The organism is Corynebacterium sp. HMSC071F07, assembly GCF_001810285.1.
Lineage (GTDB): Bacteria > Actinomycetota > Actinomycetes > Mycobacteriales > Mycobacteriaceae > Corynebacterium > Corynebacterium simulans.
On record NZ_KV800715.1, the window covers coordinates 143,711 to 192,052 of the forward strand.

The following is a 48,342-nucleotide window of genomic DNA, read 5'->3' on the forward strand; positions in this document are numbered from 1 at the left end:
CACGGGCCTTGAGCTCACGGTCGAGCTGGTTTAGCGCTTCTTCGCCACGCTGTTTGTTGTTGGGCATTTAATGGTCCTTTGGCGATGGATTTCGAGTTAAACGCTAGCTTCTAAGCCAGTGGGCTCGAGCTATACCTGACAGAGTCTAGCCCGTCTGGTCCAACGGATCGTATTTGCCCGTCGTGGCACGACGGGAGATCCTTCAGTAGGGTGGGGCGCCATGGCTCACGTTAAATTCAATGGAAACGAAACCGAAATCGCCGGAAACCTACCTGAGGTAGGGCAGAAGCTGCCAGAGTTCACGCTCGTCGGCACCGATCTTTCCGAGGTAACCAACCAGGACTTCGAGGGCAAGCGCCTGGTTATCTCCTTGTTCCCTTCCGTAGACACCGGCGTGTGTGCAGCGCAGCTGCGTTCCTTCAACGAGAAGGCTGCCGGCCTAGACAACACCGTCGTGTTGTCCGTGTCCCGTGACCTGCCATTCGCGCAGGAGCGCTTCTGTGCAGCAGAGGGCATCGAGAACGTCGTTAGCGCTTCCGATTTCCGCTCTGACTTCGGCGAGAAGCTGGGCATTACCCTGCAGGGCTCCCCACTGAAGGGCCTGCTGGCTCGCTCCGTTGTTGTCACCGATGAAGAGCACAAGGTCATCTACACCGAGCTCGTTGATGAAGTCACCACCGAGCCGAACTACGACGCCGCGATCGAGGCATTGGGCAAGTAATTCGGCGAGTAAAAGCTCACTAAATCTCATCTAGCGCCTGGCCCCACTGCATTGGGGCGGGCGCTAGACTGCGTTTTATGACTTTGAGCGTTTTAGGTTTCGCAGCTGGGCCCTACAAGACCAATACCTATGTGGTGGCCAATGGCTCCCGTGCTTTCGTGGTTGACCCAGGCATGCACGCGATGCAACGTGTTCTCGACTTGGGTAAAGAGCATGGCCTTAACTTCGAAGATATCGTCTTGACCCATGGCCACCTCGACCACACCCGCGAGGCAGGTGACCTTGCCAAGCAGCTCAACCTTCCGGTGTACATCCACCCCAAGGACGCGTTCATGCTTGTTGACGGTTCCGGGGTCTCACCGGAATCGCAGCTGCTTTTCGACGCCGCGAATATGCTCGCCATCGACGATCTTCGCGAGCTCCACGGCGGCAAGCCCTTGGAACTCATCGGCTATGAGTTCCGGATCGAGCATGCCCCGGGGCATTCGCCGGGCTCCGTCCTTATTATTGCCGAGGAATTCGTGCTTTCCGGCGACGTCCTCTTTAAAGGCTCCATCGGGCGCACCGACTTGGAGCACTCTGACCCAAGCGCGATGCAGCTCTCGCTTGCCGGGCCTGTCTGGAGGCTTGATGACAAGCTCGCTGTCCTGCCCGGACACGGCGCAACCACCACGATGGGCGCCGAAAGGGCAACTAATCCATTCTTGGCCACGCTACGGGATGTACTCTGATACGCGTGAGTGATAAGAAGCAGTTTAAGGCCCTGTCCGCTCCCAAGGGAGTCCCGGACTACATTCCGCCGCAATCGGCGACCTTCTACAAGGTGCGTGAGAACCTGGTCCATCAGGCTCATCTCTCCGGCTTCCAGCACATCGAGCTTCCGATCTTCGAAGACACCACGCTTTTCGCGCGTGGTGTTGGTGAATCCACCGATGTGGTCTCCAAGGAGATGTACACCTTCGCAGACCGCGGCGACCGCTCGGTAACCCTGCGCCCAGAAGGTACCGCAGGCGTTATGCGTTCTGTCATCGAGCACAACCTTGACCGCGGCCAACTGCCGGTCAAGCTCAACTACTTCGGACCTTTCTTCCGCTACGAGCGCCCGCAGGCTGGCCGCTACCGCCAGCTTCAGCAGGTCGGCGTCGAGGCCATCGGCGTTGACGATCCCGCGCTCGACGCCGAGGTCATCGCCCTGGCAGATCGCTCCTTCCGTTCCCTCGGGTTGAGCCAATTCCGTCTCGAGCTGACCAGCTTGGGTGACCAGAACTGCCGCCCGGCTTACCGCGAGAAGCTGCAGGAGTTCCTGTTCAAGCTCGACTTGGATGAGGAAACCCGCAAGCGTGCGGAGATCAACCCGCTGCGTGTCCTCGATGACAAGCGTCCTGAGGTCCAGGAGCAGCTTTCCGACGCCCCGCTGATGCTCGATCACCTAAACGACGAGTGCCGTGAGCACTTCGAGACGGTCACCGGCCTCCTCGATGACATGGGCATCGAGTACACCATCAATCCGCGCATGGTTCGTGGCTTGGATTACTACACCAAAACCTGTTTCGAGTTCGTGCACCCGCTGCTTGGCGCGCAGTCCGGCATCGGTGGCGGCGGTCGCTACGACGGCCTGATGTCTCAGCTGGGAGGCCAGGAGCTTTCCGGCATCGGCTACGGCCTCGGCGTCGACCGCACCGTCTTGGCTCTGGAGGCTGAGGGCATCCAGCTCGACGGCGTCGACCAGCGCGTTGAGGTCTTCGGCGTGGCACTGGGCGCCGATGCTAAGCGCCGCATGGCAGGCATTGTCAACGACCTGCGCAACGCCGGCATCTCCGCTGACATGTCCTTCGGAGACCGCGGTCTTAAGGGCGCTATGAAGGGCGCGGATCGTGCCGGCGCTCGTTTCGCGCTTGTTCTGGGCGAGCAGGAGCTTGAAAACGGCGTCGTGGCGGTCAAGGACCTTGCCGCGCATGAGCAAAGCGACGTCGCCATTGACGCGCTCGTTGAGCACCTGCGCGGCCAGCTGAATTAAGCCAACGACGTCAAAGGGCATCTCGCTGAGATGCCAAAGGCGCTTTCCTTCCCACATATCGGTTGGGGAGTGAAGGCGCCTTTTGTTTTGCTACTATGCGTTCGCCATGCCGCTTTTGATGCCTGCCAAGTAGATGCGCAGCATACGTTTTTGGATATCGGGCACGTAGTTCTCCACGTGCACCTTCCTGGGGCGCACCAGCGTTAAGATTCCCACCACGAAGTCGAGGTGCCCCACGCCGGGGCCAATTACTCCGTGCTGCTTTCCGAGCTCGATGAATCTTTCGCCGTTTTCCTGCAACGCGTCGCGCTTCAACTTCAAATCTTCCGGCAGGGTATCTAAGTCCTCCGGCACGAAGGAGGGGATGAGGCTGGTCAAACCCATGTCCGTGAGCTCGAGAGCATAGTCCAGGACGAAGTTTTCCGCGTCCGAAGGATCGGATTCGAAGCCTTTAATCAAGCGACTTTGGAAGACCAGAAAATCATCGCTCATGTGTTCCGCGCACGCGTGAATCAACCCTTCACGGTCCGGGAAGTTGCGGTAGAGCGTGGCGACGCCCACGCCTGCTTCCTGGGCAATCTTTTCAAGGGAGACCGAGTTGCCATGGCGTTTAAACATGGCGCATGCCGCCTCGATGATGGCTATTCGGCGGCGTAACGCATCGGCTCGCATGGAGGTAGATATCGCTTTCTAGGTTAGAGTCTGTGTGTTAGCGATAAGACTACCTTTTGCCACGCAAGCCTTTTTGCACTAGCACTCCACCTGCGTGACGGCGAAGCCCAGGGTCTTTGCGAGTCCACCAATGGAGGTCTCCTTGTACTTCGCCAGCATGTCGCGGCCGGTATCGGCCATCGTCTGCACGGCGGCGTCGAGAGAAACGTGGTGCGTGCCTTGGCCCATGCGCGCCAGGCGCGCGGCGTTGATGGACTTGACCGCGCCGATGGCGTTGCGCTCGATGCACGGAATCTGCACGAGGCCGCCGACTGGGTCGCAGGTAAGGCCGAGGTTGTGCTCCAGCGCAATCTCGGCGGCATTTTCGATCTGCGCCGGCGTTGCGCCTAGCAGTTCAGCCATGCCGGCCGCCGCCATTGACGACGCCGAGCCTACCTCGCCTTGACAGCCCACCTCGGCGCCCGAAATCGAGGCGTTGTGCTTGATGATCATGCCGATGGCACCCGCGGTAAGCAAGTAGCGGCGGGCGGAATCGCGGGTGAAGTTCGGCTTGAAGTCGCGGGCATAGTGCAACACCGCTGGGATGATGCCGCAGGCGCCGTTCGTTGGGGCCGTGATGACGCGGCCACCGGCGGCATTTTGCTCGTGAACGGCGAGCGCAAACAGGTTGACCCACTCCATAGCAGAAAAACCGCAGGTCTTATCGTCGTGGCCTTCCATCAGCTGCTTGTACATGCCCGGCGCGCGGCGTGGGACCTGCAGGCCGCCCGGCAAGATGCCGGAGGTAGAGATGCCGTCGGTGACGCACTCGCGCATGATGTCCCACACCAAATCCAGGTGCGCGTAGACGTATTCGAGGCCGCCGTCTTCTTTATGGAGCGCTTCCTGGTTGGCGGCGACAATCTCCCAGATCTTCAAATCGTGCTTTTCGCACAGCGCCAGCAATTGCTCGCCCGTGGTGAATGGGTAAGGAACATCGTCGGTGGATTCGGCCGCTGCCATGCCGGCAGGTACCTCGGCGGAGGCTGCGACCTCGGCGTCGAGTTCCGCGCGGGAGAGAATGAATCCGCCGCCGACGGAGAAGTACTCGGCGTGCTCGGCCAGTAGGTTGCCCTCTGCATCCCAGGCATCGAAGATGAGGCAATTCGGGTGCTCGGGGACCGGCTCGTTGTTGAACTCGATGGAATATTCCATCGCGCCCAGCGGGCCGTCGGTCATGCCTTTGCTCGGAATGGGCTGATCGGAACGCGGTTCAGCGTCAACCGGGACGGTCAGCGGATCCCAGCCGGCCAAGCCCAGAATCACCGCGCGGTCGGTGCCGTGGCCGCGGCCAGTCAGCGAAAGCGAGCCCCGCAGCTCGGTGTGCACCTTGGCTGGATGCTCCGGCAGCGTTTTCAGGAACGCAAGGGCCGCGCGCATTGGGCCGACGGTGTGCGAGGAAGATGGGCCAATGCCGATGGAGAAAATGTCGGTGACGCTGATTGCCATGCTGGGCGGTGCCTCCTTTGTGAGTTTGCTTTGTGAGTTTGGAAATTAAATTGGGGGTAGGTGGGGGGAGTATTTCTAGGGGGCAGGCTGTGGCTAAACCCGTGTTAATTGCGATCTTGCTGCGGCCGAAATTCTCTGTGACGAGGACTTTTTCCGGAAGGCCGCGCATACAGTTTCTCCATGTTACCGCTTTGGCAGTAGTTCACTACGTGGAGGCAGCGTTGTTAACCCCTCGGGGTGGGTGTGACCAAGGTCAAGCGATTTTTGGGGATAAGCCGATAGAAATTATTGAATTTTATTGTGTGACCTTTGCACACAATGAATACTGATTAGTATCTCGGTTCACAATAGTTAAGCAATTCAGCGTGCCTAACAACTGTGGCTGGATAAAAGTTCTTTCATCTGCTCTGTCTGATTCCTCGGGAGATTATCGTGAGTATCAAGACCGGACCCGAACCGCGGTCCGACATCGAATTTGTTGAAGTCGACGGCCAGGCACAGCCCATCGACGTAAAGCCGGAAAAGGTCATCGGCAACGTTGAGAAGATCGTCATTTTGATTGCCGCTATCGCTGCGGCTGCCGGTTGGGGAGTGCTCGCTCTCCACCGCGGTGAGACCATCAACTCCGTGTGGTTGGTCCTGGCCGCCGTTGGCTCCTACATTATCGGATATACCCTGTACGCTCGCCTTATTGAGTACAAGGTGGTAAAGCCGCGCAATAGTCGTGCGACTCCTGCCGAGTACGCCAATGACGGTAAGGACTTCCTGCCTACCGATCGCCGCGTGCTCTTTGGCCATCACTTCGCCGCTATTGCCGGCGCGGGCCCGCTGGTCGGCCCGGTCATGGCGGCGCAGATGGGCTATCTCCCGGGCACACTATGGATCGTCCTCGGCGTCGTCTTTGCGGGCGCGGTACAGGATTACCTGGTGTTGTGGGTTTCCACGCGGCGCAAGGGCCGCTCGCTGGGCCAAATGATCAACGATGAGATGGGTAAAATTGGAGGCATCGCGGGCATCATCGCCACCGTCGCCATCATGATCATCATCATCGCAGTGCTGGCGCTCATCGTGGTCAACGCTTTGGCGGATTCGCCGTGGGGCGTCTTCTCCATCACGATGACCATCCCCATCGCTTTGTTCATGGGCCTCTACCTGCGCTACATCCGCCCTGGCAAGGTCTCTGAGGTCTCCGTCATTGGCGTCATCCTGCTGCTTGCCGCCATCATCGGCGGCGGTTGGGTCTCCGATACTGAGCTCGGTGCCAGCATGTTTACCTGGTCCAAGGAGACCTTAGCCTTTGCCATCATTGGCTATGGCATCGTGGCAGCTATCCTGCCGGTCTGGCTGCTGCTTGCCCCGCGTGACTACCTGTCTACCTTCATGAAGATTGGCGTCATCGCGCTGCTTGCCATCGCCATCGTGATTGAGCGCCCGTCCGTGCACATGCCGGCAGTGACCAGCTTCGCCACGGACGGAAATGGCCCAGTCTTCTCCGGCAACCTCTTTCCGTTCCTGTTTATCACCATTGCGTGCGGCGCACTTTCTGGCTTCCACGCGCTGATCTCCTCGGGTACCACGCCAAAGCTCATTGAGAAGGAATCCCACATGCGTGCCATCGGTTACGGCGGCATGATCATGGAGTCCTTCGTCGCGGTCATGGCGCTTATCTCCGCGGTCATCATTGACCGCCACATGTACTTCGCCATGAACTCTCCAGCGCCGAAGACACAGGGCACTGCGGAAGGTGCGGCCGACTTCGTAGGCACCCTCAACCTGCCCGGCGCTGGCATCACCGCCGAGCAGCTAACCGCCGCAGCCCAGGCAGTGGGCGAGGAGTCCATCGTTTCCCGTACCGGCGGCGCGCCAACGCTGGCTTATGGCATGTCCGAAATCATGACGCAGATGCTGGGCAATCCAGCCATGCAGGCTTTCTGGTACCACTTTGCCATCATGTTCGAGGCGCTGTTTATCCTCACCACGGTGGACGCTGGCACCCGCGTGGCACGCTTTATGATGTCCGACTCCTTGGGCGGCATCCCGGGCCTGGGCAAGTTCCGCGACCAAAGCTGGAAGCTCGGCACCTACCTTTCTACTTTCATCGTCTGTGTGCTGTGGGGCGCCATCCTCATCATGGGCGTTACCGATCCGCTAGGCGGCATCAACGTGCTCTTCCCGCTCTTCGGCATCGCGAACCAGCTGTTAGCTGCGATGGCGCTCGCACTCGTCGTGGTCGTGGTGGTCAAGAAGGGTCTTTATAAGTGGGTCTGGATTCCGCTTATCCCGCTGGCCTGGGACCTCATCGTGACCATGACCGCGTCCTGGCAGAAGATCTTCAGCTCCGATCCGACCATCGGCTATTGGGCTAACCACGCGCGTTTCAAAGACGCCGCGGCTCAGGGGCTTAGCGAGTTCGGGTCTGCAAAGTCCGTCGAAGAAATTGACGCAGTGGTGCGTAATACCTTCATCCAAGGCTGTCTATCTATCCTCTTCGCCGTGCTTGTCCTAGCCGTTATTGGTGCGGCAGTGATGTCGTGTATCAAGGCGGTCAAGCAGCGCGTAGCCGGTATCGAGCCAGTGGATTCGGAGACCGAGGACATCCCGTCCACGCTGTTCCTGCCTCGTGGAATGATGCCGACCAAGCGGGAGAAGGAAGTAGCCGCGCAGTACAACATGAGCTTCGAAGAAACTGGAGGGCATTAGTGATTAGCGCGCTCAAGAAAATCACCTGGTACGTCGGCGAGCTCATGGGCGATCACGCCTACGCGAAGTACTGCGCTCACCTTAAAGCGCATCATCCCGACGCCGTGATTCCAACCGAGCGCGAATATTGGCGTGCCCGCTACGCCGAGCAGGATGCCAACCCCGGTGCGCGGTGCTGCTAGATGACGCTGTGGCTAGGCGGTGCCGTCGTGGCCTTTCAGCAGCGCGCTAAACGGCGTGAACTCTTCTTCCACGTCCAATCCGGTGGGACGTGGGGAAGGCTCTGCCACGTTCGGGGCGGCTAGTCCTGCGACGCGGTCGGTGGGAGCCACGATGAGATCGGCAAGCTCCTTGGCCGCGCGCTCGATGCGCTGGGCGTTGCGTGTACCTTCTGCGGTGCCGAAGTCTTCGGTGGCTTGGAAGACGCCGGTGGGGATCACTGTGGCATGCAGGTAGTTAAACAGCGGACGCAATGCATAGTCGAGCACCAACGCATGCCGCGAAGACCCGCCCGTGGCTGCAATTGCTGTGGGCAGGTGCTCCAAGGCGTGCGGATCGAGTGTGTCGAAGAAGAGCTTGAAAAGGCCCGAGTAGCTGCCCTGGAAAATCGGGGTCACCGCAATCAGTGCGCTCGCCGTCGATAGTGCGCGCTTTGCCTCATCTAGGCGGGGAGTGGTGGAGCCCCAGTTCGTCATGGCCTCGGCGAGCTCGGTGGCAAGCTCACGGAGTTCAATCATGGTGGTCTCCACGCCTTCGCCTCGGGCGCCGACCTGGGAGCACACGGCCTGGGAGAGGGCGTCGGCAAGCGCGCGCGTTGATGACGGCGTGGATAGCCCTGCGGTAACAACGACCAGTGAACGCATCTAGTTCTCCTCTCCGGGGTTGACCTTGAAATGGGGTGCGGCGGGGTTGGCCTTCAGACTTGCGTGGGTAGGCGGATTTGAAGGCACATGCTCCGGGCGGCGGGCCTCCATGCGGCGGCGCAGCTCCGGAACCACCTGGGTGCCTAAGATTTCAATCTGTTTCAGCACTACCTCCTGCGGCAGGCCCGCGTGATCGATGAGGAAAAGCTGGCGCTGGTAATCGCCCACCCAATCGGCAAACTGCATGGTGCGCTCGATGACCTGCTCCACCGTGCCTACAGTCAGCGGCGTCCGCGCGGTGAACTCCTCCAGGGAAGGACCGTGGCCGTACACCGGTGCGTTATCGAAGTAGGGGCGGAAGAACTTCTTCGCCTCGGCTTCGGTCTCGCCGATGAAGACCTGGCCGCCCAAGCCCACGATGGCCTGATCCGCTCGGCCGTGACCGTAGGACTCGAAGCGGCGGCGGTAAATGTCCACCATCTTCGCGGTGTGCTCCTTGTTCCAGAAGATGTTGTTGTGGAAGAAGCCATCGCCGTAGAAGGCGGCCTGCTCGGCAATCTGCACCGAGCGGATGGAGCCGTGCCAGACAAAAGGCGGTACGCCGTCAAGGGGCGCCGGGGTAGACGTATACCCCTGTAGAGGCGTGCGGTACTTGCCCGTCCAATTAACCACCGGCTCGCGCCACAGCCGGCGCAGTAAGTGATAGTTCTCCACCGCCAGTGGGATGCCTTCGCGGATATCCTTGCCAAACCACGGATAAACCGGGCCCGTGTTGCCGCGGCCCATCATGAGATCTACGCGGCCGCCGGAAAGGTGCTGCAGGAAGGCATAGTCCTCGGCGATCTTTACCGGGTCATTGGTGGTGATAAGCGTCGTGGAGGTGGATAGCTGCAGGTTCTTTGTCTGTGCGGCGATATATGCCAGGTGGGTAGTCGGTGAGGAGGGCACGAAGGGTGGGTTGTGGTGCTCGCCGGTGGCAAAGACGTCGAGGCCAACCTCCTCGGCCTTGAGCGCAATCTCGGTCATATTGCGGATGCGCTCGGCCTCGCTGGGGATGATGCCGTTGGTTGGGTCCGCGGTGACATCGCCGATGCTAAAGATTCCGAATTGCATGCTGCTCCCTTGAGTGTGGCTTAGAACTTTAGTGTATATGACATGTCAACAACAGGGGTGCGGGGGAAATTCCACGCACCCCTGTCATTTTTAAGCGGGAACTAGACTTTAGGCGCTATAAGCGTTTAGCCGTTATAAGCATTGCGCTCGAGGTAGTCGCACCGCGCCATCTCGCCTGATTGGTAGCCGGCTAAGAAGGCTTTGGAGCGCATTTCGGAAGAACCGTGTGTCCACTGATCGGGGCGGACCTGGCCGCCGGAGCGCTGCTGGATGTTGTCATCGCCAACAGCGGCAGCGGCGGTCACTGCGTTCTCGAGCTGCTGCTGCGAAATCTCTTGCAAGCCCATGTTCGTATTGTCATCGGCATAGTTTGCCCAGATGCCTGCGTAGCAGTCTGCCTGCAGCTCAATCTTGACGGCGTTGGAATCCTCGCCCGGCTGGTTGTAATTGGAAAGACCCAGCGTTCCCTCGAGGTTTTGAATGTGGTGACCAAACTCGTGGGCCACGATATACATTTGCGTCAGGGGTGCGTTCTCGGCGCCGAATTGGGTGAGTTGATCGAAAAAGGCGGTATCGAAATAGGCCGTCTGATCACTCGGGCAGTAGAACGGGCCGGTGGCGGCCGATGCTTGGCCGCAGCCGGACGTGGTGGCGCCGTGAAAGATGACCATTCCGGGTTCGGTGTATTCCAGCCCGGCCTGCTTTGGAAGTTGGTCCGCCCAAACGCGGTCGATGGACTGGGCGGCGTACATGATGCGGCAGTCGTCGTATTTGTTGCCGTCCTCAGCGGTCTGGCAGTGGGCAAGCTCTCCGGTGGGGGTGCCGTTTGCGTCTGTGCCGTTTTCTTCCTGCGCTATTTGGCCCTGGTCATTCTCGGTGCCGAAGTACTGATCAAGATCGGATGGGTTTCCGCCCATGATCAGGAACAAACCGATGAGGACGAGAGTGCCCAGGCCGCCCCCTGCCGCAATGGTGCCGCCGCGGCGCCCGCCGCCACCAGAGCGGGCGCGGGTGTTGTTGAATTCTGCATCCGAACGAAATGTCATGCCATTGATAATGCCATATGTCCAGCGCATTGTGCCGCCAGAAAATATAGATACTTTCTGTAGCTGCCTCATCGAAACGAAATACTAGGCGGGGTTGTAGACTTGGGCGCGTTCAAGTTTTGCCATTCTCCGGCGCGTGCTGTCTACGCGTGGCGGGAGAGGGTGAAAAATCGAAATAGAAGGGACTGAACACTAGTGCTGCGCACTCATTTGGCCGGCGAGCTCCGCAAGGACATCGCAGGCGAGACCGTTACTCTAACCGGTTGGGTTTCCCGCCGTCGCGACCACGGTGGAGTTATCTTCATTGACCTGCGTGACCGATCCGGCATCGCCCAGGTTGTCTTCCGCGAATCCGAAGTTGCAGAGCACGCACACGACCTGCGCTCTGAGTACTGCGTGAAGGTAACCGGCGTCGTCGAGCCGCGTCCAGAAGGCTCCGAGAACCCGAACCTGCCTTCCGGCGAGATCGAGGTCAACGTCACCGAGCTGGAGGTCCTCAACAAGTCCGCAGCACTGCCTTTCCAGATCGATGACCCATCCACCTCTGGAGAGGTCGGCGAGGAAGCGCGCCTGAAGTACCGCTACCTGGATCTGCGCCGTAAGACCCAGGGTGACGCGCTGCGTCTGCGCTCTGCGGCAAATCGTGCAGCCCGCAAGGTGCTCGACGCTCACGATTTCACCGAGATCGAGACCCCAACCCTGACCCGCTCCACCCCAGAAGGCGCCCGTGACTTCCTGGTCCCAGCACGCCTGAAGCCAGGCTCCTGGTACGCCCTGCCGCAGTCGCCGCAGCTGTTCAAGCAGCTGCTTATGGTCGCCGGTATGGAACGCTACTACCAGATCGCGCGCTGCTACCGCGACGAGGATTTCCGCGCTGACCGCCAGCCGGAGTTCACCCAGCTCGACGTCGAGATGTCCTTCGTGGACCAGGACGACGTCATCGCACTGGCCGAGGAGATCGTCTCCGAGCTGTGGAAGCTCATCGGCTACGAAATCACCACTCCGATCCCGCGTATGACCTACGCCGATGCCATGAAGTACTACGGCTCCGATAAGCCGGACCTGCGCTTTGACATCAAGATCGTCGAGTGCACCGAGTTCTTCAAGGACACCTCCTTCCGCGTATTCCAGAACGAGTACGTCGGAGCCGTCGTCATGGAAGGCGGCGCATCCCAGCCGCGCCGCCAGTTCGACGCTTGGCAGGAGTGGGCAAAGCAGCGCGGCGCTAAGGGCCTTGCCTACATCACCATTGCTGAGGACGGCACCCTGGGCGGCCCAGTGGCCAAAAACATCACCGACGCCGAGCGCGAGGGCATCGCCGCTCACGTGGGCGCAAAGCCTGGCGACGCCATCTTCTTTGCCGCAGGCGACACCAAGTCTTCCCGCGCTCTGCTCGGCGCAGCCCGTGGCGAGATCGCGCGCAAGCTCGACCTCATCAAGGAAGGCGACTGGGCCTTTACCTGGGTCGTCGACGCACCACTGTTCGAGCCAGCTGCCGACGCCACCGCATCCGGTGACGTTGCCTTGGGCCACTCCAAGTGGACGGCCGTGCACCACGCCTTTACCTCCCCGAAGCCGGAGTACCTCGACACCTTCGACCAGAACCCGGGCGAGGCAACCGCTTACGCTTATGACATCGTCTGCAACGGCAACGAGATCGGCGGCGGTTCCATCCGTATCCACCAGCAGGATGTGCAAAAGCGTGTCTTCGACGTCATGGGCATCGGCGAGGAAGAAGCACAGGAGAAGTTCGGCTTCCTGCTCGACGCATTCCAGTACGGCGCACCGCCACACGGCGGCATCGCATTCGGCTGGGACCGCATCGTGTCCCTGCTCGGCGGCTTTGACTCCATCCGCGACGTCATTGCTTTCCCGAAGTCCGGCGGCGGCGTCGATCCGCTAACCGACGCCCCGGCACCGATCCCTGCCGCACAGCGCAAGGAGACTGGCGTCGACTTCAAGCCGGAAAAGAAGTCAGAAGAAAAGGCTGCAGCGAAGTAAGCGCTAAAGCTTGCTTTTAAAGCGGGGCAGGGCCGAAGCTGCGGGAAAGTGTTTCACCACACCGCATGAGGCGGTGCCCCGCTTTTGCTGCGAGCGCGGCTGACATAGAGCTCAGCGATCAAGTAAAGGAAGATGAAGTGACCACGGAGAATACGGGCGTTACTGACACGGCCTATACCCAAGACGAGGTCGTCGAGATGGCCGCCGAGTTGCTTTCGCGCCGTTACGGCGGGGTTGCCGAGTTTACGCAGGTAACTGATCTAGGCGGTTCGGGCAACGCCACCGTCTTGCGCGCGCGGATGACTCCGACGGCATTTTTGCCGCACCGCTCCGTGGTCATCAAATACAACCCTTCTACCGGGCATGCTATTGATGACGCCGCGCTTCTCCGCGAGGTCGTGGCCTACCAGTTCACCACCGCTTTGAGCGAGGACGTGCGCCCGGGCCCGGTGCTTTTTGCTCATGATCTGGATCGTCGCATTTTGGTGCTTTCCGACGTCGGTGAGGGCGACACCTTGGCCGACGTTCTCATCCAGGCACAGGACGAGGACCGCAAGGAGATCCTGCGTTCTCTGGGACGTTCTTTGGGCCAGATGCATGCGGGTACCGCAGACCGCGAGCAGGACTACGAGACGCTGCTTAACCGCATGCTGCGCCAGCACCCGGAATACGCCGAGCATCAGTCGCTGCGCGATGAATCCCTGCAGCGCTCGATTTTGATTGGCGCAGACATCCTGGCCGATGCTGGCCTGCCAGCGCCCGCAGACTTTGTGGAGCTTGCGCAACAGGCGGCAAGCGCGCTGTCCATCGGTCGCGAGCGCGCATTTACGCCTTTTGATTTGTCACCCGATAACGTCATCGTTTCCCAAAACCTAGCCTTTTTGGATTATGAGTGGGCGGGTTATCGCAACGTCGGCTTCGACGTCGCCTGTGTCATCGCCGGCTTCCCGCAGTTCCTTTTCGCGCGTCCGATCTCGGATGAAGAGGCCGAGATTTTCATCTCCGCCTGGCAACGCCGCGTGGTGCAGGTGTGGCCGCGTCTCGCTGACGATAGCGAGCTTCACGAGCTCATCGTCGCCTCGCTCATCGGCTGGGCTTTGTCCAGCGTGACCACGATGTACGCCGGCGGTATCGAGGGCGTTGTGGCCCTTTCGGAAGGCTCCGCAGGCATCGAGCACGACGCACGCCATTCCTTGCTGCGTCCTGCAGACCAGGGTCCATTTAGCGAGGAGGAAATTCTCATCCGCCGCGACTTGTACGAGACCTTCGAGGCGTTGGCGCGGTACTCCGCCAAGTGCGATTCCGCCGCATGCGAACCGGTTGCGCAGTTTGGCCAGACCGTAGCCAGCCGTCTGCGTGAAGGCTAGGCCATGAGCCAGGATTTTCTGTTTGGCCCAGCACCCGGCGGGGCAGAGGCATCCGCGCCGCTGCCTGGCCAAGAAATCTTTGCCACCCATTCCGGCTCGCCATTGGCGGCCCGGATGCGCCCACAGAGCCTCGATGAGGTTGTAGGTCAAGGCCACCTACTTGAAGAAGGGAAGCCCCTGCGCCGGCTGATCGAAGGCTCCGGCGAGGCTTCTGTCATCTTGTATGGCCCTCCCGGTACTGGCAAGACCACCATCGCCTCGCTGATCGCAAAGTCGATTGGCCAAAACTTCGTGGGCCTATCCGCCTTGGATTCGGGAGTCAAGCAGGTGCGCGAGGTCATCACCCGGGCGCGCCAAGAACTCATCCATGGCCGCCGCACCGTGCTTTTTATCGACGAGGTGCATCGCTTTTCCAAGACCCAGCAGGACGCGTTGCTCGCGGCAGTGGAAAATCGCACCGTGTTGCTCGTCGCCGCGACCACGGAAAACCCCTCCTTTTCCGTGGTGGCGCCGTTGCTCTCGCGCTCGTTGTTGCTGCAGTTGCAGCCGCTAGACGACGCCTCCCTGAAAGCACTCGCCGAACGCGCCCTCACCAGCGATCGTGGCCTGGGCGGGCGCATTAGCGCAAACAACGAAGTACTCGACCAACTCGTGCTGCTCGCCGGCGGCGACGCCCGTCGCACGCTGACCTACCTGGAAGCCGCAGCCGAGGCCGTGGCCGACGGTGGGGAATTGACCGCCCAAGTCATCCGTGACAACGTCAACCGCGCCGTCGTGCGCTATGACCGCGACGGCGACCAGCACTACGATGTCGTCTCTGCGTTCATTAAGTCGATCCGTGGCTCGGATGTCGATGCCGCGCTGCACTACCTGGCGCGCATGATTGAGGCAGGCGAGGACCCGCGCTTTATCGCACGCCGTCTTATCGTGCATGCCTCCGAAGACATCGGCATGGCCGACCCTTCCGCGCTGCAAACCGCCGTGGCAGCAGCCGAGGCCGCGCAATTGATCGGCATGCCGGAAGCGCGAATTCCGCTGGCCCAAGCCACCATCCACCTGGCCACCGCACCGAAGTCGAACGCAGTGATCCAAGCAATCGGCGCCGCGCAAGCCGACGTGCAAGCTGGGCGGATCGGTCACGTCCCGGCCCACCTGCGCGACGGCCACTACGAAGGAGCGAAAAAGCTCGGCAATGCCGTGGGGTATGTTTACCCGCATGATGACCCGCGCGGCGTCGTTAAGCAGCAGTACCTCCCGGATGAATTGGAAGGCGCGCTGTACTACGAACCCACCGAACATGGTGCCGAGAAGCGCATCCATGACTACCTGGGGCGGCTGCGCAACATCATCCGCGGCAAGCGGCGCTAAAGTTTTCTCCCCCGATACCCGTGCTAGGAAGCGATACGGGTAAAGTTGAGCGCTGTTACGTACCGCTTAAACAGTGAAGGACTTTTAGCTCGTGAAGACTCATGAGATCCGGGAACGCTTTACCCAGCACTTCGTGAATACCGGACACGAGGCGGTTCCCAGCGCGTCGCTCATTTTGGACGACCCGAACCTGCTCTTCGTCAACGCCGGCATGGTTCCGTTCAAGCCGTACTTCCTCGGCCAGCAGAACCCGCCGTTTCCCAACGGCCTGGCAACCTCCATCCAGAAGTGCGTGCGCACCCTGGACATCGAAGAGGTAGGTATTACCACCCGCCACAACACCTTCTTCCAGATGGCCGGTAACTTCTCCTTCGGCCAGTACTTCAAGGAAGGCGCAATCAAAAACGCCTGGGGCCTTCTTACCGGCTCCGTGGAGGACGGCGGTTTCGGCCTCGATCCGGAGCGTCTGTGGGTTACCGTTTACTTGGACGACGATGAGGCTGCCGATATCTGGCACAACGAAGTAGGCGTGCCGAAGGAGCGCATCCAGCGCCTGGGCATGGAGGATAACTACTGGTCCATGGGCATTCCTGGCCCGTGCGGCCCGTGCTCCGAGATTTACTACGACCGCGGCCCGGAATACGGTGCCGAGGGCGGCCCAGTGGCCGACGACAACCGTTACATGGAGATCTGGAACCTGGTCTTCATGCAGAACGAGCGCGGTGAGGGCATCGGCAAGGGCAACTTCGAAATCCTGGGCCCGCTGCCGAAGAAGAACATCGATACCGGCATGGGCATCGAGCGCGTAGCCTGCATCCTGCAGGGCGTAGACAACGTCTACGAAACCGACCTTTTGCGCCCGGTTATCGACGCCGCGGAGGAGCTTTCTGGTTCCAAGTACGGCGAGGGCGCAAGCGATCAGGACAACATCCGCTTCCGCGTCATCGCGGACCACTCCCGTACCGGCATGATGCTCATCTTGGACGGCGTTACCCCGGGCAACGAAGGCCGCGGCTACATCCTGCGCCGCCTGCTGCGTCGCATCATCCGTTCCGCACGCCTGCTGGGGGCTACCGCGCCGAGCATGGAGCGCTTCATGAACACCATCATGGACACCATGACTCCGTCCTACCCGGAAATTGCGGAGCACCGCGAGCGCATCCTGCGCGTTGCCATCGCGGAGGAAAAGGCCTTCCTCAAGACCTTGGAGTCGGGCACTAAGCTTTTCGACGAAGCCGTTGCAGAGCTCAAGTCCACCTCGCGTGCTGCAACCTCCAAAGTGCTCTCCGGCGAGAAGGCTTTCGAGCTGCACGATACCTATGGCTTCCCAATTGACCTCACCCTAGAGATGGCCCAGGAGGCCGGCCTTGAGGTCGACATGGATGGCTTCAACGACGCGATGGGAGAGCAGCGCCGCCGCGCGAAGGCCGATAACCAGGCCAAGAAGCACGGCCACGCCGACCTTTCTCTCTATCGTGAGTGGGTCGATAACAACCCGACCGTCTTCACCGGTTACGAGACGCTTACTTCCGACGCCAAGATCATCGGTCTGGTTCGCGATGGAGAGAAGGTCAACGAGGTCCACGAGGGCGAGCAGGTGGAGGTCATCCTCGACCAGTCGCCGCTGTACGCTGAGGCCGGTGGACAGACCGCGGACCGCGGCCGCCTGTACGCGGGCGAGAGCCTGCTTGAGGTGGGCGACGTCCAAAAGATCGGCAAGAAGCTGTGGGTCCATAAGGCCACCGTCACTGCCGGCGGCATCGACCTGGGTGCTTCCGTGACCGCTGAGGTCGATAAGAAGTGGCGTCACGGCGCAGTCCAGGCGCACTCGGCCACCCACCTCATCCACGCGGCGCTGCGCAAGGTGCTGGGCCCAACCGCAGTTCAGGCAGGTTCCTTGAACCGCCCGGGCTACCTGCGTTTCGACTTCAACTACACCGAGCAGCTGACCCCGGCCCAGCTGGAGGAGATCGCTCTCATCACCAATCAGGCTGTCGACGCCCACTTTGCCGTCAACACCATCGAGACCTCGCTGGAGAAGGCGAAGCAGATGGGCGCCATGGCGCTGTTCGGTGAGAACTACGGCTCTGAGGTCCGCGTCGTCGAGATGGGCGGCCCGTTCTCGATCGAGCTGTGCGGCGGCACCCACGTCACCAACACGGCGGAGATCGGCCCGGTTTCCGTGCTGGGCGAGTCCTCCGTGGGCTCCGGTGCGCGCCGCATCGAGGCCTACTCTGGCCTGGATGCGTTCCGCTACTACTCAAAGGAAACCGCACTTGTGGAGGGCGTTTCCCGCGAGCTGAAGATTCAGTCCGAGGACCTTCCAGAGCGCATCGCGCAGCTGACCGAGCGCCTCAAGGCTGCTGAGAAGCAGATCGAGGACCTGCACAAGGCCCAGCTGATGTCCCAGACCGCTGAGATGGTCAACTCCGCCGTCGAGGTCAACGGCTTTAGCCTCGTGGCAACCCGTCTGCCGAACAACGTCAGCGGCGGCGACCTGCGCACCGTAGCCACCGACCTGAAGAACCGCCTCGGCGACAAGCCGGGCGTGGTTGTCCTCGCCTCCGAGAATGAGGGCGGCAAGCTGCCGTTTATCGCCGGCGTCACCAAAGCCGCCATCGAGCGCGGCATCAAGGCTGGCGACTTGGTCAAGCTGTTCGCCGGCTACATCGACGGCAAGGGTGGCGGTAAGCCAGACATGGCGCAAGGCTCCGGCGCTAACGCCGAAGGCCTTCCGGCCGCGTTCAACGCCCTGCGAGACGAACTCGAAAAGGCTTAAATTTTTTAACCGCTTAACTCCCCGCATCTTTAGACCAAAAGGTGCGGGGATTTTTGCGCGATAGGGGTAGGTATTAGGCCTTTAAACAGCCAATAACCTAAAACTTATGCCCCCTGCGCACCATAGCCGCAAATAATATGACTAGAATCTACATGTCATCGTTACCGTTTTGCGACTTTTGCGTCGCAACCAACCGCGAAGGGACATTCATAGAGCATGGCCGTACAACCCGATACTCCCGGGGTGGACGACCCGGGAAATGGGCGTCGACTAGCGCTAGATGTAGGCACCGTACGCATCGGTGTCGCGGTCTCTGACAACAACGCCAAGCTGGCGCTTCCTGTCGAGACCGTCGCTCGCGAAACCGGTTTCAAAGACCGCGATAAAGGCGATATCGACCGCATTTTGGAGCTCATTCACGAGTACCAAGCGGTAGAGGTAGTAGTAGGCCTGCCCCGCGATCTGCAGGGCAACGGCTCGAAAAGTGTCAAACACGCCAAGGAAATCGCGTTTCGCATCCGCCGCAGGCTGGGAAAAGATGTAACGATAGGGCAACCACCTGTCCGCATGGCTGACGAGCGGCTGACCACAGTCGCCGCCACGACAGCGCTGCGGGCGTCAGGGGTATCCGAGAAAAAGGGCCGCAAAGTCATCGACCAAGCAGCCGCAGTAGAAATCTTGCAATCCTGGTTGGACGCACGTAACAACGCGCTTCAAGCAGATGCAACCACCCACGAGCCTTCAACAGCAGGAGACTAGTTACGTGAGCCGAAACCAAGAACGAATCGGGCGCTCCATGGAGCCGAAGCACGTTAAGCGCCGCCAGCGCGGCCTTGCCGTGGTGGTGGCCTCCGTGGTGCTTATTATCGGCGCCCTGGGATACATCGGCTTCCGCTTGCTTGGAGGAGGCAGCAGCATGGACTATGAGGGAACCGGCAACGGCACCGTGCAGCTGGTCGAGGTCCCAGAAGGCTCGTCGATGAGCGAGCTCGGCCCGTCGCTCGTTGAAAAGAACGTGGTCAAGACCGCGGATGCTTTCTCCTCGGCGGCCAACTCCAACCCTCGCGCCGGCAGCATTCAACCGGGCTTCTACCGCCTGCAGGAGGAGATGAACGCAAAGGCGGCGGTTTCTGCGCTGCTCGATGACAAAAACAAGGTCGATCCTTTGGACGTGCAGGGCGGAGCCACGCTTTCCGACGTCAAGGTTGTCGGCGGCGATGTTCGCTACGGCGTCTACTCGCTGATCGCGCAAGTCTCTGAGCAAGAGGGTGGCTCCGTGACCAAGGAAGAACTGGAGAAGGTCGCGGCGACCGTCGATCCGGCCGAGCTTGGCGCGCCAGAGTGGGCGCTGGAGAAGATTCGCTCCCGTGGCGAGGACCCGAAGCGCCTTGAGGGTCTTATTGCTCCGGGCCAGTATGTGGTCGATCCGAACATGGACGCGCAGGCCATCTTGAAGGACTTGATTACTCGTTCCACCGAGCGCTACAACGAGACCGGCATCGTCGACCGCGCGCAGGCTATGGGCAAGACCCCATACGAGCTGCTGGTTGCAGCTTCCTTGGTCGAGCGCGAGTCCCCGGCCGGCGAGTTCGGCAAAGTGGCCCGCGTCATCCTGAACCGCTTGGAAGAGCCGATGCGCTTGGAGCTGGATTCCACCGTTAACTACGGCCTGCCGGACGTGGAGCTGGCGACTTCCGACGAAGCTCGTGCCGAGGTAACCCCGTGGAATACTTACGCCAAGGAGGGCCTGCCGGATACCCCGATTGCTTCTCCTTCCGTTGAGGCAATCGACGCCATGGAGCACCCGGAGGAGGGCAACTGGCTGTTCTTCGCCACAATCGACGCCGACGGCACCACCGTGTTCACCGATAACTATGACGAGCACCTGGCCAACGTTGACAAGGCCATCAAATCCGGCATTCTCGAGTCCCAGCGCGGCGGCGTGCAGGGTGGCGAGGATCCTGAAGCAAAGCCAGCCGAGTAATGCCACGCGCGGCGGTTTTAGGTCAACCCATCGACCATTCCTTGTCCCCGGTGCTGCATAACGCCGGTTATGCAGCCCTGGGGTTAGAGGATTGGGACTACACCCGCTTTGAGGTCACGGCGGCGTCGCTGCCGCGCTTTCTCGAGGAGGCGCCTGCTGATTTCCGCGGTTTCTCGGTGACCATGCCGGGCAAGTTCGCCGCCCTTTCTTGCGCCACGGAGCGCACTGCACGTGCCGAACTCATTGGCTCTGCCAATACCCTGGTGCGCGCCGAGAGCGGTTGGCGCGCCGACAACACTGACACCGAGGGCGTCGCCGGTGCGTTGGCGGCCCTAATGGGAGAAAAGACCGCTCGTCACGCGCTTCTCATTGGCTCCGGCGGCACCGCCCGCCCCGCGCTTTGGGCCCTGGCGCAGCGCGGTATTACCGACGTCACCGTGCTGAACCGCTCTGACCGGCTCGCCGAGCTCGCCCCGCTTGCCGACGCCCTCGGCCTCAAGCTTTATCGCGCCACCTTCGACGATGACCTCGCCGCCCTCGCGCGCGCGGCAGAGCTCATCGTCTCCACTGTTCCCTCCGCGGCCCTCGACGGTCACCTCTTTGACCTAGCCCACGCGCCAGTCCTCGACGTCATCTACGATCCCTGGCCCACCCCGCTCGTCTCGCATGCGGCCGCCAACGGCTACGCCACGGTGGGCGGCCACGTCATGCTCGCCAACCAGGCCTACAGCCAGTTTGAGCAATTTACCGGCTATCCCGCGCCACAAGCCGCCATGCGCGCTGCCCTCGATGCAGCCTTGAGCTAGGCTGTGGCCCCATGGGGGGAAATTTTTATATCCACGCCTGCATCGCCGCGTGGATAGTCATGCTGTGTATATACGACATCCGCTATAAACGCCTGCCCAATTGGCTTACCCTGCCCGCCTGCCTTATCGCACTGTGCATCTTTTCGCCCGCAGGACTCATCTGGCCCGGCCTCTATCTCGCCCTTGCGCTCTGGCGCGGCGGCGTCGGTGGCGGCGACATTAAACTTGCCTTCCCGCTGGGCATGTGGACCGTCCACGAAGCAGGGGTGATGGGGCAGTTGCTGGCGATGATGGGGGCGTCGCTAAGCACTGCGTTATGGGGCCTTGCCCGCCGCGATGCCGCACCCCCGCACGGGCCCGGAATGCTGCTGGCTGCGGCGGCCTGTGTGATTGCGCTCTAAGTTCGACCCTAGTGCTAGCCCGCGTGTGCGGGGCGTGCGATAATAACCCGCATGCTTCGTTGGACTACCGCAGGTGAATCCCACGGCCAGGCGCTCATCGCCATGCTTGAGCACATGCCCGCCGGGGTACCAGTATCACAGGATGACATCGCTGCCCAGCTCTCACGCCGCCGCTTAGGCTACGGCCGGGGCGCCCGCATGAAGTTCGAAGCCGACGAATTAACTCTCCTTTCTGGCATCCGCCACGGTAAGACTCTGGGCAGCCCGATTGCGATCATGATCGGTAACACCGAGTGGCCAAAGTGGACCACCATCATGTCACCACACGCGCTGGACATGTCCGACGAGGAGACCGCCAAGGCCATGGCGTCCGGCCGTGGCGCCCCGCTGACCCGCCCGCGGCCGGGCCACGCGGATTTTGCAGGTATGGTCAAATACGGCCACGACGAGGCGCGTCCGATCCTGGAGCGATCCTCAGCTCGTGAGACCGCCGCGCGCGTGGCCGCCGCCACCATCGCGCGTAACTTTCTGCGCGAGACCCTCGGCGTGGAGGTTATCTCCCACGTCCTCTCCATCGGAGCCTCGGAGCCTTATGCGGGCCCCACACCGACGCACGCGGATCTCGACGCCATCGATGCTTCACCCGTGCGCGCCTTCAGCGAGGATGCGCAAGCGTCGATGATTTCGGAAATTGAGGCCGCCAAAAAGCAGGGAGATACCTTAGGCGGCATTGTCGAGGTCGTTGTCGAAGGCCTGCCCATTGGCCTGGGCTCGCACATCTCCGGCGAGGACCGCCTCGATGCCCAGCTCGCCGCTGCGCTCATGGGCATTCAGGCCATCAAGGGCGTAGAAGTAGGCGACGGCTTCGAGGAGGCCCGCCGCCGCGGCTCCGAGGCCCACGACGAAATGGTGCGGGAAGGCGCGGGCGTTACTCGCCTGAGCAACCGCGCCGGCGGTCTCGAAGGCGGCATGACCAACGGCGAGACCCTGCGTCTGCGCGCTGCCATGAAGCCGATCTCCACCGTCCCGCGCGCCCTACGCACCGTGGATATGGCAACCGGCAAGGCGGCCACCGGCATCCACCAGCGTTCCGATGTGTGCGCGGTGCCCGCCGCGGGCGTGGTCGCCGAAGCCATGGTCGCCCTCGTTCTCGCGCGCGCGGTGCTAGAAAAGTTTGGCGGCGATAGCGTCATGGAGACCAAGCGCAATATCGCCGCCTACAATGAGTATGTTTCCCAGCGTCTTGCTTTTGAACAGGAGTAAGTAATGACCACACCGGTTTCCGTGACTGGTAGCCCGCGTCCCCGCGTTGTTCTCATTGGGCCACCTGGGGCGGGTAAGTCTTCCATCGGGCGCCGTTTAGCTCATTCCCTCAACTGCGAACTCGTCGACTCCGACCAGATGATTGAACAGCGCGAGGGCGCGGCCTGTGGAGAGGTCTTTTCCTCGCTGGGTGAGTCGGCCTTCCGCGAGCTGGAGGCGGAAGTGGTAAAGCAAGCGCTGTGTTCGCGCGGCGTCGTCAGCCTGGGCGGCGGGGCCGTGCTCGATGAAGGCACCCGCGACCTCCTGGACCGCCACACCGTCATTTTCCTTGACGTTTCCCCGGAGGAAGGGGTAACCCGCACGCTTGGCGACGCCAACCGCCCCGTCCTCGCCGCCGCCGACCCCCTGGCGCACTACGCTGAGCTGCTGGAGTTGCGCAGGCCGTACTACGAGCAGGTCGCCAACTTGAAGGTCCGCACCGATAAGCGCAGCCCACAGCAGGTAGTCGGCGCCATCTTGGGCTTTATCGACACGCTTTAAGAAACGAGTTTTTATGACCACGATTCCAGTTTCAGGCCCTAGCCCTTATGAGGTCACCGTCGGCGCGGGTTTGACCGAAGCCATCGCAAACCGGCTCAGCACAACCGGCGCGGGCCAAGTGGGGATCGTGTTCCAGCCTGCCGTCGCGGCCGTCGCTCGTCAGCTTGCCGCGGAGGCTGCCGCGCGCAACGTCGTGGTTACCCTGCTGCCCATTCCCGATGCCGAGGCCGCCAAGCGCCTCGACGTCGTGGGTGGTCTGTGGGACAGCCTTGGCGAGGCAAACTTCAGTCGCCGCGACGCCATCGTAGGACTCGGAGGGGGAGCGGCCACCGATCTCGCGGGGTTCCTTGCCGCGACGTGGATGCGCGGCATCAAGGTCATCCAGGTGCCCACCACGTTGCTGGCGATGGTAGACGCCGCCGTCGGCGGCAAAACAGGCATTAACACCGCTGCCGGCAAGAACTTGGTCGGGGCATTCCACGAGCCCGATTCCGTCTTCGTAGACTCGGACCGCCTGCACACCCTGCCAGAGGATGAAATCGTCGCCGGGTCGGCGGAGATCGTCAAGACCGGTTTCATCCACGATCCAGTCATCATCTCGCGTTACCTCGCAGATCCCGCCGCTTGCCTCGACCCGCTTAGCGGTCTGCCCGAGCTTATCGAGCGCTCCATCGCGGTCAAGGCCCGCGTGGTGGGCGAGGACCTCAAAGAGGCCGGCCTGCGCGAGACCCTCAACTATGGACACACGTTCGGCCACGCCATCGAGTTGCGCGAGGACTACACCTGGCGTCACGGCCGCGCCGTGGCCGTGGGCATGATGTTCGTCGCCAACCTAGCCCACGCCCGCGGGCTTATCGACGCCGCCGTTTTGGACACCCACACCCAGATCCTGCGCTCGCTCGGCCTGCCCACGACCTACGAAGCAGGCCACTTCGACGAGCTTTACCAGGCCATGACGAGGGATAAGAAAAACCGCGGGGGTGCTATTCGTTTCGTAGCCCTCACCGGCATCGGCGAGACCACCCGCATCGAAGATGCCACCGAGGCCGAATTGCGCGCGGCTTATGCAGCCATTTCCCACTAGTTCGGAGCAGACATGAAGATTTTGGTTCTCAACGGCCCCAACCTAAACCGCCTGGGCAAGCGGCAGCCGGAAGTGTATGGAACGACGAGCCTCGCGGACGTCGAAAAGCGCATGCGTGCGGCCGCAGGTGAGGCAGAGCTGGAGTTCTACCAGTCCAATCACGAAGGCGAGCTCATCGATAAGGTCCACGAGGCTGCCGACGCCGGCTGGCCCGTCATCATCAACCCTGGCGGCTTTACGCATACTTCAGTCGCGCTGCGCGACGCCCTTGCTGAGGTTGCCGACGGCGCCGGCTTCGTCGAGGTGCATATCTCCAACGTGCACGCGCGCGAGCCGTTCCGCCAACATTCTTATTTAAGCCCGATCGCGCGCGGGGTTATCGCCGGATTGGGTATCTACGGCTACGAGGCCGCACTCGGTTATTTTCTCAGCGATTAGCCCCAAACCCGCGGGTGGTGGGCGTTATCATGGGTTGACCGTCAAGAAGAAAAGGATTAACACATGACACTCGCTGATACCCGCTTTAGTGACCGCCGCCGCAAGCTCGCTGCAGAGGTAGCCGGCATGCGCATCGACGCCGTCTTGGTAACCCACCTGGTGCATGTGCGCTACCTTTCCGGCTTCTCCGGCTCCAACGGTGGCCTGCTGCTGCGCAAGGACCTCTCGGCGCTGATGGCAACCGATGGCCGCTATACCACCCAGATTGCAGAAGAAGTCCCAGACCTCGAAGCAGTCTTGGGCCGCCCGGTGGGTCCGGCGTTGCTCAGGCGCCTCGAGGGACCACTGCGCGTGGCCTTTGAGGCCGATTATGTCTCCGTATCTGAGTTCAAGGCCTTGGAAGAGGCAGCTCCTGAGGGAGTGGAGCTGGTTCCGATGAGCGGAGTCATCGAAGACATTCGCCTGGTGAAGGACCCACAGGAGCTGGAGCGCCTCGAACACATCGCGGCGCTGGCCAACGAAGCGCTGGAGGGCTTGGTTGCTGCCAGCGAGGTAGCAGTGGGGCGCACTGAGCGCCAGATCGCGGCAGACCTGGAATACCGCATGCGCAAGCTGGGTTCTGAGCGCGTGAGCTTTGATACCATCGTCGCCTCCGGCCCGAATTCCGCAAAGCCGCACCACGGCGCCGACGATCGCGTACTGGTCTCCGGCGACCTCGTAACCATCGACTTCGGCGCGCACCTGCGTGGCTTTAACTCCGATTGCACCCGTACCTTCGCGGTCGGGGAGCCGAACGAGCTCTCCCGCGAGATATACGATATCGTCCTGCGCGCCCAAGAGGCTGGCGTCAAGGCGGCGGTGCCAGGGGCCAAGCTTGTCGACGTCGACGCCGCCTGCCGCGACATCATCACCGAGGCCGGCTACGGCGAGTACTTCGTGCACTCCACCGGCCACGGCATCGGCCTTGACGTGCACGAGGGCCCGGCTGCTGCGCAAACGGGTAAGGGCGAACTTGCCGAGGGCATGACCCTTACCATCGAGCCGGGTATCTACGTACCGGGCAAGTGCGGAGTGCGCATTGAGGATACGCTTATCATCACCTCCGGCGTGCCGAAGATCATCACTTCATTCCCGAAGGACTTGCAGGTTCTATAATTTGGCCCTGTTATGCTGGCAAACCTGCATAAGGTATGCTGGAACACTGTTTTCACCACTATTTTTACTGGGAGTTTGATCCATGGCTGATACCACCGATTTCAAGAACGGACTCGTTCTCAAGATTGACAACAAGCTGCAGCAGATCGTCGAGTTCCAGCACGTTAAGCCGGGCAAGGGCCCTGCATTCGTGCGTACCAAGCTCAAGGACGTCGTCTCCGGCAAGGTCACCGATAAGACCTTCAACGCTGGCGTCAAGGTGGAGACCGCAACGGTAGATCGTCGCGATATGACCTACCTGTACAACGATGGCCAGAACTTCGTTGTCATGGACGATAAGACCTTCGAGCAGTTCGAGCTGCCTTTCGACAAGTTCGGTGAGGCCGGCAAGTTCCTGCAGGAGAACATGCGGGTGCAGGTCTCCTTCCACGACGGCGAGGCTCTCTTCGGCGAGCTGCCGATCTCCGTTGACCTGAAGGTCGAGCACACCGAGCCAGGCCTGCAGGGCGACCGCTCCAACGGCGGCACCAAGCCAGCTACCCTCGAGACCGGCGCCGAGATCCAGGTACCGCTGTTTATCGAGATCGGCAACGTCCTCAAGATCGATACCCGCACCGGCGAGTACCTCTCCCGCGTCAACAACTAGGGCGCAACGTGTCTGAGCAAAAAGACATCAACTACAAGCGCCACACGGCGCGCTACCGCGCGCGCCGCCGCGCCGCGGACATTCTGTACGAGGCAGAAAACCGCGACGTTGATCCCGTAAGCATCATCGAGGACCGCGTCCAGCTGGCCCGCGAGGATGCCAACGGCGTCGCCCCGGTCGCCGAGTACACCCAGGTCATCGTCAAGGGCGCGGCCGAAGAGCTCGACGCCATCGACGAGACCATCGAGCGTTACCTTTCTTCTGAGTGGGAGCTGCACCGTATCCCCGCCGTCGACCGCGCAATTATGCGCGTGGCCGTGTGGGAGATTCTTTTCAACGAGGATGTCCCGAACGCAACCGCACTCGTGGAGGGCGTGGAGCTAGCTTCCGAGTACTCCAATCATCAGGCACCGCCGTATATTCACGCTGTGCTTGACGACGTCATCCAAGCCCAGTCCGCAGACAACCCCATGTCAGAGGAAATTTAGGCACGCCAACAAGCGCTGTTCCCCTTAAGGAGCAGCGCTTTTGCGCGTTTTAGCATCGCCCGCGGTGCCAAGTGACCACACCATCGATGCGGTCTAGCCTCCCGCGGCCTGGTGGGGCGTTCGGGTCGTCTTGGTTGACCCCGTTGTGGTAGCCACAGCAGGTGGTCAGATTCGCCATGTTGGTCTCGCCGCCTAAGCGCCAGGGGTGCATGTGGTGGACCTGGGCTTCATCGGCGCCGATGTTGCATTCCGGCCACGGACACGTCGGATTTTCCGCGGCCGCCATAAGTCGCTGCTTCGAGCTGGCGTGCCTCTGTGCGCGGTATAGGTTCACCGGGCCTTCCACCGGATGGATGAGCGTAAACAGCTCGCCGAGGCCGGCGTCGGCAAGCACGCGCTCCAGGTAATCTTTTCCAGTCATGGTGGCGCCGTTGGTCAGCCGCAGGGTGATCTCGTCGCCCGTGCCGTGCAGGACGTCGATAAACTCCGGCAGGCGCACGATGACGTTGGTGCGCGGCGTCGGGCGCTGTGCAGCCTTCACGCCGCCGTACAGAAGGCCGGTCAGTTGCTCCACAGGCTTGGTCTTATCCAAGCGTGCCCACAAGTCCGCGATCATGTCGCTGGGACCGGTAATGGCGAGCGTCCACGCTTTGCGACGTCGATACAACCGTGCCCCAGCACGCGGCCCCCGTGCTGGCCTGCGGGTCAGCCGGCGCGCCTGCTTTTCGATGTCGCTGGCGGGCGCCTGCAGCGCGCAGAGCTTCTCGCGCAGCCGCCACGCTTCGGCCTGGTTGGCCGCCTTGGCGGCGTAGCGTTCGATGATTTTTAGCACCGGCAGACTGTGCGTGGACTCGCGGGCCGTTCGCTGTTTGGCGCTAAATTTGGTGGGGCCGAAGTAGGTATGCGCCAGGCGGGCGAGCATGCGGGCCTCGGTATCTGGGGCGCCGAGGGCTTCTAGTTGGGCGGCAGACATGCCTTGGGCCCCGGCGATGATTTCCATGCCGGGGCGCAGTGCATCAAGGTATGCCTGAAGAGTCATGCCTTAAACGCTAGGAGCGTTAGTCAACCGATTGCTAGCCCCAATTTCTTTTTCGGGCTAAATCTGTGGATAACTCATCGTAAGCTCGCTATAGCAGCGAGGAGAGGAATTCCTTGGTTCGCGGGTGCTGCGGATCGTCGATGACCTGCTGCGGAGTGCCAGATTCGATGACTTGGCCGCCATCCATGAAGAAAATCTTGTCGGCGACTTCTCGGGCAAATCCCATCTCGTGGGTGACCACCAGCATGGTCATTCCACCCGCGGCGAGAACCTTCATCACGCGCAATACCTCGCCGACGAGTTCGGGATCGAGTGCAGAGGTCGGCTCGTCGAAAAGCATCAGCTTCGGCTCCATCGCCACCGCCCGCGCGATGGCCACGCGCTGTTGCTGGCCGCCCGAAAGCTGCACCGGATAGGCATCCGCCTTGTGCGCAAGGCCTACCTGCTCGAGCAGCTCCATCGCGCGTTTCTTGGCCTTTTCCACCGGCTGCTTTTTCACGTTCACCGGCGCCTCAATGATGTTTTCGAGCACCGTCCGGTGGGCGAAAAGGTTAAATTGCTGGAAGACCATGCCGATATCGGTGCGCTGGGCGGCCGCCTGCTTTTCCGTAATCTCGTAGAGCACTCCGTCGCGCTCGCGGTAACCGATCAGGTCCCCGTCGACGTATAGTCGGCCCGCCGTGACCTTTTCTAGGTGATTGCAGCAGCGCAAAAACGTAGACTTGCCCGAGCCCGAAGGCCCCAGCAGGCAGGCGACCTCGCCCGGCATGACGTCGAGAGTGACGCCTTTCAACACGTCCAAACTGCCGAAGGACTTGTGCACGTTTTGTGCGGAAATCATTGGCGTAGCCATTAGTTATTTACCTCCGGGATGACGGAAACGTTACGGGGGATGGTGCCCTCGGCGTCGGCAAGCGCTGCTAGCTGACGCCCGGTGAGCTCACGCGTGGCACCGCGTTCGAAGCGGCGCTCCAAGAAGTACTGGGCCACCATAAGCAAGGAGGTGATCACCAGGTACCACGTGGCCGCGACCATAAGCAGCGGGATGGGTTCGAAGAGAGCAGCGGAGATATCGGTGGCGCGGCCGAAAATCTCGTAGGTATAGGGCACCGCAACCACGAGCGAGGAGGTCTTGAGCAAGGAGATGAACTCGTTGCCCGTCGGCGGGATGATAATGCGCATCGCCTGCGGAAGCACAGTGCGGCGCATGGTCATCCACCAGCCCATGCCCAGAGCCTTGGAGGCTTCTTTCTGGCCTTCCGGCACTGCAGAAATGCCGGAGCGAACGATTTCTGCCATGTAGGCCGCCTCGTTCAGGCCAAGCCCCAGCACGGACAGCAGGAAGGCGTTGGTCAACACTCCCGAGAGCGAAATCTCGGTGAATCCGAGGTTGATGGATTGATAGAGCGCGGATAAAAGGCCCCAGAACACCAGCTGTACGTAGACCGGGGTGCCGCGGAAGATCCACAAAAATAGCCAGGCGACGCCGCGCAAAACCGGGTTGGGGGACATGCGCATCACCGCGAGCACTGCGCCACCGACGACGCCGATGAGCATCGCGAGGATGGTAATGGCCAGGGTATGCAGGGACGCGGCCCCGATGCGCTTGTCAAAGAGGTACTGGAAGTAGGTATCCCAGCCAAATGCCTCGTTGCGCGCGGAGGCGATGACAAACCAGAGGCCGAGGAGGACGAGGATAGTGGCAAAGACCCAGCGCCATGGGTGACGCAGGGGACGAGCCTGAATTTCTTGCGGCTGCGCGGCCGGAGTTGTCTTAGTCATTGACTGGCCTTTCGTTAATCATTGCCTGGTCCACGAGGCCCTCAGAGATGCCCCAGCGGCTCAAAATCTTTTCGTATTCGCCTGTTTCGATGAGGTAGTCCAGTGCCGCAGCGGCAGCAGGACCGAGCTCGGAGTCTTTCGGCACCGCCAACCCATACGGTGCGGCGTCAAACATGTCGCCGACCATGCGCATTTTGCCCTCAGAGCGGTTGACTGCCCAGGAGGAGACAGGCGAGTCGGCGGACATTGCGTCCGCGCGGCCCATCAACACGGCAAGCGCCGCGTTGTCGCTGGTGTCATAGGCCAGGATGCGCAGGTCACCGCCGCAGGCATCGCGTTTCGGATTAAGGTCGTCGGTTTCTGAGACCGTGGTGCGCTGGACCGCGACGGTAAGCCCACACGGGTTTTGCGGGTCTACGTCTTTAATGCCCTCGGTGCGCTCGGCCCATTGGATGCCGGCGTAGAGGTGGTCGACGAAGTCGAAGTTTTTGCGGCGTTCCTCGTTATCGGTAAATCCGGAGGCACCGATATCGATTTGTCCGGATTGCACCGCGGGCAGGATGAGCGAGAAATCCTGTTCGACGGGCTGGAACTCGAGCCCCAGGACGTCGGCAATAGCGTTGGTGATGTCCATCTCAACGCCGACGAGCGCGCCATCGGAGTCCTTGAACTCGAAGGGCGCAAACGGCGGGTTGGGGCCCGCCGTGAGCACGCCATCGTTGTCGTGGTACATCGCCGCGATTTCCGGAACCATCTCGATGTCAGGTGCTTGCCAACCCTCAGGCATGGAGGATTCCTTGTTGGTGACGCATCCCGTCGCTAGGACGGTGCAACTTAGTACCACGGCTGTGGTGGCGACTTTTCTTTTCATTGGGGTGTTCTAACTTTGCTTTTCTGGCTCGTTGTAGGCCTTGGCCTTGCGCGCGTCGATGAGGATGAATACGGATACGATGATGCCGCCGAGCACCATTATCGCGATGATTGCCCCGCTCGACGCGTCCTGGTCCGCGCCCCACGGCCACAAAGCGCGCAGGGAGCCGAACATGAAGCCGGCCATGGCTGCCAGCGTCAGCGAGCGGTGATTATCCAATAGGTAGTTCAGCAGTTTTACAAACGCCGCGAGGCCGCACAGGGCACCCAAGGCGAATACGGCAATGGTGCCCAGCTCGCGGTCGGAAACGGCGCCGATGACCGGCTGGTAAAGGCCCATCGTCAGTAGAATCAGCGAGCCCGAGACACCGGGGAGCACGAGCGCGCAGACCGCTACCATGGCGGCCAAGAAGACCACGATGAGCGAGGGATTGTCCACCGGTTCCGAGGTAAATCCCGTGACGAAGAAAATAAGCGCGGCCGCCACCACGAAGGTGACGATGGAGGAGACCTTGAAGCGCTCAGCCCGAGTCATCATGGAGATCGGCACGAAGATGGATACCGCCACCATTCCTAAAAACAGGGCGCTTGATATCGATACTTGGCTCTCGACGAAGTTGTGCAACAGCGTCGACAGTCCAAATACGGCCGCGAACATGCCTACCGCGACGGAGGCGAGAAAGCCCCATTCCACCTTTTTGAACCGGCCAGAGATGAGAAAGTTTGCATTGTGCAGCGCGCGTTCGTAAATGCCCACGATAAGCGCGACAGTGCCACCGGAGATTCCGGGGACGAGCTCTGCCGAGCCTATGAGTGCGCCGCGAATGGCGTTGAGAATATATTGCATACTTTCGAAACTAACCTTGAATGATCGGGCTCTGGGGCGTGACGTGCCGCAATATGGCCGAGATTTTAAGCGGATCGGAGAAACGCCGCGCCGCCCGAGGAATAAACCTATCACAATAAATACCACTCGCGGCATATTATTCACGCAACGTGGCAAAATTTTGCGGCCCCGAACGTAAAAAATCCCCTCGCCGGGCAAAGCTGCCAAGCGAGGGGATGAAGGTAGTGCCCCTGGTGAGACTCGAACTCACACTGAATGGGTTTTGAATCCATTGCCTCTGCCAATTGGGCTACAGGGGCGCGTCTTGTTGACTGGAAAGCAGTTTAGCGCAGCCGGGCGAGCAATTACTAATTAGGTGGGGGTAAAGGCTCTATGATGGGGCGAGTGACTTCTTCGACAACACACAATAAGACCACCAAACCGCGCCTTTTGCTTATCGACGGCCACTCTATGGCCTTCCGCGCTTTTTATGCGCTGCCGGCAGAAAACTTCGCCACTTCCGGCGGCCAGCACACGAATGCGGTGTATGGATTTTTGTCCATGCTCTCCAACATCGTCGCCGAGGAGAAACCGGAGTTCGTGGGCGTGGCTTTCGACGTCGGGCGCAAGACCTTCCGTACCGAGATGTTCCCGGAGTACAAGGCCCAGCGCGAGGCCGCGCCCGAGGAGTTCCGCGGCCAGGTAGAGCTCATCCGCGAGGTGCTCGGCACCCTGGGTATCACCACGCTATCCCGCGAGAACTTCGAGGCCGATGACATCGTGGCCACGCTGGCTACCCAGGCCGATAATTATGAAACCCTCATCGTTACCGGCGACCGCGACTACCTGCAGCTGGTCAACGAGGACACCACCGTGTTGTACCCCATGCGCGGCGTTTCCACCCTGCATCGCTTTACCCCGGCCGCGGTGGAGGAGAAGTACGGTCTGACTCCGCAGCAGTATCCGGATTTTGCGGCCCTGCGCGGCGATCCCTCCGATAACCTGCCGAGCGTTCCCAAGGTGGGCGAGAAGACGGCCACCAAGTGGATCCTCCAATACGGCACCCTCGAGGGTCTTATCGAGCACGCCGCGGAAATCAAGGGCGTGGCCGGTCAGAACTTCCGCGATCGCATCGAGCAGGTGCGCATGAACCGCAAACTCACGCAGATGATCACGGACATGGATTTAGAGGTTGGCCCCGACGATCTGGCATTCCAAGGCGCGACCGTTAGCGAGGTGGCCGAGAAGTTCGACGAGCTCGAGTTCGGCACCAATCTCCGCGAGCGCGTGCTGGAGGCCATCCCGAACGACGGCGGTGGGGCGCCGGCCGTGGAGGAGGCACCGACGCAGGAGATTAAGGTCGTCGACAAGCCTTTGGCTCAGTGGTTGGAGGGCAAGGAGCACGTCGCGGTCTTCGTCACGGGGGACCCCCGCCCGGGCCAGGGCGATGCTAGCGCACTCGCGCTTGTCGACGCCGACTTTGAAGGCATGCAGGTCGAACTCGGCGAATTGAGCGCGGAGGATGACGCCGCGCTCGCCGCCTGGCTTTCTTCTTCTGCGCCGAAGTATTTTCACGAGGCCAAGGCCGCTTTCCATATGCTGGCAGGCCGCGGCATCGAGCTGCGTGGCATCGCGCACGATACCGCGATCGCTGCCTACTTGCTGCGCCCGGGCCAGCGCACATATGACCTGCCGGATGTCTATCAACGTCACCTGAAGAAGACTCTCGCCCAGGCCAGCGACCAGCTCTCGCTGCTGGATGATTCTTCCCTGGTGAACCAGGCGGGTGCCATCATGGAGCTGGCCGCGGCGCTTACTAAGCAGCTGCAGGATATCGATTCCTTCGAGCTTTATGCCGACTTGGAGCTGCCGCTCGTGAGCATCCTCGCGCGCATGGAGGCCACCGGTATCGCCGTGGACGTGGAGATTCTAGAAACCCAGCGCGATGCCTTCATCGAGCAGGTTGCCGAGCAGGAGCGTGCTGCCCGCGAGCTGGCTGGCGACGAGACGCTGAACTTGAACTCGCCAAAGCAGCTGCAGACCGTGCTCTTCGAGACCTTCGAGATGCCGAAGACGAAGAAGACCAAGACGGGCTATTCCACCGCGGCCAAGGAGATTGAGCAGCTGGCGGTCAACCACCCGCACCCGTTCCTCGATCATCTGCTTGCTCACCGCGAGTATCAGAAGATGAAGACCACCCTGGAAGGCCTCATAAAGACCGTGCAGCCGGACGGTCGCATCCACACCACCTTCAACCAGACGGTGGCTTCCACGGGCCGACTTTCCTCCACCGAGCCGAACCTGCAGAACATCCCAGTGCGCACGGAGGCAGGGCGCCAGATTCGCTCCGCGTTCATCGTGGGCGCGGAGTTCGAGACCTTGATGACGGCCGATTATTCCCAGATTGAGATGCGCGTGATGGCCCATCTGTCTGAGGATCCAGGGCTTATCGAGGCCTATCGCGAGGGCGAGGATCTGCACAACTACGTCGGCTCGAAGGTCTTCGACGTGCCGGTCGATGAGGTGACCTCGGAGCTACGCCGCCGTGTCAAGGCGATGTCTTATGGTCTAGTCTATGGGCTTTCCGCGTTTGGCTTGTCCCAGCAGCTGGGCATCCCGGCCCGCGAGGCCAAGGAGATCATGGAAAGCTATTTCGAGCGTTTCGGGGGCGTGAAACGCTACCTCGACAACGTCGTTGAGCAAGCCCGCAAGGATGGCTACACCGCGACCGTCTTCGGGCGCCGTCGCTACCTGCCGGAGCTGAACTCCGATAATCGCCTCGCGCGTGAGAATGCCGAACGTGCAGCGCTGAACGCTCCGATTCAGGGCACGGCTGCGGACATCATCAAGGTCGCCATGATTCGCGTGGATAGGGCGCTCGAGGGCATGCGCTCCCGCGTGCTGCTGCAGGTCCACGACGAACTTGTGGTGGAAGTCGCCCCAGGCGAGGCTGATGCGGTCCGCGAGATTCTAGAACGCGAGATGGATTCGGCCATCGAGCTCAACGTCCCGCTCGAGGTCTCCGCCGGTGCCGGTAAGGATTGGGATGCCGCAGCGCACTAAGGCCCGCGCACGCCTGGTAGCCCAGGGCATCGAGGACCACGGTATCCCGGCCTACGCGAAGGCGAAGTTAGAAAGGCAGTGGGCGGCGCTCGACTAGGCAATTAGCCAGCATGTCGAAGGGCGTTTGGCCCGTTGCCAAAACTGATATTCCTAGCACGCCGAGAACGACTGCCTCCACGTGTGGCACGCCGGTCAAAGAGATGAGCGTGAGAAGAATCCAGCTATTGCGCAGCGCGGCCGACCACCAGCCGGGCTTGTCAGTGATGACGCGCAACTGCAGCGACCATTTGCCCAGCGAGGTGCGTTTGCGTGCCTCACAGATAACGCGGTAGAGGTAGAACACGCTGGCAAGGGCCGCGATGTCGTAGATGGCGGCGGCGTGGCCTGTGATGGGGGCGTCGAAAAGCGCGTTGATGGTCCACCGCACCACCATGATGATGGCGGCGGCGAGGAAGGCATCAATCCACCACGCCACGACGCGGCGGAGGGTGATGCCCAAGCGCTCTTTAACCAAAAAATCCATGCGCTATAGATTACTCATAGTCGATTGCTGCTAAACGGCGGTGCAGATAAAAATGATGCTGCCGGGGAAGATTTCGCCGCGCTCGCGCGACCACTGGCCCCAGGTGATGTCGAGGTCTTGCGGCCACTCCGGCTCGAGGACGTCCTCGATGAGAAAACCGCCGCGGGTTTGTATGGCGCGCACCCAGTCGCCGAGTGTGCGGTGGAACTCCGCGTAGCTCAAGTTGCCATCAGCGTCGTGCTCTAAGTAGGCGCGGTCGAAGTAGGAAAGCTCAGCGGTGAGGTTTAGCGGGTCATCGGGGAAAATCCAGCGCATCGGGTGAGTAGCGGAGATGACCAAGCGCCCGCCCGGGCGCAACACGCGGCGGACCTCCGCGAGCGCCGCGTCTAAGTCAGCAATAAAAGGGAAAGCGCCGAAAGCGGAAAAGGCGATGTCGAAGGACTCGTCGGCATAGGGCAGCGCTAGGGCATCTGCCTGTACTAGCGGCAGGCCGCTCGGCGCGTGGGAAAGCATGCCGCGTGAGATATCGAAGCCGGTGGAAAAACCCGCCCTATCCTGCAACCACGCGGTACAAGGGGCTGAACCACAGCCAATCTCGAGCACGCGCGCGGCGGCGAGGAAGGCGGCGTCGCCAAGCAGGTGTGCGTCAGCCTCGTGCAGCATCTCCGGGCACCAATAAAAGGAGGAAAGATATTCCGGATGCGCGGCATGATAGGCCGCGGCATCGTTGTCCCAAAAGGATTGGTTCGCGCGGGAGGGAGTCTGCATGGATGAAGTCCTTGTGAAAATTGAAGTATTTGCCGTTTTAGCTGCGCGGATGTAGTATTGCACGGGCGTGTCTATGCCGTGGGTTGTCTAAGGCTTCCGTAGGAGGGCTTTATACATCGTCACGGCGGGATCGGAATCCATCCTAAACTATCGCTATTTTGCCTGTTTAGAGACGCTTTTCGAGAGACGCGTAACTGTCCATTTACGATCTCCTACATCAATTCGGAGCATTTCTACATATGCCAACTTCTAACACCCCTCAGGTTGCGATCAACGACATCGGAACCGCTGAGGACTTCCTCGCTGCCGTTGACGCCACCATCAAGTACTTCAACGATGGTGACATCGTCGAGGGCACCGTGGTCAAGGTTGACCACGACGAGGTCCTGCTCGACATCGGATACAAGACCGAAGGCGTCATCCCATCCCGCGAGCTGTCCATCAAGCACGACGTCGACCCAGATGAGGTCGTCCAGGTCGGCGATCAGATCGACGCACTCGTTCTCACCAAGGAGGACAAGGAAGGCCGTCTGATCCTGTCCAAGAAGCGCGCACAGTACGAGCGCGCTTGGGGCGCAGTCGAGGAGCTGCACGCCAAGGAAGAGCCAGTTACCGGTACCGTTATCGAGGTTGTCAAGGGTGGCCTCATCCTGGACATCGGCCTGCGTGGCTTCCTGCCTGCTTCCCTCGTCGAGATGCGTCGCGTCCGCGACCTGGAGCCGTACATCGGCCAGGAGCTGGAAGCAAAGATCATCGAGCTGGACAAGCAGCGTAACAACGTTGTTCTGTCCCGCCGTGCATTCCTCGAGCAGACCCAGTCTGAGGTTCGCTCCGAGTTCCTGCACCAGCTGCAGAAGGGCCAGGTCCGCAAGGGCGTTGTTTCCTCCATCGTCAACTTCGGCGCATTCGTCGACCTCGGCGGTGTCGACGGCCTGGTTCACGTTTCCGAGCTGTCTTGGAAGCACATCGATCACCCATCTGAGGTCGTCACCGTCGGTGACGAGGTCACCGTTGAGGTTCTCGACGTTGATCTCGACCGCGAGCGCGTCTCCCTGTCCCTGAAGGCTACCCAGGAAGATCCGTGGCGCGTATTCGCCCGCACCCACGCTGTGGGCCAGATCGTCCCGGGCAAGGTCACCAAGCTCGTTCCGTTCGGCGCATTCGTTCGCGTCGAGGAAGGCATCGAGGGCCTGGTTCACATCTCCGAGCTGGCTCAGCGCCACGTCGAGGTTCCGGACCAGGTTGTCACCGTTGGCCAGGAAGTCATGGTCAAGGTCATCGACATCGATCTCGAGCGTCGTCGTATCTCCCTGTCCGTTAAGCAGGCAGACGAGGACTACACCGAAGAGTTCGATCCGTCCAAGTACGGCATGGCTGACTCCTACGACGAGCAGGGCAACTACGTCTTCCCAGAGGGCTTCGACCCAGAGACCAACGAGTGGCTCGAGGGCTACGACGAGCAGCGTCAGGCTTGGGAGGCACGCTACGCAGAGTCCGAGCGTCGCTTCAACCTGCACACCGCTCAGATCGAGCGCAACCGTGCCGCAGCCGCTGAGGCTGCAGAGGCTAACGAGTCCTCCAACTATTCCTCCGAGTCTAACGATGCAGCTCCGGCATCCGAGGCTTCGGCTGAGGTTGGCGGCTCCCTGGCTTCCGACGAGCAGCTTGCTGCTCTGCGCGACAAGCTCGCTGGCAACTAATCCCAGCTAGCTCATAAAGGCCGCATCCTTCGTTTGTTTCCAAACGCGGGGTGCGGCCTTTTCGCGTACCCTGGCCAATTATGAAACTGATTGGTTTAACCGGTGGCATAGGAAGCGGAAAGTCCACCGTGGCCGAGCTTTTGGCAGAACGCGGCTGGAACGTGGTGGACGCAGATCAGATTGCGCGCGACATCGTCGAGCCGGGCCAGCCCGCCCTAGCGGAGCTGGCAGAATCTTTCGGTTCCGACATCCTCCAGGCGGATGGCAGCTTGAATCGAGGCTTGTTGGCACAGCGCGCGTTTGGCGACGCCGCCTCTACCGCGCGCCTCAACGAAATCACCCACCCGCGCATTGCGGCTGAGACTGAATCCCGTTTCGCGCAGGCCCGCAAACGCGGTGAAACTTTTACCGTCTATGACATGCCTTTGTTAGTGGATAAAGGCCTGCACCGCGACATGGACTATACGGTCGTGGTTGACGTCGCTGTTGAGGAGCGCGTGCGGCGCCTTGTCGAGTTCCGAGGTTTGGACGAGGAAGACGCGCAGCGTCGGATAGCGGCTCAGATCCCGGATGAGGAGCGCCTGGCCGCAGCGGATTTCGTCATCGACAACAACGGTGCGCGCGAGGATTTGGTGCCGCAAGTAGAGCGACTGGTGGCGGCCCTCGACGCGAAAATTTAAATTTTGTAGCGATGAATGTTAACGCTGTGCTTTAGCTGCGTTCACTTTCCTTTCCTATTGTCCCAATCTATGGGAACGTGGGATGTAGGACCTTTCGATAATCACGCGGCGTGCGACCTGCTCGCCGCCATTCGTGATGGCTCCTTCGATTTCGAACGTTTCAAGCGCATGTGCGCCGCCCCGCCGCTCGACGTCGACGAGGCCGAGGTGGTCATTGCCCTTGGCATGTTGGCCAAGACTTCACCTGAACATTTGCCCCAGGGTATTAGCGCAGAAAGCATCAACGCGCTCTACAAGCCGCAGTCGCGGGCGTGGTTGCGCAAGCAGATTAACGCCACCCTCGACCCGGATACCTCTTCCGTGTACGCACTGTGGGAACCCACCGGCGAGCTAGAGACGTGGATTATGGCTGTGCGCGCCGCGTTGCCCTAAAACGCTAGACTTGCGGGCATGGCATTTGCAGCGGAACATCCAATTTTGCCGGTCTCTGAGCATCGCCCAGTGAGCGAGGTGGAGCGTCGCTCCGCCGAATTCAAGGTGGAATCAGAGTTTGAACCCTCCGGAGACCAGCCCTCCGCCATCGCGGAGCTAGACGCGCGCCTGCGCCGTGGCGAAAGCGATGTCGTGCTCATGGGCGCTACCGGTACCGGTAAGTCGGCAACGGCGGCCTGGCTGATTGAGCAACAGCAGCGCCCCACGCTGGTTATGGCGCCGAACAAGACCCTGGCGGCACAGCTTGCGAACGAGCTGCGCCAGCTCCTGCCGCATAACGCCGTGGAGTACTTCGTCTCTTACTACGACTACTACCAGCCCGAGGCCTATATCGCGCAGACCGATACCTACATCGAGAAGGATTCCTCCATCAATGAGGACGTCGAGCGGCTGCGTCACTCTGCCACTTCGTCGCTGCTGTCCCGCCGCGACGTCGTCGTAGTTTCCTCCGTTTCGTGCATTTACGGTTTGGGTACCCCGCAGTCCTACCTGGACCGCTCGGTGGTCATTGAGGAAGGCGAGGAGATCGACCGCGATCGCTTCCTGCGCCTTTTGGTAGATATCCAATACGAGCGCAACGACGTCGGCTTTACCCGCGGTACCTTCCGTGTCAAGGGCGATACCGTGGATATTATTCCGGCATATGAGGAGCGTGCGGTGCGCATTGAGTTCTTCGGCGACGATGTCGATGAGCTTTACTACATCCACCCGCTGACCGGTGACGTCTTAGAACGCGTCGACGAGGTGCGCATCTTCCCGGCGACGCACTACGTGGCGGGGCCGGAGCGCATGGCCAAGGCCGTGGAAGACATCAAGGCGGAACTGGCTGAGCGCCTGGAGGATCTAGAAAATCGCGGCAAGCTGCTCGAAGCCCAGCGCCTGCGCATGCGCACCGAGTATGACCTCGAGATGATCGAGCAGGTGGGCTTTTGCTCAGGCATCGAGAATTACTCCCGCCATATCGACGGCCGCCCGGCAGGTTCTGCGCCGGCCACGCTGCTGGATTACTTCCCGCAGGACTTCCTGACCATCATCGACGAGTCCCACGTGACGGTTCCGCAGATCGGCGGCATGTTTGAAGGCGATATGTCGCGCAAGCGCAACCTCGTGGAGTTTGGCTTCCGCCTTCCTTCGGCCACGGATAACCGCCCGCTGACCTTTGACGAGTTCGAAGAGCGCGTGGGCCAGACCGTCTATATGTCTGCTACTCCGGGCAACTACGAGCTGACTGCCTCCCAGGGCGAGTATGTCGAGCAGGTCATTCGCCCAACCGGCCTGATCGACCCAAAGGTGACGGTCAAGCCCACCAAGGGGCAGATCGACGATCTCATCGACGAGATCCGCACCCGTACCGCAAAGCAGGAACGCGTGCTCGTTACCACCTTGACCAAGCGCATGGCCGAGGACCTCACCGACTATCTCTTAGAACACGGCGTCAAGGTCCGTTACCTGCATTCGGATATCGACACCCTACAGCGCGTGGAGTTGCTGCGTCAGTTGCGCCTTGGTGAATACGACGTCCTCGTGGGCATCAACCTTCTGCGCGAGGGCCTTGACCTTCCGGAGGTCTCTCTGGTGGCCATCCTGGACGCGGATAAGGAGGGCTTCCTGCGCTCGACTACCTCGCTCATCCAGACTATCGGCCGTGCGGCTCGAAATGTCTCGGGCGAGGTCATCATGTACGCGGACAAAATCACCGAGTCCATGCAAGAGGCCATTGATGAGACCGAGCGCCGCCGTGAAAAGCAGATTGCCTATAACAAGGAACACGGTATCGACCCGCAGCCGCTGCGCAAGAAGATTGCGGACATCTTGGACCAGGTCTACGAATCCGATGGGGAAGAGCAGGACTCCGCCGACCCAGCGGCGATGGTGGACAAACCCGACGTCTCGAGCATGGCTGCCGACGAAGTGCAAAAGCTTATCGACGACCTCACCGCCCAAATGGGGGCTGCGGCCCGCGAGTTGAAGTTCGAATTGGCGGGTCGTTTGCGTGACGAAATTGCCGATTTGAAGAAGGAAATGCGTGGCCTGAAAGAGGCGGGAATCTAGCGTGCTGCGGTGACGACAAACGGCGCCAAAAGTGAGAAAAACAGCACTTTCCATTCGGGGTATAAAATGCCACGTTGCGCAACGGACAGGTCACAAAGTTGTTAAACTTACGTTTGCGCCTTTATAAGGATTAGCAATTTGCACATTCTGCATCATCATTTGGGGTATAAGGCCCCTGAAGAAAGGTCATCATGAGCGATTACAAGAAGATCGTGGTCGGCACTGACGGTTCCAAGTCCTCCCTCCTGGCAGTGGAGCGCGCCGCTAAGATCGCCGCCGCATTCGATGCAACTCTTATCATCGGTTGCGCTTATTACGAGAACCAGGAGCAGGCTTCCAAGACCCTGCGCCAAGATTCCGTGACCATTCTGGGTGACCAGAAGGCAGAGGCTAACCTCACCACCGGCAAGGAGCACGCTGAGAAGTTCGGTGCCACCAAGGTAGAGACCGCCGTCCGCCCGGGCACCCCGGTCCAGGCTCTGATGTCCATCGTTAATGACAATCAGGCTGAGCTGCTCGTCGTTGGTAACCGCGGCATCAACTCCCTGACCGGCCGCCTGCTGGGTTCCGTGCCGGCTGACGTCGCTCGCCAGTCTGACTGCGACGTCATGATTGTTCACACCGTGAGCTAATTTCTCGCTTTAAGAAAGCCCAGTCAGATTCCCTCGCGGGGAATCTGACTGGGCTTTTCGCTTGTGCTACTCGACGTCGTCGGTCTCCGGTGCGTCCTTTGCAAACGCCTCAGCCTCAAGCTCCGCCGAAATCTTGTGCATCTGTGCGGCGAGCTCCGACCCATCCCCGCCCTGGATGAGGGGGATGCTAAACGAGCCTTCCTCGTTGGCGTCGGCAAGCGGGCCCAGTGAACCGTGGGAAAGCAACTGCTCCTGCGGCGAAAGGTTGCGGATGGCCACCGCGGCCACGCGGTCTGGGTGCTCGTTCGCGGCATCACCGTAGGTGAGCGGATCGTGCTGGCCATCGTCACCGATGAGCAGCCACTTCATCCATGGGAAAGCAATAAAGAGGTTACGCAGCTGCACGCGCTTGTGCTCTTGGCCGCTGCGGAAAAGCCCGGTGGGGGTAGGGCCCCAGTCAGTCAGCAGGAGTGGACCACGCGGGAAGCCGTTGTGCTCCATGAAGCTGACCAGGGTGTCGTAGGTATTCCACGCGCCGGTGGACAGATAGATGAAAGGCATCTCCGGGTGCTGTTCCTGCAACTGCTGATAGAAGCGCGCCATGCCTTCAACCGGCTGGCGGGAGTTGGTGCGCTTGACCCAAGAGTTCCAGGCCGCAGTCATCGCACGCGGCAGCCACGTCACCATGACGGTGTCATCGATATCGCTGACGACGCCTAGCGGGGAGTCCTCAGACACGATGAGCACCTCGGAGGTAATGGGCTCGGCGCCGTCTGCCTCGATGACTACCTCGTGCCAGCCGGCACCTAGGCCATGCTCGTGGACCAAGATATCGAGATAGCCGTTGTAATTGGTCCGGCCGTGGACGGTCTTGCCATTGACCGTGACACGGACGTCGAGGTTGTTTACCTGAATCGTGAAAAACTGACGGTAACCGCGCTGCGCCCACGTCTCGGTGGCCTCGGCCGCCGGATCGTGCATGAGCACGCGGCCCAAAACGTGGACGAATTCCGTGTTGCCGTATCCGGCATAACCCGTAAGTTCCGGCGTCCAGCCTTTGCGGGTGGTGCGCTCTAGCGCCGCCTTATTTGTGGCGCGTTCAATTTTGCGTGCGATGTCAGATAAAGCCATGCCCACCAGACTAGTGGAAAGTCTCTTGGAAGCGTCCGGCCAAGGTCAGCGTCTGCGTCGCACGCGTGAGTGCAACGTAGAGATTTTGCAGGCCCTGAGGCGAGGCGGCCACGATGGCATCAGGGTCAACGACCACCACGTGGTCGAATTCGAGCCCCTTGATCTCCTCGACGTTCTCGCGCGTGATGACGGCGTTCAAGCGCCCGTCGGCATCGGTGAAAGTCCCCGGTGCGTGCGTTGCTGGCTGCGCGGTGAAGACGACTTCCGCGCCGTCGCGGACTGCCACAGCCGGAGCTGCCTCGGGGTTAATGAGCTCGAGGAGGGAATTGGCCAGCTCGGTAATCGGCTGCGGCGTGCGGTAGTTCACGGTCAGCTTGTGGTGGCGGAAGCGCTGGGCCACGAAGGGTTCAAGCGCTTCGGCCCAATCGTCTACGCCAGCGGGCGCTCCGGTTTGCGCGGTATCGCCCACGAGTGTCATCCAGCGCGACGGGCTGCGGCGAAAGAGCATGCGCCATTCCATCGGGTTTAATTCCTGGGCCTCGTCGACGATGATGTGGCCGTAGGCCCACGTGTAGTCTTCCTGGGCACGTTGCTCGGTGGTGCGGTTATCGCGCACCTCCTGGCGGCGGGCAAGGGTCTCAGCGTCGATGACGTCGTGTGCAGACAGGATCTCGGCGTCGAACATGTCATCGTCGTTATCCGTGGAATCGGAGGAGGACAAGATGTCGAGCGCGTCTTCGGCGTCGGCAACTTGCTCGCGCCAGGCCTGATCCGCGGCAGCCTTTTCCTCCTCTGGGTTCGGCATTCCGATGAGTACCGCGAGCTCGTCGAGGAGCGCGGCGTCGGAAGGCGCCCAGGCGTCGCCCTGCACGCGGTACAGGCCGTCGCGGGTTTCGGCGTCGTAGTCCGGTGCCGCGGCGTCGATAAGCGCACGCGAAGATAGCAAATCCGCCAGTACTGCGCGCGGATCCAGGGTAGGCCAGAACTCGTCGATGAGCTCGCGCACTTGTGGTTCCTCCGCCAGGTCATCGTGGAGCTGGTCGATGTCCGCGCGTGAAAGCAGGTTCTTGCCACCTAGCGGGTCGGCACCAATCTTTTCTGCCATCTGCTGGGCGAGTGACTCCGTGAGATGTTCGGCGAAGGCTGCCTGCGCGTCATTGTGCGGCTTGCGCGAACGCCGCGCGCGGGTGCGGGCTGCCTTAATCATCGCGGGGTCGACGGTCAGCTCCAAGTGCTCCGCGCGAATGCGGCGCGGGCCTTCTGGAAGCGTCTGGTAGTTTTTCACCGCGGCTGCGAGAATTTCCACCATCGCCTCCGAGCCTTTGATTTCGCGCGCGGCCAAAGACTCTTTGTGGGTGGGGCGAACGCCGGGGAAGAGCTCACCGATGGTGGAAAGAACCACGCCGGTTTCACCCAGTTCTGGAAGGACGCGCGAGATGTAGTCAAGGAAGGTGGAATTAGGCCCGACGATGAGCACGCCCGTGGCCGCCAGCTGCTCGCGATGGGTGTAGAGGAGATAGGCCACGCGGTGCAAAGCTACTGCGGTCTTGCCCGTGCCGGGACCACCTTCGACTACGAGTACGCCGCGGGTGTTATCGCGGATAATCTCGTCTTGCTCGCGCTGAATGGTCTCCACGATGGATTCCATGTGGCCGGTGCGAGCACGCTGCAACGCGTGATAGAGCGCGGACTCACTGGCGACGCCCGCGGTTTCTTCCGCCGCGCCAGCACCGGAGAGGACTTCATCGTTGATATCAGTTACGGTTCGGCCCTTGGTACGGATGTGGCGGCGGACCGTAACGCCCTCTGGCTGCGCAGTGGTGGCCAGGTAGAAAGGACGTGCCATCGGCGCGCGCCAGTCCAGCAGGAGAGTGCGGTAATTCTCTTCGCGGGCATCCAGGCCCATCCTGCCGATGTAGCGGCGGTCTAGTCCTTCTGCGGTGGGATTATCGCCTGGGGCATCGATATCGATGCGGCCGAAGACGAGGCCTAGCTGCGCGAGATTTAGACGGTCCAGCTTGGCCTGCAGTCCGTGGTACTCCGTTTCACGGCGGACTAGGGCATCCGCATCAGGCGTGTGTGGGTCCACTGCGGCCTGCACCTCGTTGAGGCGTTCGTTGGCTTGGGCGACCTCGTGGTCGAGCCTTGAAAAGAGACTGTCAACGTAGGCCTGCTCAGCGGCAATCTCCTGTGCTACCTGCTCGTTTTGCGGGTGGTTTGGGTTATGTTCTGGGGAGGCCACGACGGTTAATACACCTCAATGCGCGAAGAGATTGATAAAAACGACAACGGCCCAGCATACCTTGCTGGGCCGTTGGAGGTTAAGGGCTTAGTTCAGGCGGTCACCGAACTTGTTGATTGCCTTGTCGAGCTTCTTGGAAGCTTCCTTCTGCAGCTTCTCAGCGCGCTTGGAAGCCTTCTTGGCAGCACGCTTGTTGGCCTTGGTATCGACCTGTGCGCGAGCGACGTCAGCGCGCTCCTGAGCCTTGGAAGCTGCCTTCACAGCTTTCTTGCGAGCCAGCTCAGCGTTTTCCTGGGCAGTGGACAGCCAGTCATCTTTGTTGTCATCGATGAAGCTCTTTGCCTGCTCGGCGCTGTCCTCGATGAAGGAGCGAGCGGAATCTACCAGGTCCTTGCCGGTTGCCTGCCAGTCATCCTTGTTGTCATCGACGTATTCCTTAGCGCCCTCGAACCAATCGCTGGCCTTGGTGGAGAACTCATCGGCGCGGTCGGAGAGGTTATCAGCGAACTTCTGCTGCTCGGACTTGGTCGGCAGAGCCTTCTGGATCTTCTTGTTGGTGCGCTCTGCGGACTTGGATGCGCGCCATGCCAGGGAAGGCTTACCCTCGGTGTCCTGGGTAGCGATGAACAGTGCACCAAGCAGAGCGGTGTTGGTAATGAAACCGTTGCGGCGATTGTTCTTCTCCTCAGAATCCTCTGCTTCCCAGAAGGCGTTGCGGCCGAGGAGATTAGGCAGGGTAGAAAGCGCCAACACTGCTGCGGAGGTGCGCGGTGCCTTGCCCAGCGCCAGGGTGGAGCCGGCGCCGACCTTCAGGCCGCCGACTGCGCGGGCAGCCAGCTCTGGGTCGTTCGGGATGTAACCGGCGTACTGTGCCGGGACAACCTTGCGCAGACGCTGCAGAACGGACTCGGTCTCGGCTACGTGGTCGGAGGCGTTACGCAGGGTATCGACGCCGTCCCAGACAAAAACAGAAGCCAGCATAGGGCGAGCAAACTTACGAATCACTTGTTACTCCATTCGTCGAGATTCATTTAGTAAAGTAACGAACTTCTCACCAGTGTACGGAAAACGCCGACCGCTGTGGGCGGAAACCGTGCTTATCCACCCACCACTTGGTGCGCAAAGGTCGCATCTACCAGCGGCGCTGCCACCATTCAGCAAGTTTTGGACGCTCCTCACCCAAAGTGGTGGACTTGCCGTGGCCGGGTCGCACGATGGCGGAATCTGGGTAGACATCGAAGATGCGCTCGTTGACGTCTTTATAAAGGCGTACAAAGTCACCCTCCGAATCGGTGCGGCCCACACCGCCGGGGAAGAGGCTGTCGCCCACGAAGAGATTCGTGGTTCCATCGATATCGACGGCGATGGCGACGCCGCCTGGGGTATGGCCGCGCAAAATAATCGCCGGGAATTCGTGGCCTGCGAAAGTCAGTGTGTCTCCCTGCTTCAACTCGACGTCGACAGGCGCCGGCATCGCAGGGGAGTCGAGGAAGGAGGCGTAGTGGGTAGCGCCGGTGGCTTCGATTACTTCCTTGGTGGCGCGGACATGGTCCCAGTGGCGGTGGGTAGTAAGCACGGCGCTAATGCGTACGCCGTTTTCCTTGGCCAGGTTGAGGAGTGCGGGAGCGTCATCCGCGGCGTCGACAAGCAGTGCTTCTTCGCCGGCACAGATGAGGTAGCAGTTGTTGTCCATCTCGGACACGGAAATACTTTTAAGCTTTAGCGCGTTATTCATGTGTCCAACCCTACGGGTAGATTTCGAGATAGACATTTTTCACTGGTCTGGCCGCTTATCCCTAACAGAACCTAGGATGGGCGCGAATCTAGGCTGACAAAGGAGGCAATAAGTGGCTGATCGTTTGGTCGTACGCGGTGCTCGCGAGCACAATCTCAAGGGTGTCGATATCGACCTGCCGCGCGACAAGATGGTGGTCTTTACCGGCCTTTCCGGTTCCGGCAAGTCATCGTTGGCTTTTGACACTATCTTCGCGGAAGGCCAGCGGCGCTATGTTGAATCGCTGAGCTCCTACGCCCGCATGTTCCTAGGCCAAATGGACAAGCCTGACGTTGAATTCATTGACGGCCTTTCTCCCGCGGTCTCGATTGACCAAAAGTCCACCAACCACAACCCGCGTTCTACGGTGGGCACCATCACGGAGATCTACGACTATCTGCGCCTTTTATTCTCCCGCGCGGGCACGCCGCATTGCCCGAAGTGCGACGCCGTGATCGAGCGCCAGACCCCGCAGCAAATCGTGGACACAGTGCTCGAACTCGAGGAAAAGCTAAAGTTCCAGGTCCTGGCTCCCGTGGTGCGCCACCGCAAGGGCGAGTTTGTGGATCTCTTTGCCGATCTTGCATCTCAGGGCTTTTCCCGAGTGCGGGTTGATGGCGAGGTTTATCAATTAACTGAGCCGCCGACGCTGAAGAAGCAGATCAAGCACGATATTGACGTGGTGGTGGACCGTTTGCAGGTCAAGGCCTCGCAGAAGCAGCGTCTGACCGATTCTGTCGAAACTGCGCTCCGCCTGGCAGACGGTCTCGTTACCCTCGACTTCATCGATCGCCCCGAGCTCACTCATACCTACTCGGAGAAGGCCGCCTGCCCCAATGGCCACACCCTAACCATTGAGGAATACGAGCCGCGTGCGTTTTCCTTTAACGCGCCTTTCGGCTCTTGTCCAGAATGTGACGGTCTAGGTACCCGCCTCGAGGTCGACGTAGATCTGCTGATTCCGGATCCTGACGCCCCAGCAGTCGACGCCATCCAGCCGTGGCATTCCAGCCCGAATTCGCGCTACTTCGTCAAGCTCGTCGAGGGGCTTGGTAAGACGTTGGGCTTTGATCCGCAGACTCCGGTCTCACAGCTGACAAAGCAGCAGCGCGATGCCCTGATTTATGGCACCGACGTGGAAGTAAACGTGCGCTATAAAAACCGCTACGGCAGGCAGCGCAACTGGAGCGCTCCCTTTGAGGGTGCGATCGGCTTCTTGGAGCGCAAGCTCGAGCAGGCCGATTCCGAGTCGCAGAAGGACCGCCTGCTGCAGTACACCCGCCGGGTGGCTTGCAATACCTGTAATGGCACGCGCCTACGCCCGGAGATCCTGGCTGTGCGGCTTGCCTCCACCGCGCACGGCGAGAAGTCCATCGCGGGGCTGTCCGCGCTGTCTATCGAAGAGGCCGCGGAATTCCTCGACTCGCTCGTACTGGGGCACCGCGAGGAAATCATCGCTGGCGCCGTATTGAAGGAGATTCAGGCCCGCCTGCGATTCCTGCTCGACGTGGGTTTGAATTACCTCACCTTGGATCGTGGCGCTTCCACGCTTTCTGGTGGTGAGGCGCAGCGCATCCGCCTGGCAACCCAGATTGGTTCGGGTCTGGCTGGCGTGCTGTATGTGCTGGATGAGCCTTCCATTGGTCTGCACCAGCGCGACAATCAGCGCCTCATCGCTACTTTGAAGCGCCTCCGCGACATCGGCAATACGTTGATTGTGGTTGAGCACGATGAAGACACCATCCGCGAGGCCGACTGGCTTGTTGATGTTGGCCCGCGCGCCGGCGAGTACGGCGGCGAGGTTGTCTATCAAGGCGAGCCCGCCGGC

Annotated in this window: 43 protein-coding genes and 1 tRNA gene; 27 read left to right on the forward strand and 17 right to left on the reverse strand. The window is 60.9% G+C overall.

Going from position 1 to position 48,342, the window contains the following annotated elements; all coding sequences use genetic code 11:
* Positions 1-220: 220 nt before the first annotated feature.
* From tpx to hisS, 3 genes are all read left to right on the forward strand, one after another.
* Entirely contained in the window at positions 221-721 is a 501-nt protein-coding gene (tpx, locus tag HMPREF2724_RS10220; RefSeq protein ID WP_061922775.1) for a thiol peroxidase, read from the forward strand.
* 77 nt (positions 722-798) lie between these two features.
* The gene (locus tag HMPREF2724_RS10225; RefSeq protein WP_061922772.1) at positions 799-1,452 is read left to right on the forward strand and encodes an MBL fold metallo-hydrolase; all 654 of its coding nucleotides are present in this window, start codon (positions 799-801) and stop codon (positions 1,450-1,452) included.
* A gap of 5 nt (positions 1,453-1,457) precedes the next feature.
* Complete coding sequence (hisS, locus tag HMPREF2724_RS10230) at positions 1,458-2,738, forward strand: histidine--tRNA ligase (RefSeq protein ID WP_070518775.1); 1,281 nt, start codon at positions 1,458-1,460, stop codon at positions 2,736-2,738.
* A 93-nt stretch (positions 2,739-2,831) separates the two neighbouring features.
* Here hisS and HMPREF2724_RS10235 read toward each other — a convergent pair whose 3' ends face one another.
* Together HMPREF2724_RS10235 and HMPREF2724_RS10240 are read right to left on the reverse strand one after the other, a co-directional pair.
* Positions 2,832-3,410 (reverse strand): TetR/AcrR family transcriptional regulator, encoded by a 579-nt coding sequence (locus HMPREF2724_RS10235; protein ID WP_070518774.1) that lies wholly within the window; start codon positions 3,408-3,410, stop codon positions 2,832-2,834.
* 78 nt (positions 3,411-3,488) lie between these two features.
* On the reverse strand, positions 3,489-4,898 hold the full coding sequence (locus HMPREF2724_RS10240) for an L-serine ammonia-lyase (protein ID WP_070588495.1): 1,410 nt from the start codon (positions 4,896-4,898) through the stop codon (positions 3,489-3,491).
* Between the two features lie 432 nt (positions 4,899-5,330).
* On the opposite strand from HMPREF2724_RS10240, the gene HMPREF2724_RS10245 reads away from it, so the two are divergent.
* Both HMPREF2724_RS10245 and HMPREF2724_RS10250 read left to right on the forward strand, forming a co-directional pair.
* Positions 5,331-7,598, forward strand: a complete 2,268-nt coding sequence (locus HMPREF2724_RS10245) for a carbon starvation CstA family protein (RefSeq protein WP_070588497.1) — start codon at positions 5,331-5,333, stop codon at positions 7,596-7,598.
* Positions 7,598-7,780 (forward strand): YbdD/YjiX family protein, encoded by a 183-nt coding sequence (locus tag HMPREF2724_RS10250; protein WP_371326209.1) that lies wholly within the window; start codon positions 7,598-7,600, stop codon positions 7,778-7,780. The genes HMPREF2724_RS10245 and HMPREF2724_RS10250 overlap by 1 nt, the downstream gene beginning before the upstream one ends.
* A gap of 12 nt (positions 7,781-7,792) precedes the next feature.
* On the opposite strand, the gene HMPREF2724_RS10255 is transcribed toward HMPREF2724_RS10250, so the two are convergent.
* The 3 genes from HMPREF2724_RS10255 to HMPREF2724_RS10265 form a co-directional block, all read right to left on the reverse strand.
* Positions 7,793-8,461 (reverse strand): FMN reductase, encoded by a 669-nt coding sequence (locus HMPREF2724_RS10255; protein ID WP_070518772.1) that lies wholly within the window; start codon positions 8,459-8,461, stop codon positions 7,793-7,795.
* Positions 8,462-9,574, reverse strand: a complete 1,113-nt coding sequence (locus HMPREF2724_RS10260; protein WP_070518771.1) for an LLM class flavin-dependent oxidoreductase — start codon at positions 9,572-9,574, stop codon at positions 8,462-8,464.
* Between the two features lie 125 nt (positions 9,575-9,699).
* Positions 9,700-10,620 (reverse strand): KPN_02809 family neutral zinc metallopeptidase, encoded by a 921-nt coding sequence (locus HMPREF2724_RS10265; RefSeq protein ID WP_070518858.1) that lies wholly within the window; start codon positions 10,618-10,620, stop codon positions 9,700-9,702.
* 195 nt (positions 10,621-10,815) lie between these two features.
* On the opposite strand from HMPREF2724_RS10265, the gene aspS reads away from it, so the two are divergent.
* From aspS to nusB, 15 genes are all read left to right on the forward strand, one after another.
* Positions 10,816-12,621, forward strand: coding sequence for an aspartate--tRNA ligase (aspS, locus tag HMPREF2724_RS10270; RefSeq protein ID WP_061922759.1), 1,806 nt, complete (start codon positions 10,816-10,818; stop codon positions 12,619-12,621).
* A gap of 197 nt (positions 12,622-12,818) precedes the next feature.
* Positions 12,819-13,988 carry a phosphotransferase gene (locus tag HMPREF2724_RS10275; protein ID WP_061923594.1) on the forward strand — a complete coding sequence of 390 codons (1,170 nt, stop codon included), beginning with the start codon at positions 12,819-12,821 and terminating at the stop codon, positions 13,986-13,988.
* Positions 13,989-13,991: 3 nt separating this feature from the next.
* Complete coding sequence (locus HMPREF2724_RS10280) at positions 13,992-15,356, forward strand: replication-associated recombination protein A (protein ID WP_061922758.1); 1,365 nt, start codon at positions 13,992-13,994, stop codon at positions 15,354-15,356.
* Positions 15,357-15,447: 91 nt separating this feature from the next.
* A complete protein-coding gene (alaS, locus tag HMPREF2724_RS10285) occupies positions 15,448-18,135 on the forward strand; it encodes an alanine--tRNA ligase (RefSeq protein WP_061922756.1) in 2,688 nt (895 codons plus the stop codon).
* 216 nt (positions 18,136-18,351) lie between these two features.
* A complete protein-coding gene (ruvX, locus tag HMPREF2724_RS10290) occupies positions 18,352-18,894 on the forward strand; it encodes a Holliday junction resolvase RuvX (protein WP_061922754.1) in 543 nt (180 codons plus the stop codon).
* Positions 18,895-18,931: 37 nt separating this feature from the next.
* Positions 18,932-20,119: an endolytic transglycosylase MltG gene (gene mltG, locus HMPREF2724_RS10295; protein WP_061922751.1), complete on the forward strand. Its 1,188-nt coding sequence runs from the start codon at positions 18,932-18,934 to the stop codon at positions 20,117-20,119.
* On the forward strand, positions 20,119-20,925 hold the full coding sequence (locus tag HMPREF2724_RS10300; protein ID WP_061922747.1) for a shikimate dehydrogenase: 807 nt from the start codon (positions 20,119-20,121) through the stop codon (positions 20,923-20,925). Before mltG ends, HMPREF2724_RS10300 begins: the two co-directional genes overlap by 1 nt.
* An 11-nt stretch (positions 20,926-20,936) precedes the next feature.
* A complete protein-coding gene (locus HMPREF2724_RS10305; RefSeq protein ID WP_061922744.1) occupies positions 20,937-21,326 on the forward strand; it encodes a prepilin peptidase in 390 nt (129 codons plus the stop codon).
* Positions 21,327-21,377: 51 nt separating this feature from the next.
* Positions 21,378-22,589, forward strand: coding sequence for a chorismate synthase (gene aroC, locus HMPREF2724_RS10310; RefSeq protein ID WP_070588499.1), 1,212 nt, complete (start codon positions 21,378-21,380; stop codon positions 22,587-22,589).
* Positions 22,590-22,592: 3 nt separating this feature from the next.
* The gene (locus tag HMPREF2724_RS10315) at positions 22,593-23,129 is read left to right on the forward strand and encodes a shikimate kinase (protein WP_070456629.1); all 537 of its coding nucleotides are present in this window, start codon (positions 22,593-22,595) and stop codon (positions 23,127-23,129) included.
* A gap of 13 nt (positions 23,130-23,142) precedes the next feature.
* A complete protein-coding gene (gene aroB / locus HMPREF2724_RS10320) occupies positions 23,143-24,213 on the forward strand; it encodes a 3-dehydroquinate synthase (RefSeq protein WP_070456632.1) in 1,071 nt (356 codons plus the stop codon).
* A gap of 12 nt (positions 24,214-24,225) precedes the next feature.
* Positions 24,226-24,651, forward strand: coding sequence for a type II 3-dehydroquinate dehydratase (gene aroQ, locus HMPREF2724_RS10325; RefSeq protein ID WP_070456635.1), 426 nt, complete (start codon positions 24,226-24,228; stop codon positions 24,649-24,651).
* 63 nt (positions 24,652-24,714) lie between these two features.
* Positions 24,715-25,806, forward strand: coding sequence for a M24 family metallopeptidase (locus tag HMPREF2724_RS10330; protein WP_070456638.1), 1,092 nt, complete (start codon positions 24,715-24,717; stop codon positions 25,804-25,806).
* Positions 25,807-25,888: 82 nt separating this feature from the next.
* Positions 25,889-26,452 (forward strand): elongation factor P, encoded by a 564-nt coding sequence (efp, locus tag HMPREF2724_RS10335; RefSeq protein ID WP_061922726.1) that lies wholly within the window; start codon positions 25,889-25,891, stop codon positions 26,450-26,452.
* An 8-nt stretch (positions 26,453-26,460) separates the two neighbouring features.
* A complete protein-coding gene (nusB, locus tag HMPREF2724_RS10340) occupies positions 26,461-26,940 on the forward strand; it encodes a transcription antitermination factor NusB (protein WP_061922723.1) in 480 nt (159 codons plus the stop codon).
* 49 nt (positions 26,941-26,989) lie between these two features.
* Here the strand turns inward: nusB and HMPREF2724_RS10345 are convergent, their stop codons facing one another.
* From HMPREF2724_RS10345 to HMPREF2724_RS10370, 6 genes are all read right to left on the reverse strand, one after another.
* Positions 26,990-27,979, reverse strand: a complete 990-nt coding sequence (locus tag HMPREF2724_RS10345; protein WP_070588501.1) for an HNH endonuclease signature motif containing protein — start codon at positions 27,977-27,979, stop codon at positions 26,990-26,992.
* 88 nt (positions 27,980-28,067) lie between these two features.
* On the reverse strand, positions 28,068-28,832 hold the full coding sequence (locus tag HMPREF2724_RS10350; protein WP_061922716.1) for an amino acid ABC transporter ATP-binding protein: 765 nt from the start codon (positions 28,830-28,832) through the stop codon (positions 28,068-28,070).
* The gene (locus HMPREF2724_RS10355) at positions 28,832-29,761 is read right to left on the reverse strand and encodes an amino acid ABC transporter permease (protein WP_061922712.1); all 930 of its coding nucleotides are present in this window, start codon (positions 29,759-29,761) and stop codon (positions 28,832-28,834) included. Before HMPREF2724_RS10355 ends, HMPREF2724_RS10350 begins: the two co-directional genes overlap by 1 nt.
* Positions 29,754-30,632, reverse strand: coding sequence for an ABC transporter substrate-binding protein (locus tag HMPREF2724_RS10360; protein WP_070588503.1), 879 nt, complete (start codon positions 30,630-30,632; stop codon positions 29,754-29,756). Before HMPREF2724_RS10360 ends, HMPREF2724_RS10355 begins: the two co-directional genes overlap by 8 nt.
* Before the next feature lie 9 nt (positions 30,633-30,641).
* Complete coding sequence (locus HMPREF2724_RS10365; RefSeq protein WP_061922705.1) at positions 30,642-31,478, reverse strand: DUF368 domain-containing protein; 837 nt, start codon at positions 31,476-31,478, stop codon at positions 30,642-30,644.
* A gap of 225 nt (positions 31,479-31,703) precedes the next feature.
* Positions 31,704-31,777 (reverse strand) — tRNA-Leu (locus tag HMPREF2724_RS10370).
* Positions 31,778-31,928: 151 nt separating this feature from the next.
* Between HMPREF2724_RS10370 and polA the strand changes: the two genes are divergently transcribed.
* The gene (gene polA, locus HMPREF2724_RS10375; RefSeq protein WP_235591060.1) at positions 31,929-34,520 is read left to right on the forward strand and encodes a DNA polymerase I; all 2,592 of its coding nucleotides are present in this window, start codon (positions 31,929-31,931) and stop codon (positions 34,518-34,520) included.
* A gap of 67 nt (positions 34,521-34,587) precedes the next feature.
* Here the strand turns inward: polA and HMPREF2724_RS10380 are convergent, their stop codons facing one another.
* Both HMPREF2724_RS10380 and HMPREF2724_RS10385 read right to left on the reverse strand, forming a co-directional pair.
* Positions 34,588-35,043 (reverse strand): RDD family protein, encoded by a 456-nt coding sequence (locus tag HMPREF2724_RS10380; RefSeq protein WP_201040707.1) that lies wholly within the window; start codon positions 35,041-35,043, stop codon positions 34,588-34,590.
* 30 nt (positions 35,044-35,073) lie between these two features.
* On the reverse strand, positions 35,074-35,811 hold the full coding sequence (locus HMPREF2724_RS10385) for a class I SAM-dependent methyltransferase (protein ID WP_070518760.1): 738 nt from the start codon (positions 35,809-35,811) through the stop codon (positions 35,074-35,076).
* A 239-nt stretch (positions 35,812-36,050) separates the two neighbouring features.
* Here HMPREF2724_RS10385 and rpsA point away from each other — a divergent pair, with 239 nt between their 5' ends.
* From rpsA to HMPREF2724_RS10410, 5 genes are all read left to right on the forward strand, one after another.
* Entirely contained in the window at positions 36,051-37,511 is a 1,461-nt protein-coding gene (gene rpsA, locus HMPREF2724_RS10390; protein ID WP_070518759.1) for a 30S ribosomal protein S1, read from the forward strand.
* Between the two features lie 80 nt (positions 37,512-37,591).
* Positions 37,592-38,191, forward strand: a complete 600-nt coding sequence (coaE, locus tag HMPREF2724_RS10395) for a dephospho-CoA kinase (protein WP_070518758.1) — start codon at positions 37,592-37,594, stop codon at positions 38,189-38,191.
* A 69-nt stretch (positions 38,192-38,260) separates the two neighbouring features.
* Complete coding sequence (locus HMPREF2724_RS10400; protein WP_083306128.1) at positions 38,261-38,623, forward strand: DUF4259 domain-containing protein; 363 nt, start codon at positions 38,261-38,263, stop codon at positions 38,621-38,623.
* Between the two features lie 18 nt (positions 38,624-38,641).
* Positions 38,642-40,735, forward strand: coding sequence for an excinuclease ABC subunit UvrB (gene uvrB / locus HMPREF2724_RS10405; protein ID WP_062038921.1), 2,094 nt, complete (start codon positions 38,642-38,644; stop codon positions 40,733-40,735).
* 191 nt (positions 40,736-40,926) lie between these two features.
* Entirely contained in the window at positions 40,927-41,367 is a 441-nt protein-coding gene (locus HMPREF2724_RS10410) for a universal stress protein (RefSeq protein ID WP_061922687.1), read from the forward strand.
* Between the two features lie 66 nt (positions 41,368-41,433).
* Here the strand turns inward: HMPREF2724_RS10410 and HMPREF2724_RS10415 are convergent, their stop codons facing one another.
* The 4 genes from HMPREF2724_RS10415 to HMPREF2724_RS10430 all read right to left on the reverse strand — a co-directional run bounded on the left by HMPREF2724_RS10415 (position 41,434) and on the right by HMPREF2724_RS10430 (position 46,475).
* The gene (locus HMPREF2724_RS10415; protein WP_082785786.1) at positions 41,434-42,498 is read right to left on the reverse strand and encodes an App1 family protein; all 1,065 of its coding nucleotides are present in this window, start codon (positions 42,496-42,498) and stop codon (positions 41,434-41,436) included.
* A gap of 10 nt (positions 42,499-42,508) precedes the next feature.
* Positions 42,509-44,740, reverse strand: a complete 2,232-nt coding sequence (locus tag HMPREF2724_RS10420; RefSeq protein ID WP_070588508.1) for a HelD family protein — start codon at positions 44,738-44,740, stop codon at positions 42,509-42,511.
* An 87-nt stretch (positions 44,741-44,827) separates the two neighbouring features.
* A complete protein-coding gene (locus HMPREF2724_RS10425) occupies positions 44,828-45,745 on the reverse strand; it encodes a DoxX family protein (protein WP_082785787.1) in 918 nt (305 codons plus the stop codon).
* 127 nt (positions 45,746-45,872) lie between these two features.
* Positions 45,873-46,475, reverse strand: a complete 603-nt coding sequence (locus HMPREF2724_RS10430) for an MBL fold metallo-hydrolase (protein ID WP_070588510.1) — start codon at positions 46,473-46,475, stop codon at positions 45,873-45,875.
* 112 nt (positions 46,476-46,587) lie between these two features.
* Here HMPREF2724_RS10430 and uvrA point away from each other — a divergent pair.
* Positions 46,588-48,342: excinuclease ABC subunit UvrA (gene uvrA, locus HMPREF2724_RS13320; RefSeq protein WP_246818247.1), on the forward strand; the 1,755-nt coding region annotated here is incomplete at its 3' end.

What these genes read in the sequence shown, in the direction of transcription:
- aroB (WP_070456632.1), top strand. Translation starts at nt 23,143, where the DNA reads ATGACCACGATTCCAGTTTCAGGCCCTAGCCCTTATGAGGTCACCGTC.
- HMPREF2724_RS10255 (WP_070518772.1), bottom strand. Translation starts at nt 8,461, where the DNA reads ATGCGTTCACTGGTCGTTGTTACCGCAGGGCTATCCACGCCGTCATCA.
- HMPREF2724_RS10385 (WP_070518760.1), bottom strand. Translation starts at nt 35,811, where the DNA reads ATGCAGACTCCCTCCCGCGCGAACCAATCCTTTTGGGACAACGATGCC.
- HMPREF2724_RS10265 (WP_070518858.1), bottom strand. Translation starts at nt 10,620, where the DNA reads ATGACATTTCGTTCGGATGCAGAATTCAACAACACCCGCGCCCGCTCT.
- aroQ (WP_070456635.1), top strand. Translation starts at nt 24,226, where the DNA reads ATGAAGATTTTGGTTCTCAACGGCCCCAACCTAAACCGCCTGGGCAAG.
- HMPREF2724_RS10410 (WP_061922687.1), top strand. Translation starts at nt 40,927, where the DNA reads ATGAGCGATTACAAGAAGATCGTGGTCGGCACTGACGGTTCCAAGTCC.
- HMPREF2724_RS10360 (WP_070588503.1), bottom strand. Translation starts at nt 30,632, where the DNA reads ATGAAAAGAAAAGTCGCCACCACAGCCGTGGTACTAAGTTGCACCGTC.
- HMPREF2724_RS10365 (WP_061922705.1), bottom strand. Translation starts at nt 31,478, where the DNA reads ATGCAATATATTCTCAACGCCATTCGCGGCGCACTCATAGGCTCGGCA.
- mltG (WP_061922751.1), top strand. Translation starts at nt 18,932, where the DNA reads ATGGAGCCGAAGCACGTTAAGCGCCGCCAGCGCGGCCTTGCCGTGGTG.
- HMPREF2724_RS10330 (WP_070456638.1), top strand. Translation starts at nt 24,715, where the DNA reads ATGACACTCGCTGATACCCGCTTTAGTGACCGCCGCCGCAAGCTCGCT.
- efp (WP_061922726.1), top strand. Translation starts at nt 25,889, where the DNA reads ATGGCTGATACCACCGATTTCAAGAACGGACTCGTTCTCAAGATTGAC.
- ruvX (WP_061922754.1), top strand. Translation starts at nt 18,352, where the DNA reads ATGGCCGTACAACCCGATACTCCCGGGGTGGACGACCCGGGAAATGGG.
- tpx (WP_061922775.1), top strand. Translation starts at nt 221, where the DNA reads ATGGCTCACGTTAAATTCAATGGAAACGAAACCGAAATCGCCGGAAAC.
- HMPREF2724_RS10350 (WP_061922716.1), bottom strand. Translation starts at nt 28,832, where the DNA reads ATGGCTACGCCAATGATTTCCGCACAAAACGTGCACAAGTCCTTCGGC.
- coaE (WP_070518758.1), top strand. Translation starts at nt 37,592, where the DNA reads ATGAAACTGATTGGTTTAACCGGTGGCATAGGAAGCGGAAAGTCCACC.
- HMPREF2724_RS10280 (WP_061922758.1), top strand. Translation starts at nt 13,992, where the DNA reads ATGAGCCAGGATTTTCTGTTTGGCCCAGCACCCGGCGGGGCAGAGGCA.
- HMPREF2724_RS10415 (WP_082785786.1), bottom strand. Translation starts at nt 42,498, where the DNA reads ATGGCTTTATCTGACATCGCACGCAAAATTGAACGCGCCACAAATAAG.
- HMPREF2724_RS10345 (WP_070588501.1), bottom strand. Translation starts at nt 27,979, where the DNA reads ATGACTCTTCAGGCATACCTTGATGCACTGCGCCCCGGCATGGAAATC.
- HMPREF2724_RS10235 (WP_070518774.1), bottom strand. Translation starts at nt 3,410, where the DNA reads ATGCGAGCCGATGCGTTACGCCGCCGAATAGCCATCATCGAGGCGGCA.
- HMPREF2724_RS10305 (WP_061922744.1), top strand. Translation starts at nt 20,937, where the DNA reads ATGGGGGGAAATTTTTATATCCACGCCTGCATCGCCGCGTGGATAGTC.
- aroC (WP_070588499.1), top strand. Translation starts at nt 21,378, where the DNA reads ATGCTTCGTTGGACTACCGCAGGTGAATCCCACGGCCAGGCGCTCATC.
- HMPREF2724_RS10240 (WP_070588495.1), bottom strand. Translation starts at nt 4,898, where the DNA reads ATGGCAATCAGCGTCACCGACATTTTCTCCATCGGCATTGGCCCATCT.
- HMPREF2724_RS10260 (WP_070518771.1), bottom strand. Translation starts at nt 9,574, where the DNA reads ATGCAATTCGGAATCTTTAGCATCGGCGATGTCACCGCGGACCCAACC.
- HMPREF2724_RS10275 (WP_061923594.1), top strand. Translation starts at nt 12,819, where the DNA reads ATGGCCGCCGAGTTGCTTTCGCGCCGTTACGGCGGGGTTGCCGAGTTT.
- uvrB (WP_062038921.1), top strand. Translation starts at nt 38,642, where the DNA reads ATGGCATTTGCAGCGGAACATCCAATTTTGCCGGTCTCTGAGCATCGC.
- HMPREF2724_RS10430 (WP_070588510.1), bottom strand. Translation starts at nt 46,475, where the DNA reads ATGAATAACGCGCTAAAGCTTAAAAGTATTTCCGTGTCCGAGATGGAC.
- polA (WP_235591060.1), top strand. Translation starts at nt 31,929, where the DNA reads ATGGCCTTCCGCGCTTTTTATGCGCTGCCGGCAGAAAACTTCGCCACT.
- HMPREF2724_RS10355 (WP_061922712.1), bottom strand. Translation starts at nt 29,761, where the DNA reads ATGACTAAGACAACTCCGGCCGCGCAGCCGCAAGAAATTCAGGCTCGT.
- HMPREF2724_RS10225 (WP_061922772.1), top strand. Translation starts at nt 799, where the DNA reads ATGACTTTGAGCGTTTTAGGTTTCGCAGCTGGGCCCTACAAGACCAAT.
- HMPREF2724_RS10300 (WP_061922747.1), top strand. Translation starts at nt 20,119, where the DNA reads ATGCCACGCGCGGCGGTTTTAGGTCAACCCATCGACCATTCCTTGTCC.
- HMPREF2724_RS10315 (WP_070456629.1), top strand. Translation starts at nt 22,593, where the DNA reads ATGACCACACCGGTTTCCGTGACTGGTAGCCCGCGTCCCCGCGTTGTT.
- HMPREF2724_RS10380 (WP_201040707.1), bottom strand. Translation starts at nt 35,043, where the DNA reads ATGGATTTTTTGGTTAAAGAGCGCTTGGGCATCACCCTCCGCCGCGTC.
- rpsA (WP_070518759.1), top strand. Translation starts at nt 36,051, where the DNA reads ATGCCAACTTCTAACACCCCTCAGGTTGCGATCAACGACATCGGAACC.
- HMPREF2724_RS10400 (WP_083306128.1), top strand. Translation starts at nt 38,261, where the DNA reads ATGGGAACGTGGGATGTAGGACCTTTCGATAATCACGCGGCGTGCGAC.